The organism is Candidatus Poriferisodalis sp. (genome assembly GCF_965214215.1).
Taxonomy (GTDB): Bacteria; Actinomycetota; Acidimicrobiia; order Acidimicrobiales; family Poriferisodalaceae; genus Poriferisodalis.
This window is the reverse complement of sequence record NZ_CBDCBD010000003.1, coordinates 1893859-1950703: the sequence shown is the minus strand read 5'-3', so window position 1 is coordinate 1950703 and position 56845 is coordinate 1893859. Positions and strand designations below refer to the sequence as shown.

Genomic DNA, 56845 nt, shown 5'->3' with positions numbered 1-56845 from the left:
TCCGCACCGACCACGACAGCGCGTGCCGTGAGGCAGTTGACGAGGATCTCGAGGGCGAACTGTTCGGCAGGCACCGCTGCGCGGGCCTCGTCGAACGTGACGACCAAGGTGAAATCGACCCCGGTCTCGGCCAGCAGCTCCAATTTGTGGTCGAGATCGCACAACAGCAACGGTGCGGATTCTGGCCGAACCACCGTGGCCGGGTGGCGGTCGAACGTCACGACCGCGGTAGCGCAGCCACGCTCGGCTGCCAGGCGATGCATCTCGGAGATCACGGTTCGATGCCCCCGGTGGACGCCGTCGTACTCACCCACGGTCACGACGCAGCCGTGCTCGAGCACCGGGCACCAATCCAAGTCGCGAATGACCTCCATGGGTGCAACGCTACTCACGACAGACTTCTGCGACTAGGTGCGCCCGCTGTGGAGGCGGCAGAACCCTCTGCTCCAGCGATCCGGCGGGTCGCAACGTCGCAGAGTCCCCTGCCGCCTCCACCGCTATGGCATCTGTGCTTACTGGCTCGAGTCCGAAGACGGCAGGACCGTGGCGCGCAGGCGGCCGTCGGTGCGTTCATGCACCGCCACGAGTCCCCCGGCGGCATCGAACAGCGCCCAAGGGCCGTGGCCTTCGTAGCGACGAGCGGCTAAGTGAGCGCCTTGGCGGGCCTGAGCTGTTTCGTCGTCGGACAGGTGGAGCTGAGACAGATCTCGCACCAGTTCACCAGGTGGTCGCAGCACAGCATCGGCGGGAGACTCGGCCTCGGGCAGCGAGAACGTACCGCTGCGCGTGCGTCGCAACGCCCGGATGTGTGCGCCCCCTCCCAGCGCACTTCCCACATCGGCGCCGAGCGTTCTCACATAGGTGCCGGCCGAACAGTCGACCGAGGCCCGGTAGACCCGCGGATCCTGGGTGGCCGCCACCTCGAAGCCGTAGACCTCCACAACACGCGGTTCGCGTTCCGCGGTCTGCCCGGAGCGGGCGATCTCGTGCAGGCGACGGCCGCCGACGCGAACCGCAGACACCATCGGCGGCAGCTGCGAGATGGTGCCGACGAAACCTTTCGCCACGCGGGCAACTTCACTCGGATCGAGATCCATGTTCCAGGTCTCGATCGTCTCGCCGGCGGCGTCGAGTGTGCTGGTCGCCACCCCGAACACGATCTCGCACTCGTAACTCTTACGGCCTGCAGTGGCGAATCGCAGCAGGCGGGTCGCATTGCCGATGCCGACGACGAGGACGCCCGTCGCGGACGGGTCGAGCGTGCCGGCGTGGCCGATGCGTCGCTCCCCGAAGCGACGCCGCAGCATGGCCACCACGTCATGGGACGTGGGACCGGGCGGTTTGTCGACGATGACGGTGCCATGGGTGGTCGCGGGGCGTCGTCGCGCCACGGCCGTCAGGACCCCTCGTCCCGCTCTGCGGCAGTGTCCAAACGCGGGTCTGAGGGCGGCGATTCAGGCTGGGGGTCCGACAGTGCAGCCAGCAGGTCTTCGATTCGCTCGGCCTCGATCACTCCCCGGTCCCGGCGGAAGCGAAGCGCAGGCGTGCGCCTCAAGCTGGTAGCCGTGCCCAAGGCTCGTTGGAGACGGTGGTGGTGGGTTTCGAAGGCTGCAGCTGCGGTTTCATCGGATTCCTGATCACGCACGTCGTAGTGCACGACCGCGGCGCTCAGCTCACGATCGACATCCACCCCGGTGATGACGATGCCGTCGAACGCCTCGTCGAGCCGCTCCATCTCCGAGGCGACCACGCCGCGCACGAGCTGCGCGACGCGATCGGTCCGCTCGTAGGGGTGCGCGGCGGGCATCGAACGCCGCCGGCGGCCGGAGCGACGTGACATCGGATATGTGCTCCGTCAGGCGACGCGGGCGATCTCGCGCTCGGTGTAGGTCTCGATCACGTCGCCTTCTTTGAGGTCAGAGAAGTCACTGAGACCGATACCGCACTCCATGCCCGAAGACACCTCGGCAACATCGTCCTGGAAGTGACGCAGGGACTTGATCGCTCCCTTCCAGATGATCGCGCCGTCACGCAGGAACCTGACTTTGGCGCCGCTGCGCACGTTCCCATGTTCGACGACGCAGCCGGCAACAGGTCCGACGCCCGAGATGCGGAATACCTGACGCACCTGCGCCTCGCCCGCGACGATCTCCTCGAATTCCGGCTCGAGCAGGCCGACCATGGCGTTCTGCACGTCGGAGATGAGGTCATAGATGATCTCGTAGAGCCGGACTTCGACATCCTCGGTCTCGGCGGTCTGGCGCGCATTACGGTCGGGGCGCACGTTGAAGCCGATGATCGTGGCTTCCGATGCGGCAGCGAGCTGCACATCGTTCTCATTGATGCCACCGACGCCTCGGCTGACGAAGGCGAGCTTGACGTCGGGGCGTTCGAGCTTGCGCAGGCTGTCGGTGACGGCTTCGAGCGAGCCATGCACATCGGCCTTGAGCACCAGGTTCAGGGTGGCTGTCTCGCCAGCCTGAACCTGCTTGAAAATGTCTTCGAGCCGCGCGCCGCCACCGCTTCCGCCGGCGGTGCCGGCGAGGCTGGCCTGACGCTGCCAATGCTCGCGAGTCTCCGCCACCTTGCCTGCAGTCTTCTCATCGGGTGCCACGACGAACATGTCGCCTGAACGCGCCACCTCGCCGAGGCCGAGCACCTGCACAGGCATCGCTGGACCCGCCTCGCTGAGCGGGGCCCCTCGATCATCGGTCATCGCACGCACGCGGCCCCACGCCGCGCCAGCAACCATCGGCTCGCCGATGCGCAGGGTGCCTCGCTGCACCAACACCGTCGCGACCGGACCACGGCCGCGGTCGAGGTGGGCTTCGAGCACGATGCCGACCGCTCGACCGCTGGCAGGGGAACTGAGCTCCTCGAGCTCCGCGACCAGCAGGATCTGATCCAGCAATTCGTCGATGCCGTCGCCTGTCATGGCCGACATGGGAACGGTGATCACGTCGCCGCCGTAGGACTCAGGAATGAGGCCCCGCTCTGCGAGCTGTGCCCGCACGCGGTCGGCATCGGCGCCGGGCCGGTCCATCTTGTTGATGGCGACGATGATTGGCACATCGGCTGCAAGTGCATGGTCGATGGCTTCGGCAGTCTGCGGCATGACGCCGTCGTCGGCCGCCACCACCAGCACGACGACATCGGTGGCTTGGGCCCCCCTGGCGCGCATCGCCGTGAAGGCCTCGTGACCAGGCGTGTCGATGAACGTGATCCGGTGATCCTTCCGCTTGGTTTGGTACGCGCCGATGTGCTGGGTGATGCCGCCTGCCTCACCCTCGACGACGTTGGAGGATCGGATTCGGTCCAGCAGCAGCGTCTTGCCGTGGTCGACGTGACCCATGACGGTCACCACCGGCGGTCGGATCTGGGCGCCGTCGTCGGTCAGGTCGACCTCGAGCGCCCGCAGCAGCTCCTCTTCCTGCTCCGCGCCAGGCTCGGTGATGCGTACCTCGGCGTCAAGCTCAGCGGCGAAAAGCTCGATCATGTCGTCGCTGAGCGACTGGGTGGCAGTCACCATCTCACCCTGCTGCAGCAGGAACCGCACGATGTCGGCGGCTGAGCGATTCAGCCGAGCGGCGACTTCCTGAGCGGTCGACCCTCGCTCGACGACGATCTCGCCGTCGGGAACGGGTGCATCCACCGGCGTGTAGGCGGTGAGCTGCTGGGGCTGCAGCTCCTCGCGCTGGCGGCGGCGGCGACGACGGGGGCGGCCTCGCGGACCGCCTCGTGGTGCGCCTCGCGGTCCTCCGGGACGGGCGCCGCCGGGAGGCCCGCCTGGGCGTCCGCCGGCAGGAGGAGGACCACCGGCATGCGCTCGCCCGCCCCCGGGCGCCCCGCCGTGGGGGCGCTCACCGCCGCCCGCTGGACGGCGGAATCCACCAGGAGGACCGGAGCGATAGGGGGCGCCGCTGCGATTGGATGTGCGAGGAGGGCCCGGCGGCGGTGGAATCGGCTTGCCGGATCCGGAACGGGGCGGCACGGGCGGAGGTGGGATCGCCTTGCCATCGGCCGACTTCGGCGGCATCGGCAGACGGGGAGGCGGCGGCGGCAGTGCGGCGCCGGCACCATCGTCGGACGTCGGCCGAGCAGGTGTCGGCGGTTCGTCGACGCGTGCTGCGGGCCGCCCCGCCGGCGGCAGGATCGGCCGCGCGGACTCCTGGCCGCTCGAAGTGACGAGACGCCGCGGCGGCGGCACCGGCGGCGGGGCACCCGCGGACGGCAATGTACTCGGCGGCGGCGGGGTGCCTGGCGGCGGAATATCGGGCGGTCGCGGCGGGGCCGAGGGGGCTTGTGCCGCAGGTCGAGGCGCGGCTGGGGGGGGCGCCTCGGCAGCGGGCGCGGGCGTGGGGCTCTCGGGGGCGGCCTGCGGGGTCGGCGCAGGTTCTCGAGGCGGTTTCGGCTCAGCGGGGGCCTGCCGGGCCGGACGAGCGGGCCGGGTCGGCGGCGGGGATTGCTGCGCCTCGGCGGAGCTGTCCCGCGGCACCGCGCGCGAGGTCGCCGCAGCGTGCTTCGCAGGCGATTTGCGGGCCTTGCGGACCTCTGGCTGCGGCTCGACACGAATCAGCCCCTCGCGCTGGGCCTTGCGTCGGACGCGGTCAGCCTGCGCGTCCTCCATGCTGGACGAGTGCGTCTTCACACCGATGCCCAACGACTCGCATACGTCGAGCACCTCGGTGAGCGTCATGCCCAGCTCTTTGGAGAGCTCGTGAACGCGGACTTTTTTCGGCAAGCGGTCGGTCTTTCTGTCTGGAGAGCTGTCGAGAGTTGATGGGGTGCCCGGCGGGGCTCAGGGAATGAAACGGGGACGCGACGAGACGGGCCATCGGCCTCAAGGCGTCGTCGAGTCCGATGGAAGGGTACTGGGGTCGGTGTGGGCCTCTGCGGGGGTCTCGTCCGTGCCGTCGCTGGCCGTCTCGTCGCCGGAGGCCTGCGGAACATCAGCGGAGGTCTCGTCGGCATCGTGCTGCTCAGTGACCGCTTCAGACCACTGGCCTGCGGTGATTGCCTCGCTGCCGTCCGCAGGCACCCAGGTCTGCTCGCCTGTCTGGGCGTCGGTGACCCACTCTCCTTCGGCCCACTCCTCTCCCGAGTAGCCGGCCTCCTCCTCGGCGATCTGCGTTTCGCTCTTGATATCGATGCGCCAACCAGTCAGCCGGGCCGCTAAGCGCGCGTTCTGACCTTCGCGGCCGATGGCCAGCGACAGTTGATGGTCGGGCACGACGACTTCTGCGACGCCCTCTTCGGAGTGAAAGCGGACCTCCCGGACGCGAGCCGGTGACAACGCTTTGGCCACGAAGTCATGCAGGTCGTCGGAGAACGGGACGATGTCAATCTTCTCGCCCCGCAGCTCGTTCACGACCTGTCGGACCCGGCTGCCGCGCGCACCCACGCATGCCCCGACCGGATCGATATTGGGATCATTCGACCAGACGGCGATCTTGGTGCGGTGGCCGGGCTCGCGCGCACATGCCTTCAATTCGACGACGCCGTCGGAGATCTCGGGAACCTCCAGCTTGAACAGCTCGCGGATCAATCCTGGATGTGTGCGCGACACGACGATCTGCGGCCCCTTGGCGGTCTTGCGCACTTCGACGATGTACGCCTTGAGGCGGCTGTTTGGCTCGGGCCGCTCATAGGGCACTTGCTCGGACTGAGGGAGCAGCGCCTCGACGCGACCCAGGTCGAGCAGGGTGTAGCGAGCGTCGTTCTGCTGGATGATGCCCGTGACGATGTCGCCCTCGCGTCCGGCGTACTCGTCGTATTTCATGTCGCGCTCGACTTCGCGGATGCGCTGATTGAGCACCTGACGGACGGTCTGGGCCACGATCCGCCCGAGGTCATGGGGGGTGTCGTCCCATTCCCGCAGGACATTGCCGAGCTCGTCGACCTCCTGCGCGTAGACCGTGATGTTGAACGACTCGTCGATTTCTACGTAGGCCTGCTCAGCGGCGCCCTCCCGGCGCTTATAGGCCGATTCAAGGCCGTTCGCGACCGCCTCGAGCAGCACATCAACGGTCATGCCCTTCTCAATGGCGAGTGCCTGAAGCGCTTCCATGATCTCTCGGCTGTCGAGTGTTGCTGCGTCGCTCATCGTCGCTGCCCTTCTCTCGATGTCTGGCGTGGTGTCTGGCCTCGCTGAGCGCGCGGCGCATTACCCGAACCCGAGCCGCGCCTGGGCTGCGAGCCCCATTCGAATGTCGTGCGGGCCTTGGCAATGTCGCCGAACGGCACCGACAGCTTCTGGCCGACCGCCGGCTGGGCCTCGGAATGACCCGAAGGATGTGCGGACATCTCCTCGATGCAGATCGAGACAGCAGCGCTGTCGGCGCTCAGAATCTCGCCGACGATGCGCTGGCGCAGCGGCCCGTTCGTGCGGATCACCGCCCGCTCGCCGACAGCGCCCGAAAAGTGTTCCGGACGGTGCAGGCTGCGCTCGAGTCCGGGACTGGACACCTCGAGCACGTAGCGACCATCGATCATGTCGGCCGCGTCGAGCGCCGCGGAAAGCCGGCGGCTCAGCTGGCTGAGAGCATCGACGCCGATGGCGTTTCCACCCGCCGCCGAGGCCAGAACGACCAGAGTTCCGCCTCGCCACTGCACCTCATAGAGGACGCAGCCGGCTTCGGCGGCAACAGGGCCGGCGAGTTTCGCAATCTCGGAGGGGTGGGTGCTTTCAGAGGCGCGCGAGGCCGCCGCGGTGTAAGTCATCGCAACCTCCCTGTCCGCGTCGCCTCAGCTGCGGTCGGGGCTGTGCCTGCGGAATGAGCGCTTGCAATCGAACTGCAAGGGCGCGTGCGCAGAGCCCACGACCAGCCGAAACTGTCCTGCGCGGTCGAGGCTACCAGCGAAGGAGATTTGGGCGCGCCGGCGGATCTGCTCACCGTCACCGTCGCCGGATGAGGGCGACGCGCTCAGCGGCGTCATTGACGTCGTCACCCTGCTCGCTCACCAGCGCTGCGCGGTCGGCTGCAGCCGCTGCGGCAGCGCCGGCCTCCGCCCTGGCGAGGGCGGCTTCCACGCCGTCGGCTGCCACAATCTTGGCCCAGCTCACCAAGGCCGCGACCATCTCGTCCTCGGGCACCACCGACACGACTTGGCCCTTGACGAAGAGATGGCCGCGCGAGCGGCCTGCGGCGATCCCCAGGTCGGCACTGCGGGCCTCACCCGGCCCGTTCACCACGCAGCCCATCACCGCCACTTGCACCGCCAAGTCGAGCTGTTCAAAGGCCGCCTGGGCTTCCTCGGCTACCGAAATGACGTCCACTTCGGCCCGGCCGCATGACGGGCACGCAACGAGATCAGTGCCCGAACGCTCCCGCAGACCCAACGCCTGGAGCAATTGCTGGCCGGCCTTGGCCTCTTGGACCGGATCGGCTGTCAGGCTGTAACGGATCGTGTCACCGATGCCTTCATTGAGCAGGGTTGCGATGCCCGCGGTCGATTTCACCAAGCCGGCAGGAGGGGGGCCGGCTTCCGTTACGCCGAGGTGCAGCGGGAAATCGACCTCGTCGGCGAGCATCCGGTAGGACTCCACCATCAGCGTCACATCGCTGGCCTTGACCGAGATCTTGACGTCGTCGAATCCCACCTCGGTGAAGTAGCCGAGTTCTCGTTTGGCCGATTCGACCAATGCGGTCGGGGTCATGCCATAGCGCGCCTCGATGTCGGGATCGAGGGAGCCGCCGTTGACGCCGATACGGATGGGGACGCCACGATCCCGAGCCCCTGACGCCACGGCGCGTATCTGGTCGGGCTTGCGGATATTGCCTGGATTCAGCCGCAGGCAGGCCACTCCGGCATCGAGAGCTGCCAGCGCCAGCCGGTACTGAAAATGGACGTCGGCCACGAGGGGCACTGGCGAGCGGGGCACGATGTGCGCGAGCGCCTCGACGGCTGCGAGGTCGTTCGCCGTGCAGCGCACGATGTCGGCGCCAGCGCCAGCCAGTGCGTAGATCTGGGTGAGGGTGCCCTCGACGTCGGAGGTCTTGGTGGTGGTCATCGACTGCACCGAGATGGGTGCCCCGCCGCCGACGGCGACCGATCCGACAAGCACCTGCCGGGTATGCCGACGGGGGTAGCTGGCGAAACTGGTCATGGGGCTGATGGGCTCACAGATCGATTGGGTTGGCGATGTCGAGGTAGAGCAGGCCGACCGCCAGCAGGACGAGGGCGGTCACCACGACGGCCACCACGGGTGCCAACGCCCGGGGATCGCTCAGGTAACGGCCGCGTCCCCCGCGCTCGCGCCAGCGTTCATAGGTTGCAATTGCCACATGGCCCCCGTCGAAGGGCGGCACCGGCAACATGTTGAACACACCGAGGAAGACATTGACCATCGCAAACATCAGCGCCCGCTCGGACCAACCCCACGAGGAGTCCGAAGCCAGGTCGACGATGCCGAAGACGCTCAATGGCCGCATGCCCAGGTTCTCGTTGGCAGATGGATCACCGGGCGGCGACACGATTCGGTCAACCACGTCGCCGAAGTTGGCGAACAGCGACCAGATGCCGCGCACCGAATCGGCGATCGCTCCTGAGAGGTCGGCGAATCCTCGGACAATCGCTGTGGGCAGGCCGGCGGTCTCATAGGTGATCGCCTGCCCGGCGCGTACTCCCAGCAGTCCGCGTCCTGTTTCGGGATCGGCGGCCAGCGTCGTTTCCAGATCGAGGAGCGTCCCGTCTCGTTCGATCTCGAGCAGCACCCGCTCGCCTGGCCGGGCCTGCACCTCGGACACAAACACACTCCAGTCCTCGGTGAGGGTGCCGTTGACGCCCACAATGCGATCGCCTGCGGAAATTCCCGCGGAGACGGCGGGAAGTGCCACCCCGTCTCGCTGGCTCATCACCTCGGCAACCTGCCAACGGTCCTCTTCGAGGACCGGCGCGCCGAGCACTGCATGCAGTGCCACAAAGGCGACCAGCGCCATCATCAGGTGCATGAGCGAACCCGCGCTCACAACCAGCAGGCGGCGGGGGTAGCTCTTGTTCCGGTACGCCCGGTGCTCATCGCCCGGTTCGACGGAATCGCTGCTCGACATGCCGATGACGCGCACGTAGGCGCCCAGCGGCAGCGCCCGCAGGCCGTAGGTCGTCTCGCCCCGGCGAAAGCTCCACAGCCGCGGGCCGAAGCCCAAGAAGAAGTCGGTGGCCTTCATCCCGACCGCGCGAGCAGCCGCGAAGTGGCCGAACTCGTGCATGAACAGCACACCGGCGAGCACCGTCGCGGCACCGACAGCGGAGGGGTAGCTCCACGCCAACAACGCCAGCACCACGAATGCGGAAACCCAGCCGGCGGTGCGTGCAGCCATGCCGGGCGTCGGGGTGTGCGGCTCGTCCGCGTGGCCCCTCATGGAACTCGACCGATCACTGCGTCAGCCACATGGCGGCGTCCCTGCTGATCCGCTGCGATGACTGCCTCCACGCTGTCCGCAGATGCTCCATCGTGATGCTGCATCGCTTGGTCGATCACGCGTTCGATCTCGTGCCAACGCAGTTGGCCCTCCAAGAACGCGCCCACGGCCTGCTCGTTGGCCCCATTCAGCCAGGCGGGCGCGGTGCCGCCTGCCCGCCCCGCGTCGTACGCCAAGCGCAGGCATCCGAATGTCTCGGTGTCGGGCATTTCGAATTCGAGCGCGCCGATCGTCGACCAGTCGACGGCGCCGAACGGCGTCCCGATGCGCTCGGGGTATGCCAAGGCGTAGCCGATGGGCAACCGCATGTCTGGCAAGGAGAGCTGCGCCATGGTGCTGCCGTCGGCAAAGGTCACCATCGAGTGGATTACCGACTGCGGCTGGATGACCACCTCGATCCGGTCGTAATCCACGCCGAACAACTCGTGAGCCTCGATGACCTCGAGGCCCTTGTTCATGAGTGTCGACGAATCGACCGTGATCTTGGGACCCATGGACCACGTCGGATGTGCCAAGGCGTCAGCGACGGTTGCCTCGCGCAATCCGGCGGCGTCGCGGCCACGGAACGGCCCGCCGCTGCCGGTGAGAATCAGCCGCTCGGGAGACGCCGTTTGTCCGGCGAGACACTGGTGCAGGGCGCTGTGCTCGCTGTCAACCGGAATGAGCTCGGCTCCTGGCACGGTTCGCAAGGGCTGCACCAGCGGCCCCGCCGCAATGAGGCTCTCCTTGTTCGCCAACGCGAGCCGGCGCCCGGCCCGAAGTGCCGACAGCGTGACACCCAGGCCGGCGAATCCCACGACACCATTCACCACGACGTCGGCGATGGCTGCGAGATCGGCAAATGCATCACGGCCCCCAAGCACCTCGATGCCGGCAGGCAGTGCCGCCCGCAGCTCCCCCACGAGCTCGGGATCGCCGATGCCGACGGCTGCCGGTGCGAATTCAGCGGCCTGAGCGGCGAGTTCGCTGACCGAGCTGTTGGCGGCAAGCGCGATCGCTCGGAATCGGCCCGGCTCTGCGCGCATTACCTCCAGCGTCTGGGTGCCGATCGAACCCGTCGAACCGAGCACCGCGACGGTCGTCGCGCCCATGGGTCTAGCCGGCGACGTACGTGCCGGCGAAATAGGCCGCCGGCAAGGCAAAGAGCAGCGCATCGAAGCGATCAAAGACGCCGCCGTGACCGGGCAGCAGGCTGCCCATGTCCTTGATGGCCACATCGCGCTTGACCATCGACTGAGTCAGATCCCCGAGCGGCGCCGCGAACGCGACGGCGAGACTCAGCCACAGCGCGTCAAGCAGGCTTCCCGTCCACGGGAACACACCGGGGAAGCGATTCAGCACGAGCGTGGTGATCACGACTGACAGCACGATGCCCCCGATGAGCCCCTCGTGAGTCTTGTTGGGGCTGATCCGCGGAGCGAGGCGACTTTGGCCTGTCGTTCGGCCGACCACATAGCCGCCGACGTCATAGACGACGGTCCCGATCACGGCACCGATCAGCATGGAGTCGCCATTGGGCTCGCGCAAGATCAGCGCGGCGAACGATCCCAAGCCGCCGACCCACAGCAGTCCGAGCATCGTGATGGCCAAGTTCGCGGTGGGATGATCTCGCTCGACGCCGAGCAGGAACCAACAAAAGACGGTCATCGCAGAGACAGCCAGCACGATGGGATAGGCCTCGACACCCCGCAGGTGCACAGCGACCGACAAGCCGCCGACTCCGACGAGGCCTGCCAACGTTGCCGGCCGGTAGCCGAGCGGTCGGGCGGCCCGGTAGAACTCCGCTGCCGCCAGCACCAGCACGATGACGATGAGCGCAACGGTGGCTGCTTCGCCCACCCGGAGCGCGCCAAAGAACAGCGCGGCCAGCGCTGCACCGACGGCGATGGCAGCGGGCAGATTGCGACCGGTGCGGCCGGCCTCGGCGGGACCGTTGTGCAACATGGTCCGGGCTTCGTCGCTCACGACTCCACGCTCCTCGTAGTCCTGGCTTCCCTCGCGCCAATGCGATGCGGACGCATCGAGCCGGGCCCATTGAGCGAAGCGATCAGGTTCAGATGTCGACGCGCCGGTCTCCGACGGTACTTCGGTAGGAGTTGCGGCCGCCGCGACCGGCACGGATGCCGCAGCAGCCTGGGCGACTGGCACCGCCGGCGCTCCGGCCGGCGTTGATGTCATGTCCGCGGGAGCTGGCGCCCGGTCCGCTGGCGCTGGCGCGGGGTCGGCCGGTGAAGCCAGCGGCGCGTCCTCGGGAGCGTCGAAGAGTGGTTCATAACCGGCGTCGGCGCCTTCTTCGGCAGCCGCCGGAGCATCGCTGGCCAGTCGTGGGTCGTCGGGCAGCTGCGGGAACAGGCGGGAGCCCCCGCGACGCTCTGACTCTGCGGCCGCGGCACCGGATGCGGAAGGCGACCTCGGCGCGGCTGGCTCAGCCGATGCAGTGTCGTCGTCGGATTCGAAGTTCACGAGTGGTCGGGTGATTCCCAAGGGATCGCCAGTGATCGCCGGATCATCGGAACCGGAGCCGGAGTGCGTCGGCGGATGCTCGCTGCTTTCGGACATCTACCTTCACACCTGCTCGGTTACACCTCGAGGAGTTCTTGCTCCTTGGCATCCAACGCCCGATCAATGTCTCCGACGTACTTGGCAGTGTCCGCGTCGAGCTCCTGTTCGAAGCTGCGCTTTTGATCGGCGGAGATCTCCTTCTCCTTTTCGAGGGTATCGAGATCGTGACGAGCACTGCGACGCAGGTTGCGCACCGCGACACGCCCGTCCTCGGCCATCTGCTTCACTACCCGTACCAGATCTCTTCGCCGGTCCTCGGTCAGCGGGGGAAAGACCAGCCGCAGGACATGGCCATCGCTCGATGGATTGATGCCCAGGTCGGACTCCATGACGGCCTTGGAAATGGCGTCGACTGCAGCCCGGTCAAACGGCTGGATCACCAGCATGCGTGCCTCGGGTACCGAGAATCCTGCGAGCTGTTGCAAGGGAACGGCCGCGCCGTAGTAGTCGACTTGAATCTTCTCGACCAGTGCCGGCGTTGCGCGCCCGGTGCGGACGGTGGCGAAGTTGCCGCGGGCGTGTTCGACAGCGCTGCGCATCCGATCGCGAGCATCCGTGCAGATCTCGGCGGCGAATTCGCTCACCTGCCCAGCGTAGCGACGACCTGCCGGGAGTCGCCGTCACTTCGGCGACCTGTCGGGAGTGAAGCGGCGCTCAGCGCACGAGCGTGCCGAGCGGCTCGCCTTCGACAACGCTGCGGAAATTGCCTCGTGTCATCAGATCGAAGACCACGATCGGAGTGGCGTTGTCCTTGCACACGGCGATCGCGGCGGAGTCCATCACCGCCAACTCCCGCGACAGCACTTCGAGAAACGTGACCTCGCTGAGGAGCTGAGCGTTCGGATCCGTCTGCGGATCGGCCGTGTAGACGCCATCGACTCCGGAATGCGTGCCCTTGAGCACGACATCTGCGTCGACTTCCGCTGCACGCAGTGCCGCCGCTGTGTCAGTCGTGAAGAACGGGTTGCCGGTGCCAGCCGCGAAGATCACTACGCGGCCTTTCTCGAGGTGGCGCACGGCGCGGCGCCGGATATAGGGCTCGGCGATCTGCGCCATGCCGATGGCGGTCATCACCCGCGTGGGCACGTCTTTGCGCTCGAGCGCATCTTGCAGCGCGAGCGCATTGATGACGGTGGCGAGCATCCCCATGTGGTCAGACTGAGCACGGTCCATGCCGCCGATCGAGCCCGCCATACCGCGCCAGATATTGCCGCCGCCGACGACGACGGCGATATCGACGTCCAGTGAGGTCACCACGTCGGCAATCTCCGAGGCGAGCCCATCAACTACCGATGCACTGACGTTGTGGCCTCCGGCTTCGGCCAAGGCTTCGCCCGACAGCTTCAGCACCACCCGCCTCCACTTGGGCGGTCCCTCCCAACGGCGGGCCTTCTGCGGCTCTTTGGACTCAGCCGCAGCCACAGCGGTGCTCAGCGACCGATCTCGACTTGGGCGAAACGCGTGACGTTCGCCGGACCGACGAGATCGGCGATCGTCCGCTTCTCGTCCTTCACGAACTTCTGCTCCATGAGCGTGTGCTCACGCAGGTAGCCGGTGAGGCGGCCTTCGACGATCTTCGGCAGCGCCGCCTCCGGTTTGCCCTCATTGCGGCTGATTGCCTCGAAGGTTGCCCGTTCGCGATCAAGCACGTCGGTCGGCACCTCTGACCGCCGGATGTAGGTGGGGCGGCTGCTCGCTATGTGCAGCGCGACATCGTGAGCGAGTTCGGGTGTCGCTCCTTCGAGTTGCACGAGCACTGCGTTGACGCCACGGCCGTTCTGGTGGTGGACGTAGGCATCGATGCAGGAACCGCTCGGGGCCTCGAAGCGCTGTACCGTTCCAATCGCGATGTTCTCCTTGAGCGTGATCTTGAGATCGTCGATGACGCTCGCCGCATCGGCGACGGCTGAGGGACCGCTTGCGATCACATCGCTCAGCAGCTTGTCGGCCATCGAGAGAAATCCATCGGACTTGGCGACAAAGTCTGTCTCGCAGCGCAACTCGACGATGGCGCCGACTGAGCCGTCCTCGCTGTCCTCCACGCGAGCCACGACGACGCCGTCGCTGTTGTCACGGTCGGCTCGTGCCGCGGACTTGGCGATGCCGTTCTCACGAAGCCACTGGGCTGCTGCGGCGGCATCCCCATCGCATCGGCTCAGCGCGTTCTTTGCGTCCATCATTCCCGCACCAGTGGCCTGGCGCAGAGCCTGAACGTCTTTGGCGGTGAACGCTGCCATGTCAAGCGGCTCCTTCCGATGCAGCTGGCGGAGTTCCCGGTTCGGAGTCGGCGGATTCGGTCGCAGGCTCGACGTTTCCGGACGGCTCGGCGGAAATGGCGGGACCTGCTTCGCTGCCGACGGCGGCCGACGCAACCGGAGTGTCGGCAGACCGCATATCAGGAACGGCGGCAGCGGCGGCCGCCTTGCGGGCCTGGTCGGCGGCGATTCTGGCCTCGCGCTCCGCAGCCTCTGCCATCGCAGCTCGCTGTGCCTCGGCTTGCTGTGCGGCGATCCGAGCTTCTTCGGACGGCGAGCGGTCTGCAGCAGGAGCCACCGCCACGCCGCTGCGCTCGGCCATGTATCGACCCTCGAGGGCGGCGTCGGCAATCACCCGGCACAGCAGTTCGGTCGAGCGGATGGCGTCGTCGTTCCCCGGGATGACGTAGGTGATCGGGTCGGGATCGGAGTTCGAGTCGGCGACAGCGACAACGGGAAGCTTCAATCGGACGGCCTCCGCCACAGCGATGTGCTCTTTCGGTGTATCGAGCACGAAGACGGCATCGGGCAGCTTGTCCATGTTCCGGATGCCGTTCAGGTTGCGCTGCAGCTTGGTCAGCTCACGGGTGTGAAGCAAGGCTTCCTTTTTCGGCATGTTGTTGAAGTCGCCAGCGGACCGCATCCGCTCGTACTCAAGCATCTTCTCGACCCGGCCGCGAATCGTGCGGAAGTTGGTGAGCATCCCGCCCAGCCAACGCTGGTTCACGTACGGCATCGCGCAGGCATTGGCGTGGCGCTCGATCGGATACTGCGCCTGGCGCTTGGTCCCGACGAAGAGGATCGTTCCGCCACGAGCCACCGTGTCGCGCACGTAGGCATAGGCGTTCTCGAGAAGCTGGAGCGTTTGCTGAAGGTCGATGATGTAGATGCCGTTGCGCTCACCCCACAGGAATCGCTCCATCTTGGGATTCCAGCGACGGGTCTGGTGGCCGAAGTGCACGCCGGCGGCGAGCAGGTCGGACATGGTCACGACAGCGGACATGAATGCTCCTCCCCACGGTTCGAAACTCTGCACCGAGGACGACGCCGCTTGGGCAGCGGCGACCGTGGGGTCGCCCCGGCTGATCAGCTCATGGACATGGCGCTGCGGCACCCGCGAGACCGGGCCTCCACAAGACGGGGCCTGCGGGAGACTGGACATCAGAGCACTGCAATGCCAGCGTCGGAGTGTAACCAGCGCAGTTGCAGGCGGTACACGGGCACCGGTGAGGGAACGAGCCGCGGACGGCCGAGAACGGGTTGCGCGCCGACACCGCCGTCCTCGTCGAAGATTCGGGCGGGGTCGAGGTAGGTCTCGCCTCGACGCACGCCGACATGCAACCTGTCGCCGGTGGTGCCCAGCGGTTGTCCCTGATGCACTCGTTCGCCTCGACGCACGCCAATGGTCGCCACCCCCGAATACGACACTCGCAGACCGTCGGGATGGCTCACCGTGACGTGGAGCCGACCACCCACCTGTCCTGCGAAGCTCACGACGCCACGTGCGGCCGCCCAGAACGATGCACCGGGCTGCGTTGCGAACTCCAGGCCGCGATTGCCTGGCCCGTAAGAATGCGTCGGCGGTCGAAACGGATCGACCACCGTTCCCTCGACCGGCCAGACGTAGGTCACCGTCGGCCCAGTTGTCGTCGGCCCAGTCTGGGTTGGCCCAGTCTGCGCTGTGGCGGGGGCGCTGCCGACAGCCAGCACCCCCGCGGCTGCGACAACAAGAGCTGCGGTCAGGCGCGCGGGTGCGCCGACTCGTACACCTCTCTGAGGCGCTCCCTGCTCACTCGCGTATAGATCTGTGTCGTGGCAAGTCGCTGATGGCCGAGCAATTCCTGCACGACGCGCAAGTCGGCGCCGCCGTCGAGCAGATGCGTCGCGTAGGTGTGCCGCAAGGCATGGGGATGGGTCGGCGTGTCTGCGTAATGATCCAGGACCCGCTGTACGTCGCGTGTCCCGAGGCGATTGCCGCGCAGGTTCACCAGCAGCGCCACAGGGTCGCGGTCGGCCCCCTGGCGCAGACGCTGCGCATCGAACTCGTCGCTGCCACCGTCGCGCCAAGCTGCGAGCAATGCCACCGAAGGCTCGCTGAGCGGCACTCGGCGGGGCTTGGCACCCTTGCCGATCACCTCTATGTGGGTGCTGGGGGGCTCGACGGCGCCGCGGTCGAGCCCGCAGAGCTCGGCGACCCGCAAGCCGCTGCCGTAGAGCAATTCGAGCACGAGGCGGTCCCGCATCTCGGTCGGATCCGGCGGAACCGCACCGTCGCCGAGCATCTCGGAGACTTCCGCTGCACCGAGTACGCGCGGCAACCGTCCTGAGCCAGCGGGCGCGGCGAGACCGAGCGCCGGATCGACCTCGACGGCGCCGTCGCGCACCAGCCAGCCGAAGTAACGCCGCAATGCGGATGCCTTGCGCGCCACGGAGCGCTGCGTCAGTCCGCGTACCGACAGAAATGCGATGTATCGCCGCAGCCGGCGCCGGTCGACGTCGCTGGGTGCGTCGAGGCCTGCGCGCGAGGCCCACTCGCAGAATTGGCACACATCGGTTCGATAGGCGCGCCTGGTGGACTCCGATGCCGCAGTGAGCGACAAGATGAACTCGGGAACCCGCCAAGCGGGTGGTGCCGCGGCCACCAGAACCACAGTACCGAGCGGCCCCCGCTGGATTGCGAGCATCAGTGCAACCAGCATGGGCCGTCATCGAGCCTTCTCCCACCATCCGCCCGTCTCCGCGGCCCAACCTGCGAGCTGCAAGCGACCGAGCGCTGATGCCAGCTCGGCCAGTCCGGCACCGGTGCGTAGCGTGAGCTCGTCGAGTGTGCGCGGACCCGCAGTGAGTTCATCGAGGACCCGGCGATCGAGTTCGCAGCTCGGCGGGGCGGGGCTCGCCGCCGAGCCATGAGCACCAGCAGGTTCGCCCAGCGCCGCCAAAATGTCGTCTACATCGCAGACCGGCGCGCATCCCTCCGACAAGAGCCGGTTGGTGCCAACCGATGCGACGCTGGTGATTGGCCCCGGCACCGCCATGACCGGCCGGTCCCGTTCGGCTGCGGCGTCGACGGTGTACATCGAGCCACCTGTTGGACCCGACTCGACCACCACCAGTACTTCGCACAGCGCCGCCACAATCCGATTGCGCGCCGGGAACTGCCACGGCGCCGCACGCCTGCCCAGCGGGTATTCGCTGAGCAGTGTTCCGTGCCGGGCCACATCGGCCCACAGCGCCCGATTCGAAGCTGGGTACACCTGATCCAGCCCGCTGCCAACCACGCCGATGACCTGGCCGCTCTCATCCAGCGCTGCGCGCTGAGCGATGCCGTCGACGCCGGTCGCGAGGCCAGACACCACTGCCACACCAGCCCCGGCGAGGCCCGCTCCGAGTTGGCGCGCCACCGTACGTCCGTAGGCCGTGCATCGTCGCGTGCCCACGACGCCGACACGCCGGACCGCCGGATCAATGGCGCCACCCTGACCAAACAGCAGCGCAGGCGGCTCGGGGTCCGACTCCCAGATCTCGGCCGCATCGGTGCGCGCCGGCACCGTCATCCAGATGCCTGCCTGTGCATGGGCATCGAGCAGGCCGGCACCAACCATTTGCCCGCTTGCCGCCGCTTGGTCGAACGCCGATGTGACCTGCCGGCGCCACGCCGCGATCAATGCCTCATCGACGCCGCGGCAGGCCCGCAACCCAGCCAGCACCGCCTCCCGACCGCGGCGCAAGTGCTCGATGGCCCCGAGCGCGTCGCCGTCGCCCATCAATGCGCGCATCCGTGCCGGACCCATGCGCGGCAGCGAACACAGCTCAACCAGCGCCCCGAGCTCCGCCCGCTCGTCGCCTGCAGGGTCACCCGCGATCACCGCTCGAACCTCGATGCGCGCATCATCGTGGGAGGCTCACGCTGCAGCTGCGGGCGCATAGAGCTTGCCGACGCTGGCGCGCAGCGACAGCGCTTCGGCGAGGCGTTCAGCATCGATGAGAGGCTCGTCTGCGGCGAGGTCGCACAGCGTCAGTGCCACGCAGCGCACGCGATGCAGACCGCGACCGCTGAGCAGTCCGCCGCGCAAGCGCTCACGCAACGCAGCGTGGGCCGCGGGCGTGAGCGGGGCGAACTGCTCGAGTTGCGCGCCGCTCAGCTCGACGTTGGTCTCGACACCTCGGGATGCCGCCCGCTCGCGCGCCCCGGCCACCCGGGCGGCGACGACAGTGGTCGGCTCGCCACCGATGCCGTCGAGCAATTGGTCGGGATCAGGCGGCTGTACTTGGATGCGCAGATCGAAGCGATCGAGCAACGGCCCCGAGAGACGACGAAGGTAACGCTGGCGGGCGAGATCTGAACAGCGGCACGAGTTCGGCCGGCCGGCCTGCCCGCATGGGCACGGATTCATGGCCGCCACCAGCAAGAACCGAGACGGAAACGAACACGATCCTGAGGCTCGACTCACTTGAACGACACCTTCTTCGAGCGGCTGGCGCATGGCGTCGAGCACACTCGGCGCGAACTCGCCGAGTTCGTCGAGGAACAGCACGCCGCGGTGTGCCAGCGAGATCTCGCCGGGACGAATCACAGCGGTACCGCCGCCGACGAGCGCAGCGACCGTGGCGGTGTGGTGGGGGCTGCGAAAAATCGGCCGAGTGGCCAAGCCCGTGGGCAGCGGCAAGCCCGCTGCCGACTGGACCCGCGTGGCTTCCATCGCGCATTGGCGGCTGAGTTCAGGCAGCAGACCTATCAACCGGCGGGCGAGCATGGTCTTGCCGGCACCCGGTGGCCCCAGCATCAGCAGGTGGTGACCGCCCGCTGCAGCAACCTCGACTGCTCGCCGGGCGGAAGGCTGCCCGATGACGTCGCGAAGGTCGGGGACCGGGACGGGGGGCGGAGCAGGCGGATCCGGCGGCGGATCGGGCCAAGGCATGCGATTCGACAGCACCGCGACGAGGCGCGCGAGCGTGTCCACCGCGTACACCTCGCGCGGACCTGCGGCGCGGGCAACGTGGTAGGCCTCAGGCGCGACCACCAACGCTTGGTCGCGGAGCGCGTCGGCCAGCGGCAGCACGCCCACGACGCTGCGGATGGCGCCGTCGAGGCCCAACTCGCCAACAAAGGCCTTTCCCCGCAGCGATTCTGTCGGCAGCTGCTCGGTGACGGTCAGGAACGCCACTGCGATCGCCAGGTCCAGCACCGCGCCGCCCTTGCGCAGGTCCGACGGCGCCAGGTTGACCGTGACACGCCCGGGCGGCCACTTAAACCCCGAGGACAGGACCGCAGCACGGACGCGGTCGCGTGCTTCGCGGCACGCCGCGTCAGGCAGTCCGACGATGGTGAACGACGGCAAACCGCTGGACGTGTGCACTTCGACGGTGACGACATGGCCGTCGACGCCAACCAACGTCGCGGCCGTTGCGGTAGCCAGCATGGGCCTCCTCCTGCAACTCGGACCGGATGCTGCACCTCGCAGGCGCAGTCCGGTTTCGACGGGGAAGCCCGCTCGGGGCTACGATCAGATCGGTCTGCGGTACGGCACCTCAGCGGAAAACTTGTGGGTGCTCGCTGGCCTGGAGACCTTGGCGTGGACCGTAGACCACAGCGGTCTGCGCAGCGCAACGCATTTTCGCCACGCTCGAGGACACCAAGGACGCGATGCGGGGCGATACTGCACCCATGGGGTACAACCCGTATCGCAAGCACCGCGCGACGCGGCTCGACTACGTGCTCCTTGCCGCTGCGGCAATCGTGGCGTCTGGCCTCGTCGTGTGGGCGCTGGTGGGTTGAGACCGGCGATGCACAAGCTCGAACCGGAGCCGGGCTTCGATGTGCGCCGCGTGCAGCCGTTCGAGGCGACCAAGCGATACATCTGCGGTGGCTGCGGCAATGCGATCGAACCTGGCGTGGGCCATGTCGTGGCGGTGCCCCACGACGCCGTCGACCTGAGACGTCACTGGCACTGGGGTTGCTGGTCGGCGAGGCGCCGGCGGCGGCCGCTCGGCTGAGAGGCTGCCCCGGCTAGAAGGCGGCGGTCAGGACTTCGACCGTGCGTCCCATGACCGACGCCGCGTCGCAGCGGAGTGGTCCGGCCCAGCCGCCGCGCTGGCGCACATACTGCGCCGCGAGACGCCGGACCTGCTGCTGCTTGGCCCAGGTGATCGCCTCGAAACCGGTGCCGAATCGGTCACTGGAGCGGGTCTTGACCTCACAGAACACCAACTGCGAGCCGTCGGTCACCACAAGGTCCAACTCGCCTGACGGGCAGCGCCAATTGCGCTCGAGGATGCGGTAACCCCGCTCGGCATACCAGCGCTCGACGAGGTCTTCGCCGTAGCGGCCGAGCGCCTGACGCCGAGCGGTCATGAGGGCACCGCGCCCGGCCCGCGACCGCCGATGCCCTGCTAGAAGCGCTTTTCGCGAATCCGCGCTGCCTTGCCGACACGATCGCGCAGGTAGTACAGCTTCGCCCTGCGCACGTCGCCGACGGCCACGCGCTCGATCTTTGCGATGGTGGGCGCGTGCAACGGAAAGGTCCGCTCGACGCCGACGCCAAAGCTGAGCTTGCGCACCGTGAAGGTTTCGCTGATGCCCGACGAATTCCGTGCGATGACGTAGCCCTCGAATATCTGGGTCCGCTGCCGGTTGCCCTCGACGACGCGTACGTGAACGCGCACCGTGTCGCCAGGACCGAATTCGGGATGGTCGTCGCGCAGGCGCGCTGCCTCGACAAGATCGGTGCTTCCCATAGCGATCCGACTCCCGTGATCGGCGTGATGACGAACACCGCAGGCTAGTGGTCTGCCTGCGAATTGCGGCAACGATCGCCGGCTGGCTCAGTGCCCACAGGCCGCGCGGATAGGTGAACTTCCACGCTGTCGCACCAGTTGCTTCCCGCTCTTGTTCGCTATCGCTCACGGGCCGCTCTGGCCACGGCTTCGCCCTTCGGCTCGGCCTCTGCTCAGCAGCCGGTCTCGAGCTCGAGGCCAAACTCTGCAAGTAGCTCCCGGTCGGCGTCACTGACACCTCGCGCCGCTACGAGGTCCGGGCGGTCGGTGGCAGTTCGTACAAGCGCCATGGCCTGGCGCCAGCGAGCGACGCGGGCGTGGTCGCCGCTGCGCAGTACTTCGGGTGCCTCCAGCCCACGGAACGATGCTGGACGTGTCCATTGCGGGTGTTCCAGCAACCCCGCTGCGAAGCTCTCATCCGTTGGGGACGCTGCATTGCCGAGCACACCAGGCACCAGCCGTCCCACGGCTTCCACCACAACCATGGCGGCGAATTCGCCGCCGGCCAGCACGACATCGCCTATGGAGACTGAGCCATCGACAAGCTCGGTGCGAATGCGCTCGTCCACGCCTTCATAGCGGCCGCATAGCAAGCTGAAGCCGCCTGACTCCGCCGACCCCAACTCTGCTAGCTCAGCGGCCATGGCTTGGTCGAATCGCCGGCCGCCGGCATCGAGCAGCAACAACGGCCGTGGTCCCGAGACCTCCTCGACGGCCGCAAAGACCGGCTCCGGCATGAGGATCATGCCCGGTCCGCCACCGAAGGGAGCATCGTCGACGGTGCGGTGAGCGTCCTTGGTCGCACGTCGCAAGTCCCAGCAGCGGAGGTCCAGCAGACCCTGCGCTCGGGCGCGGCCCAAGATGCTCAGCCCGCACATGGCGTCGAGTTCAGTGGGGAAGATCGAGAACACGTCGATGCGCAGCCTCGCCGCCGGATGGGGTGGCGACGATTGCTCAGGGTGATTCGAGCTCGAAGAGCCCATGTGGCACCTCCACGTGGACCGCACCGGATTCACGGCGCACGACGAATGTCAGCGGCACGAGGTGTCCGGTGTCGAGCTCGAGCAGGTCAGCGGCCGGATTCGCCACGACGCTCGTCACGATGCCGGCGTGGAATCCATGCTGATCAATCACCGAGCTGCCGCACAGCTCATGCACCCACAGCTCGTCGGGATCGTCGAGCGGTTCGGCGTACACGGTCGTGCCCGTCAGGGCCGCCGCTGCATCACGGTCGTCAATGCCGTCGAAGTGCACAAGCCACCGGTTGCCGTCAAAGCGGGATCGCGAGACAGTTCGCTCGCCCACAGCGGTAACGAGTGTCGAACCGACATCGAAGCGCTCGAGCCGGTTGGTGACCGGGTGCACGACGACGTCGCCGCGCACCCCGTGCGCGCGCCCGACTGTTGCGACCTCCAGCAGGCCAGGTGGGCTCAGGTCAGTCCCGGAAGTCGACTTCGACCTGGACGCCATCTCGATGGGCTGCGGCGCGCACCAGCGTGCGGATGGCGTTCGCAACGCGACCTCGCTTGCCGATGACCCGGCCGATGTCCTCCGAGCTCACGGTTGCCGTCAGGCTCAGCTTCGATCCCGATTCAGCAATCTCGACCTCGACCTGATCGGGATGTTCGACGAGCTGGGCGATGAGATACAGCAAGACCTCTTCCGCAGAAGTGGTCTCGGTGTCTGCGCCGGTGTGACCGTCGGTCACTGGGCCTCCCCGGGTTCTGTTGCTTTCGGCTCGGATTCGGTGTTCTGGGCTGTCGCCCCGCCGACAGCCGTCGCCGACGAGTCGTCTGCGCCCGGCTCATCGGTGTCGATCACCAGATCGGGCGTCGGTGCGGGGGCGGGCTCGGCGGGGGCCGCCTCGGCGGTGTCACCCGCAGCCGCCGATGAGCCTCGCGAGCGGAAGTCGTCCCACGCGCCGGAAATCGTCAGCAGCTTGGACACGGTGTCGCTTGGCTGGGCACCATGGCTCAACCAGTGAACAGCGCGCTCATTGACGATCGAGATCGCAGAGGGCTCCTGACGCGGGTCGTATGTGCCGATGACCTCCAGCACGCGTCCGTCGCGGGGCTTGCGACTGTCGACTGCGACGACGCGGTAGCTCGGTTGCTTCTTCTTGCCTGTGCGCTTGAGGCGCAGACGAACGGCCATGTCGCTCCCGGTTAGATGAGTTCGAGTGGGGGCTCGTGGCGCACCGATGGGCCGCCGCGCCGACGAACGAGCCTAACGGGCGAATGCTGAGTAACCCCTTGGCTGCCCGACCCCTTGGCTGCCCAACCCCTCGGCTGCACAGCCTCAACGGCCTGGCAGCTTCAGGTCCAGCGCTTCCCAGTCGATCCCTCCGCCGTCGAGCTTGGTGCCGAGCTTGCCCGACGACGGCCGGCCCTTCGACGATGTGCGCCCACCGCCTGTGCGGGAGCTGCCGGCCGGACGGGTCGGGCCCTTGCCCCGCTTGCGGCCGGCCTTGCGGCTGGCTGGCCGCCGTTTCGATCCCAGGCCCATCATGCCGCCCATCATCTTGCGCATCTGGGTGAACTGCTTCAGCAGGTTGGCGACCTGTGCCGAGGAGGTACCGCTGCCAGCGGCAATGCGGGCGCGGCGGGAGGCGTCGATGATCTCCGGTGACACGCGCTCTGCTGGCGTCATCGACAGCACGATGGCCTCTGCAGTGGTGATCCGGTCGTCGTCGATATCCGCATTACGGACTTGGTCGGAGATGCCAGGCATCATCTGCACGATGCTCTGCAGATTGCCCATCTTGCGAAGCTGACGAAGCTGGTCGACGAAGTCGTCGAGCGTGAAGGTGCCCTCAGCGAGTCGCTGGGCCGCCGCCTCTGCCTCTTCTTGTTCGTAGACGGCCTCCGCCTTCTCGATGAGCGTCATCACGTCGCCCATGCCGAGGATCCGGCTCGCCATGCGGTCGGGATGGAACTGCTCGAAGTCGTCGACCTTCTCGCCGACCGACGCAAACGCCACCGGACGACCGACCACCTCGGCAACCGAGAGAGCCGCGCCGCCGCGTGCGTCGCCGTCGAGCTTGGTCAGGATGATCCCGTCCACTTCGAGTGTTGCGTGAAAGGCCTCGGCGGTCGCGACGGCGTCCTGGCCGACCATCGAGTCGACGATGAGCAAGGTGTAATGGGGTTCGACCGCGTCCGAGATTCGGGCCACCTCGCCCATCAGCTCGACGTCGATCGCCAGCCGCCCCGCGGTGTCCACGATGAGCACATCGCGGCCGGTCTGGCGGGCGTGAGCGAGTCCCCCCGCGGCGCAGGCCACAGGGTCTCCGGGCTCGCTCCATACCTCGACGTCGATGCCGCGGGCAAGCGTCCGCAACTGCTCAACGGCTGCGGGTCGCTGCAGGTCGGCGCCGACCAGCAGCGGATTGCGGCCCTGTGACTTGCACCACTGGGCCAACTTGGCTGCGGCAGTCGTCTTGCCGGAGCCCTGGAGGCCGGCCAGCATCACCACCGTGGGCGGCTTCGGAGCGAACTGGAAGTCGAGCGGGCTTCCGCCCAGGATCTCGACAAGCTCGTCGTTGACGATCTTGGTGACCTGCTGGCCGGGCGTCAGGCTGGCCGTGACCTCGCCACCGATGCTGCGCTCACGGACCCGGTCTACGAAGCGGCGTACAACCCCCACGTTGACATCGGCTTCGAGCAGCGCCAGGCGGATCTCGGCCAACGCCTCGTCGACGTCGGCGGGCCGCATTCGTCCGCGGCCCCGCAGGCCCCGTAGGGTGCCGGACAATCGGTCAGTCAGGGTGTCAAACATCGCTCAGTCCCCTGGTCGGTCTTGTTCTGGGCTGTGGGAGGCGGGCACCCCGGCGTCCGGATCGGCGCCGAGCAAGGCGTCGACGTAGCTGTTGGGGTCGAAGTCGACCAGATCATCGGCCCCCTCGCCGAGGCCCACGAGCTTCACGCGCAGACCCAGCTCGGCCTCGATGGCGAAGACGATCCCACCCTTCGCCGAGCCGTCCAGCTTGGTGAGCACGACACCGGTGACGTCGGTGGCTTCGGCAAAGGCACGTGCCTGGCTCAGACCATTCTGGCCAGTGGTCGCGTCGATGACCAGCAGCGTCTCGACAACGGCACCTGGCGCCCGATCGGCGACTCGGCGGACTTTGGCGAGCTCATCCATGAGATTCTTGCGATTCTGGAGCCTGCCGGCGGTATCGGCCAGAACTATGTCGGCACCGCGGGCCGCCGCGGCGCTGACGGCGTCATGCACAACCGAGCTGGGGTCGGCGCCAGCGCTGCCCGAGATCAAGTCTGCACCGCACCGATCAGCCCACGTCTGCAGCTGTGAGGTCGCGGCCGCGCGGAATGTGTCGCCGGCGGCCATCACCACGACTTGGCCTTGCGCCGACAGCCGTGCCCCTACCTTGCCGATCGTGGTGGTCTTACCCACGCCGTTGACGCCCACGAACAGCCACACCGGCGTGGCGCCCTCTCGGTCCGGCGCACTCGCGCGCAGTGAGCGATCGGCATTGAGGGCTGCACGCATCTGGTCAGCCAGTTCGTGCACCAGCTCGCCAGCATCGACGAGGTCCTGATCGTCTGCGGTGCTCCGCAGGCGCTCCAATGTGGCCATTGTCGTTGCAACGCCGACATCGGCGCCGAGCAGGGCCTCTTCCAGGCTCTCCCACGTAGCTCCGTCAGGCCGGCGTCCACGGATGGACGCCAGGCGATCGCGCAGCGTCCGGCGCGACGAGGCCAACCCCGACGCAAAGGTGGCTGCAGGCCTGGGGGGACCAGTCTCGGCCGGCCCTCCAGCACGTTCGGCGGCACCATCGGGCGGGGACTGCGTCGCCACGGGGTCGTCCGCAGGCCTTGGCGGAGGCTGCGGTACCGCAACGGGTGCATTTTGAGATGGGGACCTCGAGCGGCGCTGCATGGTGCGTTGCACGAATGGAAGCGACGCAAGAAGCACCATCACGACGACGCCGATGACCAGTAGTAGGACCTCGATGCTCACTGGTCGGCAGGCTACCCAGGGGTCGTCGCGGGCTCTCCGAGCTGCTCCGGCGAGGACTCTTCGAAGCCCAATGGTCCATCCGCAGCGACAAGGGCCGCTGCATGCTCGGGCCGCTCCGACACGACCACGCTGGAGCCCCCGGGCGGCATGGACACGCCGTACAGGACGTCGGCCGATTCCATCGTGCGGCGTTGATGGCTCACGATGATCAACTGCGACTCCCGCCGGAATTCCGCCACGAGGTCCAAGAAACGTTGCAGATTGACGTCGTCGAGCGCCGCTTCCACCTCATCGAGAACGTAGAACGGCGAAGGCCGGCTGCGGAACACCGCGAAGAGGTACGCGAGCGCCACCAGCGAGCGCTCACCGCCGGACAGCAATGACAAGCGACCGATGCGCTTGCCGGCGGGTCGAACGTCGAGTTCGACTCCCGATGTCAGCAGCTCCTGCGGATCCGTCAGCGAGAGTTTGCCGGTGCCGCCCGGGAACAGCGTGCCGAACAGTTCGGCGAAGTTCCGAGCCACATCTTCGAATGCTGCAGCAAACGTTGCGACGATCTCGGCGTCGATGGCCCGAATCACCTTGTGCAGTTCCCTGCGGCTGTTGCGCACGTCCGCGAGCTGGGTGGCCACGAACTCGAAGCGCTCTGAGGCTGCCTCGTACTCCGAGAGCGCCAGGGGGTTGACCGGCCCCAGTCGATTCAGGTCCGCGCGCAGCGTTCGCTCGTGAGCGATGGCCGTGACCCCGTCGGGCAGCGGCGGTGGCGGTGCAGCGAGTGCCGCTGCGGGGTCTGCGGAGAACTCCGTTCGCAGCATCTCTACGAGGGCGTCGCGCTTGGTACGAGCTTCGGCATCGGCGACGTCCAACGCTGCGAGTCCGGTGCGCAAGTGCTCCTGACGCGACAAAGCCGCGTCCCGCTCGCGCCGGAGCGCATCGAGGCGCTCTGTCAGCTGGCGCACCAACTCAATGCGGGAGTCGTTGCGTGAGCGCAGCCGCTTTGCTTCGGCATCGAGGCGTTGGCGGCGCTCCGAGAGCAACAGCGCCAGACGATCCAGCCCCGACACGATGGCCTCTGCCCGCTCCAGCCGGGCGGATGCAGCCGCACGAGAGCTCTCATGGCCCTTCAGACGCCGCGCAATGGTCCCGAGCCGTTCGTTGAGCACTGACCGGCGTTGCTCCTGCGCGGCAGCTCGGTCCTCGAACGCCTGATTCCGCGCGGCTTGCTGGGCTGCTGCTGTGGCCGCCCGGCGTCGAAGGTTCTCGGCGGTGCGTTGTGTCTCTCGGGTTGCTTCGAAGGCCGTCTGGTGCGCCTGCCGCGCCGAGGTCCACGCCGAGGCCGCTGCCTGCTGGTGGTGCGTCAGCTCGTCGATGCGTGCGCGTGCGACGTCGAGTGCCGCCGTGGCCGCCGCCGGCCCCGTGCTGCCAATCCGCCAGCGGTGGGGTCCGAACCGGTCGCCGCTGGCTGTGACGAACACGGCATCGTCGGCCGTGCGCGCTGCCAGCACACGGTCATAGGCGCTGGACCAATCGCCGGTTACGCAGACGGCCCCAGCGACGATGGCATCGAGCAACGTCCCGAGTTGGCCGCGGCACCACTCCGGCGCGTCAGGGGCGACCTGTATGTGGGGCCGCACCAACTCCTCGTTCGCGCCCGGCGGCGAGCGCTCGGCCGGGCGGCCCGGGTCGTGGGCAGCCGCCAGATTGCTGAGTGAGATCACCGAGCCGCTCCCATCGGTGTCGGCAAGCGCTGCTAGCGCCGCGGCGGCCGCGTCGTCATCACGCACGACGACCGCCGAGAGCGACCCATCTGCGGCAGCCTCCGCCGCCGCCTCCCAGCCGTCGTCGATGATCACCAGCTCGCCGAGCGCGCCGACCACCCCAGCCACGTCGTCGAGCACCGCTGCGCCCGAGTCGGTGCGGGCGGCGGCGACAGCGGACGCCAGTGCCTCAAATCTTCCGATCCAATGCTGCAGCTCCTCAGCGGCTTTCCGCTGCTGTTCATCGGCGTGCGACAGTGATGCAGCGGCGGCCGCGAGGCGCGCTTCGGCCTCCCGGTGGTCGTGGTCGGCTGCGCTTGCAGCGACCTCGTCGACTTCGGAGTCGGCGCCGACGCCCGAATGGACCTGTTCGTCTATGCCCCCCGACGGCGCGGACGACACCGCTGCTGCGTCGAGGGCGGTCAGCTCAGCTGACACCCGTGCATGTTCATCGGTCAGCGTCGCCACCACGTCGGAGTCGAGCAAGGCATTGCGCTCGCGTTCGACCGATCGCATCCGTTCAGAGGTTTGACCGCTGAGACCGCGTGCCCGTTCCGACAGCGATGCCACTCGCGACAGCCGATCAGCAGGTTCTGCGGTCAGTTCGGCAAGCTGTGACTGCGCATCGTCGATCGCCCGGTCGATGTCGGCAATCGACGATGTCACCGCGTCCTGTTGCGCCGCAAGATCGACCCGTCGAGCATCGGAGGCGCTCTGCGCCTGGTAACTCGCGGCGAGCTGGCGCCCCGCGTTGTAGAGCCGCAGCTCAGCCAGCTCTGCGCTGATCTCGCGGTGGCGTCGGGCGGCGGTGGCCTGCCGCTCGAGCGGCCGCAGCTGACGGCGGAGTTCGCTCTGCAGGTCGACGAGGCGCGTCACGTTTGCCTGCGTGCCTTCCAGCCGCCGCTCGGCACGCTCCTTGCGACGACGGAACTTCAGCACGCCCGCCGCCTCCTCGATCAGCGCGCGTCGTTCTTCGGGGCGGGCAGCGAGGACTTGGGTGATCTGGCCTTGTGCCACGATGATGTGCTGCTGCCGTCCGACCCCGGCATCGTTCAGCAGTTCTTGCAGGTCGAGCAGCCGGCAGGGCGTCCCGTTGAGCGCGTATTCCGATTCGCCTGAGCGGAACAAGGTGCGAGTGATGGCCACTTCGGCGGTCTGGGTGGGCAGGGTCCTCGACTCGTTGTCGATGACCAAGGTGACCTGTGCGCGGCCTAGAGCCGTCCGTCGATCAGTTCCCGCGAAGACGACGTCGTCCATCCGCTGGCCTCGCAGCGTGCGGGGACCTTGCGCGCCGAGCACCCATGCGATGGCGTCGACGACGTTCGACTTGCCGCTGCCGTTGGGACCCACCACCACGGTGACGCCCGGCTCGAAGGTGAGCGTTGTGGTGTCTGCAAACGACTTGAAACCGGACAGCGTCAGGGAACGAAGGAACACGGCAGCTCGAAGCGTGGAGGGCGACGTCTACACCTGATAATCGCAGTAGTGGTGGGTCACACCTCGGATGACCGTCGTCAGGACGTCGCCTCGGCCGTTACGGCATCGCTCGCCGGCCCGCCCGAATACCTCAAAGTAGGGATCGAAGCCACCTGACTTGCCGAAGATGTCGAGATGGCCACCGATGGAGGATCCCCGGTACTTGATGGAGTTGTGAACCGTCTCGACGATGGCGCGGTAGAGCCGGCGCACCTCCTGGGTGTTCAGTTCGCTGGCAATGCGCCCATACCCGAGACGGGCTGCATGCAGCACCTCGTCGGAGTACATCGGTCCGAGGCCCACGACAAACGTCTGGTCCAGCAGCAGGTCGCGGATGGTATCGGAGCGGCCCCGCAGCATGAGAGCGAAATCGGTCCACGGCATCGGCATGTCGACCGGATCGAAGCCGAGGTCGACCTGTTCTGGATGGACCTTGTGGTAGCGAGGCCACGTGAGCACCCGCAACGTTGCCTCATTGCCCGAGTCGAGCAGTCGCAGCTGCCCGCCCTTGGTGAACGTCATCACCACCTTGGTATCGGAGTCTTGGGGCGTTCGGGAGGTGGCCCTCCTGAAGGAACCGGTTGCGCCGAGACGCGCCACCATGATCTCGTCGGTGTCGAGCACGAAGTGGAGCAACGATCCGTGCCGAGTCACTGCGGTGATCTTCTTGCCCTCGAGCAAGTCGGCGAACTGCTGCTTCGAGCGCATCGCCGGCAGCGCCTTCTTGGTACCCGGAACGTCGACCGACTTGATCTTGCGGGTCGCGACCTCCTTTTCCAGATCGCGCTTGGCGATCTCGATCTCCGGCAGTTCAGCCATGGGCGGGCTCCTCAGCAACAATGGATCGGGCCACGGTCTTGCCTTTCGGCTCAGGCTCCAGGAACCGCAGACATGCAGCTTCCGCCGCTCGCTGTTCCGCAGCCCGCTTGGTGGAACCTTCGCCGCGACCCCAGACTTCGCTGTCGATGCGCGCTTCGGCCACGAAGGTGGGCCGGTGTGGGGGACCGGAACTCGACACGTCGTATCTGGGCTCGGTGCGGAAACGCTGCGTCACCAGCTCCTGGAATCGATTCTTGGCCTGGCGCGCACCTGGTTCGCTGGCTGCTGAGGTGATGCGCTCACCCATCAGGCGGCTGATGACATCGCGAGCCGCACCTAGACCGCCGTCCAAGAACACCGCGCCGAGCACTGCTTCGAGCGCGTCGGCCAATATCGACTCCTTGTCGGCTCCTCCGGTTGCTGCCTCGCCGCGTCCGAGCAGAAGCGCGGACCCTAGGTCGCAGTCTCGTGCTGCGTCGGCCAGCGCGACCGCACTCACCACCGCCGAGCGGACAGCACTGAGCTCGCCTGGCCCGAGGTCGGGCCACTGGGTTACGGCGAGCTCGCAAACGCAGAGCCCGAGCACGGCGTCTCCGAGGAACTCAAGGCGTTCGTTGGATGCGACATGACGATCAGGCTGCACATCGCTGTTGTGCTCATTGCACCAGCTTCGGTGCGAGAGAGCTTCGGTCAGCAGGCTGGCGTCGGCGAAGCGATGTCCGACACGCTCCGCGAAGCTGTCGAGTTCAGCGAGTTCGGCGACAGCAATCTCCACGTCAGCCGACGCGCTCCATCACGTAGTCGATGGCGTCGCGCACAGTCTTGAGATCTTCGAGATCTTCGTCTTCGATGCGAAAGCCCACCGTGCGGTCTGCAAGCTCCTCTTCCAGCGCTTCGACCAGCTCGATCAACGCCAGCGAATCTGCACCGAGATCGTCCACGAAGGAGGACGACTCGGCCACTTGGGATGGATCCAGCTCCAAGATGTCGGCGAGCTGATTGCGAATGAGATCGAAGACCTCGTCACGCTCTGGTGGACTCTGGCGGACGTGAGTTTCTGCGGGCATGGCGTCGGTCAGCCTACCGGCGGGCGATCACTCAGGCCGCGGCTTCGCCGTGTGCTTCCCGCTCTGGCTCGGAGTCATCATGCGGTAGTGCCCGCGGGCCTCTCGGGCTCAGGGCTCAGTTGGTCACCAGACGGAAGGCTGACGGCGGCCAGCTCGCCCAGCAGGTCGGCTTCCACCATGTGATGGGCGACGCGGATGGCGTTGGTCACCGCTGTGGAGCTCGACGAACCGTGCGCGATCACGCAAACTCCGCGCACACCCAGCAGCATCGCCCCTCCGACGTTGTCGGGGCTCAGTTCATCGGCGAGCGGCGCCAGCAGGCGAAGCGCTTCCGCACCAGCGGGTCCCCCTTCGGAGAGCCGCTCGAGAATCAGGCGGACGAAGAACGAGGCGGTGCCCTCGAGCGACTTCAGCAGAACATTGCCGGTGAAACCGTCGGTGACCACGACGTCGACAGGTCCGTCGAGAACGTCGCGCCCCTCGATGTTGCCGAAGAAATCGATCTCGTCGTCTGCCGCAAGCAGCTTGTGGGTCTCCTTGACGAGCAGGTTGCCCTTCTCGGGCTCTTCGCCGATCGAGAGCAGCCCGACGCACGGCGCCGCCACGCCGAAGCGGATGCGGCTGTAGGCCGAGCCGAGGCGAGCAAATTGGTGCAGCCATTGGGCGTTGCAGTCGGCCATGGCGCCCGAGTCGAGCAGGACGCGCGCCGTGCGGCCCCCGGGTACGGGGAACGCAGTCGCGATGGCCGGACGGGCGACTCCGGGCAGGCGTCTCAACCTCAGGAGGGCCGCTGCCGCCACCGCCCCCGTGTTGCCGGCACTGACGATTGCCGAGGCGGCGCCGTCGCGCACCGCGTTGACAGCGAGGCTGATCGAAGAGTCGCGCTTGGTCCGCACCGCGCGGCTCGGCTCCTCAGACATCTCGATGACCTCAGAGGCCTCGATGATGTCGAGCGATTCGCCTCCAGCCGCGACGATGGCATCGCGCCGGCCTACCAGGACGACATCGAGGCCCTCGCGCACGGCTTCCAGCGCGCCTTCCACGACCACGCCGGGGGCGTCATCGCCGCCCATTGCGTCGACAGCGACCGGCAGCGTCATCAGCCTGGACGCCGATCTATGTTCAGGCGATGTCGAGGGCTTGACGGTCGGCGTACCAGCCGCACTGGCCGCAGACCCGGTGGGGCAGCTTCGCCGCGCCGCAGCGTGGGCACAGGCTTCGAGGCGCCTCTTTCAGGCGCCATGCCGCCGCGCGGCGCGAGCGCGTCTTGCTCTTGGATGTCTTCTTCTTGGGGACTGCCACTATTCGGGCTCCTCGATGGGATCGACTCCGCGAGCGGAGCATAAAGCCTACCCATCGGCACTCCCGAGCCGACTCCGACCGGCCGATCTCAGGACGACTCCTCCTGGCGCGCCCGCAGCGCTTCCAGCGCGGCCCAGCGCGGATCGGCCGGAGGCGCTGCGTCATCGGGGGGATCTGCGAGTTCGGGCGGGAGGTTCGGGCACCCCTCGGCTTGCGGGCACCGAATCGCCTCGATCGGCAATTCCAGCAGTACTGCCTCGCGCACCATGGGAACGAGATCCGCGAACTCTGGACCGAGTCGGTACTGCTCGCCTTCACGGGGCTCAGCGGTGAACACCTCACGAATCTTCGTGCGTAGGGTCCCGGCGACGGGAAGCCAGCAGCGAGCGCACGGACCCTTCCAGGTCGCCGAGACCTCGCCGGCAACGCTGAGACCGCCGCTGATGAGCTCCAACGCCAGTTCCACGCTGACATCGCTGTCAAGCGGCACCTCGACATCGGCAATGCTCACCGAGGCTGAGGACTCGGGATCTACCAGCGCGGACGCTGGAACCGTTGTTGACCACTCCAACTGTCCGTCAACGAGCAGTCGCAGGGGCACGGACAGGGACCTCTGGCGGTCCCTGGGGCTCACATCTGGTCCTGGTCGAAGACCACCGGTTGGGTGTCGGGGCCGCGACCCGACGGCCTCGATGCTTCGGTGCCAGTGGCATCTCCGCCGTTGCGCGCACGCTGGGCGCTCGGCGGCGTAGGCGCCACTGGCGCGGCAACGCGATTGCCGAGCTTGCGTCGCGCTGCCTGGACAGAAATCTGGATCTGGTCGACGGCACCAGCAAACTGCGTGAGCTGCCGCTCGCAGTACTCATCAACTTCATGGCGCCGACGACGGGTCTGGATCTGAGCGTCGTCGAGCAGCTGACGAGCCCGCCGTTCAGCCGTCCGCACGACTTCGGTTCGCTGGACCATCTGGGCGACGCGGCTGCGTGCCTCGTCGATAACCAAGTTGGCATCGACACGTGCTTGGGCCAGTACCTCGTCGCGCTCGCGCAGCAGCCAGCGAGCCTGGCGCGTCTCGTCAGGCACGGCCGCCAGCGCCGACTCGAGCAACATCATCACCTCGTCGCGATTGATCATGACCGAGGTGGACAGCGGCATCGGGCGCGCCGCGTTGATGATCTCCACGGCCTCGCGGATGAACTGCTCGGCCGTGACCGATGGGGGGCGCGGTGCCAGCGTTCCGGGGTTGCGCGCCTGCGATTCGGCCGGCGTTGGCAGCGTCTCCTCCGTGGGCGCCGCCGTCTCGGGCGAGGGCCGGCCGAACGGAGACTGCGGTTGCGGCATGCCGTCGTGTATCGCTGGCTGCTGTGGTGCCTCGACGCCGCCCTCGAACATGCTCATGTGGCTGCCTCCTGCGCCGTTCGCTGCCCGAGCCGCTCGGCGACTGCGGGCGGGACGAGATGCGAGCAATCGCCGCCGAATCTGGTGATTTCCCGGATGTAGTTGGAAGCAATAAAGAGATGCTCGGTTCGCGGCGGGACGAACACGGTCTCGACACCGGATACTGAGTGGTTCATGTGCGCCATGCGCAACTCGGATTCGAAGTCGCTCTGGCTGCGAAGACCCTTGACAATCACATCGGCGCCGAGGCGTTGAGCGAGGTCAACGACCAGCTCGCCGAACTGCACGACCGAGACGTTGGCGAGGTGGCTGGTCGACTCGACGATCATCGCGACGCGCTCGTCATCGGAGAACAGCGGCACAGACTTGGACGGATTGCGCATCGCTGCTACCACGACCGAATCGAACAGCGCCGAAGCCGCCGAAATCACGTCGAGATGCCCGTTATGCACAGGATCGAACGACCCTGGATACATCGCCATGACCACCGAGAACGGCTCCTCCGGATCGATCCGTGTCCAGCGGGGCGACCGTACCGCGCCGCAGTCGCGAATCGAGGGACCCTCGCGACGAGGATCAGCTGGGAAGGTCGCTGTCCTCGACGATGAGGTCCCAACGGTCGCCGCAATCGGCACATCGGTAGGCGACAACGTCGCCTGGTTGGAAGCCCCAGTCCGGCTCAGGCACGCTCAGCAGGCCGCAGCGCCCCCCGCAGTCGACGCACACGATCTCGGGTGCCACGTCGACACCTTCGGTGTTGCCGGGCGTATGCGGCGGTGGCGCCATCGCCGCAGTGTCGCACACTCCTGCGTTGCACTTGCTCTCGCACGCGCCGGCATTCGGCATACGGTGACGCCGTGCGCGTCGTCGGCGGGGTGTTGGGCGGGCGCCTTCTGGAAATGGGCGGCGCCGATGCAATTCGGCCGACGTCGGACCGCGCCCGCGAGGCCATTTTCAACATGCTCGTGAGCTTGAAATTGCCCGAAGGCGCCACGGTGCTGGATCTGTTCGCCGGGTCGGGCGCACTCGGCATCGAAGCGCTGTCACGTGGTGCCGCGCACGCCACCCTTGTGGACTCTGACGCAGCGGCCTGCCGCACGATCACGACGAACCTGACCGCACTGGGCATCGTCGAGCGCGCGACAGTGGTTCGATCCGAGGTTCAGAGGTACCTGGCCGCCGAAGGCGATCCGGTGGATCTTGCATTCGCCGATCCGCCCTACCGTTTCGAGGGCTGGCGCGACCTCCTCGACTCAGTGAATGCCGAGGTGCTGGTGTGCGAGTCGGACCACGAGATCAAGCCCCGCCCCGAAGACAGATGGCGCACACACCGGGTGCGTCGATACGGCACACCAGTCGTCTCCGTCTTGGTGCAATCGTGACGTGGTGCAATCGTGACGCCCTCGCACTCATCGCGCCCGGCGCGGCTTTGATGCACTCGCCCTTGAGGTCACGCCGCAGCGAACCGGTCGCCTCTGCCGTCGTCGCCGCACCAGAAACGGACGCTGCGGTTGCGCCGGTTACGGCGATGCTGCGCGGCGAGGTCCTCTGCGCTCTGATGCTCGATGGTCCAGCGTTGGGCCGCTTGGGCGAAATCGTCGGCGGGGAACAAGTTCATCTTCTCGATCAGATTCGCGTCGTCTCGCACCGCCCCAGCACTGGTTCCGCACATCTCCCCAGCAGCCAGCGGCTAGCTGCGCTGGAGGTAGTCGGGGTCGCGGCGGCTGGCGAACCAGTCGACCTCGTCCGCCAGCGCCGGATGCGCGTCGAGGTCGCCGTCGGCGCCAATGAGATCGGCGGCAGCGTCGCGAGCTGCCTGCACCCAATTGACATCACGAGCCAGCGACGCCAGCTTCAGATCGCTGCGTCCCGACTGCCGCTCGTCGAACAGCGTGCCCTCGCCGCGCAGCTCCAGATCACGTTCAGCCAGCTCGAATCCGTCGCTGGTCGCAGCCAGCGCGCCCAGCCGCTCGACGGCGATGGGCGTCGGATCGTCGTCGCTGACGAGGTAGCACGTCGATGCGTGGCTGCCGCGGCCCACCCGGCCACGCAGCTGGTGCAGCTGCGCGATGCCAAACCGGTCGGCCGAGAGCACCACCATCACCGTCGCGTTCGGCACATCGATGCCCACCTCGATCACCGTCGTCGCGACCAGCGCGTCGAGTTTGCCTGACCGGAACTGCGCCATCACCGATTCCTTGTCGACCGAGGAAAGCCGCCCGTGCAACAGCCCCACTCGCAGGCCCGCCAATGAGCCGGCCACGAGTTCCGCATGCATCTGCTCAGCCGAACGCGCATCGAGGCTTTCGCTCTCGGTGATGAGCGGGCACACCACGTATGCCTGACGCCCGGCTTCGATCTCGCAGCGCACCTCGGCCCACATGGACTCAGCAGCGAGCGGCCCTTGGACCCATTCCGTCGTGATCGGCGTCCGGCCGGGCGGCAGCTCGTCGAGCACGGAGACATCGAGATCGCCGTAGACCGTCATTGCCGCAGTGCGGGGAATGGGAGTCGCGGTCATCACCAGCAAGTGCGGGATGCGGCGGTCGTCACGTCCGCTTTCGCGCAGCCGCGCCCGCTGCGACACTCCGAAGCGGTGCTGTTCGTCCACCACCACGACACTGAGCGAGTCGAATCTCACCGACTCCTCCAGCAGAGCGTGGGTGCCGACCACGATGTCCGCGGTGCCCACGGCAATCTCCACCAGCACCTCGCGGCGCCGTGCTGCCGAAGCTGACCCGCTGAGCAGGCGCAGGCGCAGAGGCCGCTTGCCGCTGAGCCGCGAAGCGTCGGGCACCTCGAACCCGTCAAGCAAGGCGCGCAGCGCATAGAAATGCTGTTCGGCCAGCACCTCGGTCGGCGCCATGAGCGCTCCCTGATGGCCATTGCGCACGGCCACCAGCAACGCATGCAGCGCCACCAGCGTCTTTCCCGAACCGACGTCGCCCTGCAACAGGCGGTGCATCGGGCGCTGGGTGCTCACGTCGGCGTCGATGGCGGCCATCGCACGCTGCTGTGCCCCCGTCAGTGGATAGGGCAGGCGCCGATGGAAGGCTTCGATGAGGCCCCCTCGGGACTCATGAGCGATGCCGAGCTCGTGGGCCTCACGCGCCAGGCGCTGGCTTCGCAGCATCAGCTGCACCCGCAAGAACTCGTCGAACACCAGCCGGTTGCGGGCCGCCCATCGATCCGACATCGAAGGCGGCTCGTGGATCTCGACCAATGCTCGGCCTCGGCTGATGAGACCCAGCTGGGAGCGCCAGCGCCGGGGCAGCGGGTCGGCGATGCCGCGGGCCGAACAGCGCCGCTGCGCCTCCGCGACCCAGTTCGCGACATCCCACGTGACGATGCCCGCCGTCTCGGACTGCGGGTAGATCGCCACGATCCTGCCCGTGCGGTCCGCGGTCGAGCCGTCGCCCAGCACATCGACGACGGGGTTGGTCATCTGCTTGCGGCCCCGGTAGTTCTCCACCTTGCCGAACAACGCCACGGTGCGCCCCGCGGTGAGCTGACGCTCACGCCATGCCTGGTTGAAGAACACTGCGCTCAGCACGCCGGTGGCATCTCCCACCTCGGCGCTCACCATTCGTCGGCCTCCGCGCAGGCGGCGGCTCGACACCGACGCCACATCGGCCACGACGGTGATCTCAGCACCCACGACGGCCTCGCTGATCGGCGCTTGAGCGGTGCGGTCCACATAGCGCCGGGGGTAATACGTCAGCAGGTCGAACACTGTTTCGACGCCGACCTCTGCGAGGGCCTTACGACGCTGAGGGCCGACCCCGTTGAGCCGTTCGACGCCGATCGCATCGAGTTCCCGCAGCGTCAGCGGGTCCTTCGCCGCAGGACCCGGGGCCTCCGGCGTGCTGCGGGAATGTGGGTTCATTCGATGCCGAACAGGTACGGGTAGTGGTCCTGGCCACCGACGTGACGCTCTACTTCGACACCGGGCCAGTGCTGCGACAGCCACGAGACGATGTCGTCGGTCTCGCTGGAGGGGGCACGCGCTCCTTCGATCAGCGTCACGATCTCATGGGTTGGCTGCAGCAAGTGCGCGAGCAGGGCGATGGCGGCCGCACCGGCCGTCTCGCCGGTCGCCGCGATGCCCGAGTCGTCGAGGCCGATCCACTGGCCAGCCGCGACGTGGCCCGCCGAGGTGGCGGTGTCACGCACCGCTCGGGTTACTTCGCCCGCGACGACCGCTGCCGCCGCGTCATTCATTGACGCTGCGTTGCCGGCTGCGTCGGCACCCGGGTCGTAGCCGATCATGGCTGCGAGGCCTGCAGGCACCGACGTGGTGGCCACGACCTCCACGTTCTTTCTGGTGTGTGCGTCGACCTGGCGGGCAACCGGGACGATGTTGGAGTTGTTCGGCAGGACGATGACGTGCTGCGACGGGGCCGCCTCAACTGCGACAAGGAGCTCGGCCGTCGAGGGGTTCATGGTCTGGCCCCCGGTGACGATCTCCGCAACGCCGAGGGCGCCGAGGAGCTCGTCGAGACCGGCCGCAGGCGAGACGGCCACAACAGCGCACTCCACCTCAACGCGACCCGCCGCTCGGGCGCTCTGCGCCGAGCCCCCGCCATGATCCTTGAAGCGCGCGCCGGCCGCCGTTTCAGCCCGGTGCGCTCCATGTGCGCTGTCCGCCGCATGAGCGCCCGTGTGAGCGCCGCGGTCCTCGAGGTCGGCGACCTGCTCGTGCAGATCGGTGATCTGGATGCGATACGGCCGACCCGCCTCTATGCCGGCCTCGATCACCGGGCCGATGTCGTCGGTGTGGATATGACAGTTCCACAGTCCGTCACCGCCCACCATCACGATCGAGTCGCCGAGCGCGTCCCAAGCGGTCTTGAATCCATCGATGTTCTCATCAGGCGCCGCCAGAAGGAACATCACCTCATATCGCGTGCCCGACGGGTCGTGCGCGTCGTGGCTGTCGCCGTCGGGACGGTCGCCTCCGAAACCGGCCGCAACGGGATCGGCGCCGCCTGAGCCGGCGTCCCGGGGCAAATCACGGTGCATCTGCGCACGTGGGGACTCCATCGCGGCGGGCGCACTCACATCGGAGTTCGTCCCCGCAATCCCGTGCGCGATCACTGCGGCTACCTCGGCGGGCAGATCCACCTCGGCGGGCATCGGTCGGCCGTCCACCACGCTCAGCAACGCATCGAGCAGCAACAGGTAGCCCGCGGCGCCCGCATCGACCACTCCGGCGTCGGCCAGCACCGGCAGCTGCTGCGGCGTGGCCTCCAGTGCTCGCTGGCCGGCCCGCTTGGCACTCTCGAGCACGACTGTCAGCCGGCGAGAGCCGTCGGCCGGGTCCCCGCTGGCGGCCAGCTCCTCGGCCGAGCGCTGTGCTGCGTGGGCTGCGGCGCGCGCCACGCTCAGGATCGTGCCCTCCACCGGTCGCATGACTGCTCCGTCCGCCGCCGAACTCGCCGCGACGAGAGCCTCGGCCAGCATCGCGGCATCGATCGGCGGCTCGTCGTGCCACGCAACGCCCACCACTCCCCTGGTCTCCTCCGCGTCTGGCCGAACTCGCCGCGCGTCCGAGTCGGATGCCTCGCCGGGCCGTTCGGCCTCGGGCGCATCGACCGGTGGACCCAGAGCGGCAACGAGACCCCGGAGCAGCTGACTGACGATGACGCCGCTGTTGCCTCGCGCTCCCATGAGCGCGCCGTGGGAAATGGCGCGGCAGACCTCGGCGCGACTCGTTGGGGACGCTTCGAGTTCCTCGGTCACTGCTGCCAGTGTCATGGCCATGTTGGTTCCGGTGTCGCCGTCAGGCACCGGGTAGACGTTGAGCCGGTCGATCGTGACGCGGTGTTGCCCCAACGCGGCGCAATAGGTGCGCATGGCCTCCGCCAGCGCCGCAGAATCCAGAGCGGCGAGGGGCGCGATTGCCGTCCTGAGGTCGCTGTCGTTGCCCCCGGACTCGTGGGCCGACGAGCCGTTCATCGTCTCACCTCTTGCTTCGCGCTCTTGGTCCCGATCGCATGGGAAAGGGTTCACGGGCCGCTGGGGCCACGGCTTCGCCTCTCGCCGCCGAAGCTACAACGCGCCCGACGCTGCCGATTGGTAGCTTTCCGGGGATTGCGCGGGCCGCCACGGCAGCCTCGCAGCATCCCAGCCACTGGAGGCGCAGATGCAAGGCGTCATCAAGTCGTACGACCCGGCATCTGGGGTCGGAATCGTCACCGACGACGTCACGCGCGCCGAGCACGAACTGGCCGCGAACGCCCTGGAGGGATCCATCTTCCGGATGGTGCGGCAAGGCCAGCGAGTGATCTACGACCTGGACGATCGGGGGCTCGCCACACGGCTGCGTCTGGGCTCAGAGGTGGATCTGGGGACACCTGATTGGATCACCGCCGGGGGGGAGACAGCGTGATCTGAGGCCGGGGCGCACGCACCGGCCGAAGAGCGAGTTACCAGTCTCACCTTGCGCGAAAGCGCAAGACTCGGACCCGGAGGACACCTTGCCTGCGACTACCAACCGCCAGTTGATCGAGTGGGTCGATCATTGGGCCGACGTGCTGCGACCCGATGCAGTCCACTGGTGCGACGGCTCCGAAGCAGAGTACGAACGGCTCTGCAGCCAGATGGTGGAATCGGGAACCCTCATCCCGCTCGACCCCGAAGCCCGTCCCAACAGCTTTCTCGCGCGATCTGATCCGGGCGACGTCGCCCGTGTCGAGGATCGCACGTTCATCTGCACCGCCGACGAGCTCGACGCAGGACCCAACAACAACTGGCGCGCACCCGCTGAGATGCGGGAAGAACTGCTGAAGCTGTTCGACGGCTCGATGCGCGGGCGGACGATGTACGTAGTGCCGTTCTCGATGGGTCCGCTGGGCAGCCACATCGCTCATATCGGGGTCCAGCTCACCGACTCGCCCTACGTGGCGGCTTCCATGCGGATCATGACCCGCATGGGTCAGGCCGCGCTCGATGTGGCGGGCGACGGTCCGTTCGTGCCGTGCGTTCACTCGCTCGGCGCGCCGCTGGCGCCGGGCCAGGCCGATGTGCCGTGGCCTTGTGACGCCGACCGCAAGTACATCGTCCACTTTCCCGAGACCCGCGAGGTCTGGTCGTACGGATCCGGCTACGGCGGCAACGCGCTGCTCGGCAAGAAGTGCTTCGCCCTGCGGATCGCATCGACCATGGCCCGCGACGAGGGCTGGCTCGCCGAGCACATGCTGATCGTGGGCGTGACGCCGCCGCAGGGCGAGACGGTCTATGTGGCCGCTGCGTTCCCTTCCGCATGCGGCAAGACGAACATGGCCATGATGATCCCGACGCTTCCGGGCTGGAAGATCGAGACCATCGGCGACGACATTGCCTGGATGAAGTTCGGCGACGACGGGCGGCTGCATGCCATCAATCCCGAGGCCGGCATCTTCGGCGTCGCGCCCGGCACGGGCGACAACACCAACCCGAGCGCGCTGGGGACGATGTGGGGCAATTGCGTGTTCACCAACGTGGCGCAGACTTCCGACGGCGACGTCTGGTGGGAAGGCCTCACGCCCGAGGCGCCCGAAGGTCTCATCGATTGGCGCGGCGACGAGTGGTCACCCGATGCCGGCACCCCTGCGGCGCACCCCAACGCTCGCTTCACGGCCCCCGCAGCACAGTGCCCCACCATTGCCCCCGAGTGGGAGGATCCTGCCGGCGTTCCGATCTCGGCGATCCTGTTCGGCGGACGGCGGGCGACCACGGTTCCGCTGGTGACAGAAGCCTTCGACTGGGAGCACGGGGTGTTCCTCGGCTCGCAGATGTCGTCTGAGAAGACGGCGGCGGCGGCGGGGACCATCGGCGAGGTCAGGCGTGATCCCTTTGCCATGCTGCCTTTCTGCGGATACAACTTCGGCGACTATTTCCAGCACTGGCTGGACATCGGCGCCAAGCCGGGAACACAGCTGCCGAAGCTGTACTACGTGAACTGGTTCCGCAAGGACCCAGACGGCAGGTTCATCTGGCCGGGTTTCGGCGACAACTCACGCGTGCTCAAATGGGTGCTCGAGCGCGTCGCGGGCCACGGCGAAGCAGTGCCGACCGCGATCGGCATGGTGCCCCCGCCCGAGGCGCTCGACACCAGCGGGCTCGACCTGTCGCCGGCCGAGATCGAGACGCTGCTCGGCGTGGACGAGGACGACTGGCGAGCCGAGATCGACATGATCGAAGCGCACTACCAGAACCTGGGCGAGCGCCTGCCGCCTCAGATGCGCCACCAGCTCGATCTTCTCGAAGAGCGGCTCGGCCTCTGAGGACTGGCCCCACAGGGCAGCGGGTCTGTGCGCTCTGCTTCACCGAGCCGGCCAACAGCCGATCCGCTGACCGGAGGCCACCACGATGAGCAAGCCTCGCAGCCGCCGCGACGGGTTGAGACCCCCTCGCAGGGCGTAAGCCACGCCGACCTACCGGCAACTCGGCATCAGGCACGACCATCGCCCGAATGGGGACTGTCCAATTGGACACACCACGGCGGACCCTGAGGCGTCCGACTCTGCCTTTGATGTGGCACCCCCCATATACGTTTGTTCTCATGGAGAACGGCAGCGGATCCCGAACGCAGCACAGAGCGCGAGACGCTGTGCTGCATGTAGAAACGGTTGATGTTTCCACGCTGAGCGACGCTGGCTTGCGCGCCCGGCTGGGCGAAATGGGTCGGGCGGAGTCCTGCTTGGCTGTGATGAAGGCCGATGTGCTGTGCGAGCTCGCTCGCCGCCGCGGAAACGCCAACGCTGAGCACACCGCGAAGGAGACTCTGTCTCTGTCTGGGCGTGCGGCGCGCGGCGACGTGAAGGCCGCGGTGGCGCTGGGCGAGTTGGACCTGACCCGCGACGGTCTCGCTTCGGGTGCGCTGCCCGCGGGCCACGCTCGACTGATCGCACGCGCCGCCGCTGACGCCCCCATCGACGAGGCATTTCTGACCGAACGAGCCCGACATGAGGGCTATGACGAGTTCCGTCGCACGGTCGCGCGCCATGTGGCTGATGTGAGCCGCGACGACGGTGCGTCCCTGCTCGAACAGCAACGACAGCAGCGCTCTGCGCGTGTGTTCACCAACCGCGACAGCGGCATGGTGGTCATCAACGGTCAATTCGATCCCGTCACTGGCGCCCGACTGGCATCAGCCATCGCGGCGACCGAACGGCGCCTGTACCGCGACGAGGACGCTAACTGCCGTCCCACTCCCGCGCAGCGCACCGCCGACGCGATCGCCAAGCTCATCTGCGAGCCCGACACCTCACGGCCCTCAGGCACCTCGCTGGTAGTGGTCGCCGATTACGACATGGTCAACCACCAGCTCGCCAACACCCGCTTCGCGGACGGCACCCCCATCCCCATCGGCGAGATCGCCCGCATCGCAGTCGATGCCGGCGTGCTGCCCACGATCTTCAACGACGCAACCGGCGACCTGCGCATGGGACGCAGCCGCCGCTCCGCCACCGAGCTTCAACGCTGCGCTCTGGCATTGCGCGATCAAGGCTGCATCGGCTGCGGCACCCACCCTGACCACTGCCGATACCACCACATCGATCACTGGCAGCACGGCGGCCCCACCGACTACGCCAACCTCGCATCGGTCTGCCACCACTGCCACCACGACAAGATCCACGAACAAGGCTTCACCGTCGGGCCCCACCCCACACGCCCTGGCCGGCTCACACTCCACGCCCCTGCCCCGGCGGCCGACAGCACCGACGGCGCCGACGGCACCGACAACGAGGCCAGCCCACGGGCCGTGTCAACGGGCACAGCCGACCGCCCCGGAGACCGGGCCGGGCCTCGAGCACCACCAGACTGACGGAAGAGTCCTCGAGGTCGCGGGTCAGCGAGCTGTTGCCGCTACGAGCTCGTGTGCCACGTGGGCACTGAGTTCATGATCCCCAAGATCACAGATCAGCAAGCCGCAGCCGCCTCGAACTCGCGTGACAGGCGGGCACTGAGTTCATGATCCCCAAGATCACAGATCAGCAAGCCGCAGCCGCTACGAGCTCGTGTGCCACGTGGGCACTGAGTTCGTGATCCCCAAGATCGCGAGTCAGCGAGCTGTTGCCGCTGGCAGCCAGGCGGACGTTTCCGCAGTTCAGCGCCTATTCGTTGACGTTCTCAGCCCAGATCGAGAATGTCAGCCGCCGAGGAACATTGCCCGGATGCCGAGTCCCATGATGAACAGCGCGCCAAGGCCGAACAGCTCGTAGCGCCGGTGCGCCAGCTGCTGGCGGTAGGCGTAGACGAAGAAAACCGCGACCGCGCAGCAGGCCCCGTAGAAGACGTGGAAGGCCGGAGCTTGGACGGCAGCAATTCGCATGAGGATGACGCCCGCAGTGAGCTGCACGAAGACCAGCACCCACGCGGCTCCCACAAGCCACATCAAGCTGCGATGACGCAGTGCTGCCCAGCGGATTGCCCCGAGCGCCCAGAGTCCAGCCACACCATTGGACAGCACCAGCACCCAGCCCAGTGCTGTATGCAGCGTCACCCAGAAGTCGGTGCTCACTGCGTGAACGGCAGCGCCCGCGGAACGCTCCGCTGCGGCGATACGAGCCGCCGGGCACTTCGTTGCCGCAGCAACAGCGGCCGAGCAGCTCGGTGCGGTGACAACAGCGGCCGAGCAGCTCGGTGCGGTGACACCAGCGGCGAAACTCTCACCGCGTGGGAGAGGGGTCCGCCGAGTCGTTGCGCTGTCGTGGCGGCGCCTCGGCGTGGGGCGCTTGCTGCGGCGGCGTCACGTGCTGTGTGAACAGGTGGATGAACATCAGCAGGTTCTGCGCATCTCCGTGGCCATTGGCGAGATTGAGTTCGCCAGGGCGCCGCGCCTCGGTGTCGCTGAGCTTGATGACATCGAGGGCGCGCAGCAGCCCCACCGGGGCACCCGCCGACACCAACTCGCTGATGTCGCGAGCCAGGTGACGGCCGCGCAGCCCTTGGGCTCGGATCAGGCTGCGCAGCAGCAACCGCGCCATGGCGCAGGCACTGGCGGGCGAGATCTCGGCGACTGCCGCTGCCTCGGCGTACAGCGGCACCAGCTTGCGATCGAGGCTCGCCGGTGCGTCGTGCGGCTCTCGGCTCACAGGCGTGCCGGCGCCTCCGGGACCCGGCGGCGCGTCGTGCGGCTCTCGGCTCTCAGGCGCGCTGATGGCTTCAGGGCCCACAGCCCCGGCGCCGGTCTCAGGCAACGGCACCGGTGTCGCGCAGCTTTGCGACGTCGTCGGGGTCGTAACCGGCGATCGCCAGCACACTGTCGGTGTGCTGGCCGGGATGTGCCGGGGGGCCCTGCACCGCTTGCACGGTGCGGCTGAAGCGAGGCGACGGGCTCGGCTGCACCACCCCGGCCACCTCGCAGAACACGTCACGGTGGACGTTGTGCGGATGCTGCGGGGCCTCGGCCAAGGTCAGCACCGGGGCGAAGCACACGTCAGTGGCGTCCATGATCTCGCACCACTCGTCACGGGTCTTGGTCTTGAAGACCTCGGCGATCCGCTCTTTGAGCTCGGGCCAGCTGCTGCGTGAATTCTGCTTGGCGAAGTCAGGGTCGCCCTCGAGGCCGGTGAGGCGCAGCAGCTCGGCATAGAACTGGGGCTCGATCGAGCCGACCGAGATGTAGTTGCCGTCGGCGCATTCGTACACGTCGTAGAAGTGACTGCCCGTGTCGAGCATGTTCGTGCCGCGCTCGTCGTTCCACACTCCCAGCGCCCGCATCGAGTGGAACATGGCCATCAACGTCGCTGCGCCGTCGACCATCGCCGCGTCCACCACCTGGCCCTCACCGGAACGCTGAGACTCGAACAGGGCGCAGGCCACGCCGAATGCCAGCAGCATGCCGCCCCCGCCGAAGTCGCCCACCAGGTTCAGCGGAGCGATCGGCGGCTCGCCCTTGCGGCCGATCGGGTCGAGAGCGCCCGCCAGCGCGATGTAGTTGATGTCGTGCCCTGCACCCAGGTGGTAGGGACCCTCCTGGCCCCAGCCGGTCATACGGCCGTACACCAGCCGCGCGTTGCGAGCCAGGCACTCGTCGGGCCCGATGCCGAGCCGTTCCATCACGCCGGGGCGGAAGCCTTCGATCAGGGCGTCGGAATGCTCCACAAGCCGCAGCAGCGCCTCGACGCCGTCGGGGTTCTTGAGGTCGAGCCCGATCGATGTCCGGCCACGGGCCAGCACGTCGATGGGCGGGCTGTCGGGATCGTGATCTCTGACTCCGGCGGCCCGTTCGACGCGGATGACCTCGGCGCCCATGTCGGAGAGCATCATCCCGCAGAAGGGCCCCGGGCCGATGCCCTGCAGCTCGATGACGCGCACTCCTGCCAGCGGTCCTGTACCCATGTCCAATCCCCTCTTTAGGCTTCCGTCACGCTACTTGGCGCCGCCTGCGGGAATCGGTGGGGACCCAGCAGCGCTCGGCGCGCCGGCGCAACACGCACGACGGCGCCAAGCGTGCGCGACCCCGACCAAAACAGGTCCCGACCGTCGCTCACGCGCGGAGGCGCTCAGCCCAGCGCCTGCGCAATCGTCTGCGCGACGCGGGTCACCGCCGTGGGCGTGCGCGCCCCCCACCAGAACAGGTCTTGGCCGTCGATGAGACTGGTCGGGCCGAACGCGCTGAGCTCGCCGAGATTGCGGCGATGCCACGCGTACGGCTCGGTGGGCGCGAGGACCAGATCGATCGGCTCGCCGGCAAAGTCACTCTCGCTGAGAGTGGGATAGGCGTCGGGTCGATCGGCAAATGCCACCTGCACGCCGCAGTACTCCAGCAGCGAGGTGCCGTAGGTGCGGGCGCCCACGGTCATGTAGGGCCGCCGCCAGATCGGCACGAATACACGCACCGGCCCGGTGCCGTCCGACGGACGGCGCAGCGGTGGCAGCCCGGCGCGAGCCGGCATCGGCTCTGGCTGCGTGGCAACACCGAGCCGTGCTGCGAGATGGTCGAGTTCTGGTTCGACATCATCGATGGATGCGACGTGCAGAGCCTCGACCTCGATGCCCGCAGCAACCAGCGCGTCGAAGTCCTCCTTGCGGTTTTCCTCGCGGTCGACGACGACAAGATCCGGTGCCAGCGCGGCGATGGCCTCGATGTCGGGGTTTTTCGTGCCGCCGACATGTCGCAGATCGTCTCGCTCACAGAATCGAGTACACGCGATCGGGTCGGCGCCCCACGCGGCCAGCGTCTCAGTGACGCTCGGGACCAGGCTGACGATCCGCACCGCAAGCAGGCTATTGACGCTGCGGATAGGTGCTGCGGATAGGTGCTGCGGATAGGTGCTGCGGATGGGCGCAGTTCGGCATGGCGGCAGCGCCCCGAGAGCTGGCGCGCATGCGACAGCGGCACCGAGGGAACGGCCACCCCACACGACAACGCCTGGAAGTCTGGTCGGAAATGGGCTTCGGGCTGATCCAGCAAGCTGCTGACCTGTGGGTTTGCAATCGGAAAACTGGCGGAAACACGACTTGCCGACCAGTCTCCTAGGAGCTGCCGCGCATGCAGCCAGCGCACCCAGACTGCGCAGGCAGACTGCACAGTGCGAGGGCCTAGGTTCGCCGTGGTGAACTTCGCAGGGGTGAACGAGGTCGGCGATGAGTGACTCAGACGACGCCGGCGCCCCAGCGCAGCCGGGTGAGACGCTGCCGAGCGCGACGCTGCCGAGGCGGTCGCTGCCAGACGAGACACTGCCGGCCGACGACGGGCTTGACGCCGCCCAGCGAGCCGCCGTGCGCTCGAGCGCGAGTGCGCTGCTGGTGGTGGCCGGTCCGGGGAGCGGCAAGACCCGCGTGCTCACGCACCGCATCGCCTGGCGTTCCGCCACCGAGTCGATGCAGGCGCGGCGCGCCATGGCCGTGACGTTCACTCGGCGGGCTGCCCACGAGCTGCGGACCCGGCTGAGGGAACTCGACATCGACGACATGGGTCCTGTGGGCACCTTCCACTCGATCGCTCTGGCACAAGTGCGCCGGTACGACATCGATCACGGCCGCGCCGAGCGCAAGATTCTTCCCAGCCGGGGTGCGCTGAGCAGCGAACTCGCAGAGCACCTCCAGCGTGCATTCGGGCCCAGGCCGCCGATCACGGTTGCCGCGGCGCTGCGCGAGATCGACTGGGCCAAGGCCAGCAGCCTGTCGGTCGCCGAATATCGCGAGGGGCCGGCTCATCGTCGGCTCGGGCGCCAAGGCGGCGAAGCAGCCGCGGAGCTCTTCAAGCACTTCGAGCGCACGAAGTCGCGTCGCCGTCTTCTCGATTTCGACGACCTATTGGCGGAGTGCACGCGCCTGATGCGCTCCGACGAGCACTTCGCTGCTGCGCAGCGCTGGCTTCACCGCCACTTCTTTGTCGACGAGTTCCAAGATCTCAACCGGCTGCAGTGGGAGCTGCTGGGGGAATGGATCGGCGGGTCCGACGCCGTGTATAGCAAGGCTGCCGACATCTGCGCCGTCGGCGACATCGACCAAGCGATCTACGGGTGGAATGGTGCCGACAGCCGCTACGTCGCCGGCTTCGAGCGTCACTTCGAGGGCGCACAGGTGATCCGGCTCGAACTCAACTACCGCAGCCATCCCTCGCTGGTCACCGCAGCGCAGGCCGTCATGGCGCCGCAAACGCGCCAACGGTCAGAGCCCCGCGGCGATGCTGCGCGCGAGCCCGCGAGTCCGGGCGAGCTGTCACCAGACATCGGCCCGAGCGGAGCGCGTCAGAGCCCCGCTCGACCGCACGAGACAGGTCCGGTGCCGACCGTGACCGCGTTCGACGATGTCGGAGCAGAAGCTGACGGCATCGCCAGATGGATCGCCGACCGGCGCGTCGGCCGGGTGCGCTGGGGCGCCTTCGGGGTGCTGGCACGCACGAATGGTCAGCTCGGCGACATCGCGACCGCGCTGAATGCCCGCGCCATCCCCTACCGGCTCAGCGGTCAGCGCAGCCCGTTTCTCCAGTTGCCCGCCGTCAGGGAGCTGCTAGAGAGGTTTCGCACCTCGAACGTGCCGTTCGCTGCCGCTGTCGAGGACCTGCGAGCCGAGGCGCTCGACGGCTCTGCTCCCGATCTGCGCTCAGCGTCGACTGAGCGTTCGCGCGGCACTTCTCCACGGCCCGAAGTCGGCGAACGCCTGCGGGCAGACCCGCGAGCGGTCTCCGAGACGCCGTCTGCTGAAGTGCCCGCGGAGACGCTGCTGGGAGTGCTCGAGCTGGCGGAGGCCTATCTGGCCGAGATCGACAGCTCGGCGGGTCGCCGATCGCGCCATATCGGCGCCACTGGCGACGGCTTCGCGAGCTGGGCGGCGCTGCTGGCGAACCGTGAACGCGAGTTCACCGTCGATCTCTTTGACCGTTACCGGCTCGGTGCGTCGCTCGACCCACGAGACGGCGCAGTCACGCTGGCCACCTTCCACGCCGCAAAAGGCCTGCAGTGGCCTCATGTGGTGATCGCCGGGGCGGAGGACGGGCTCGTGCCGCTGCGCCGAGACGACCTCGAGGAGCGACGGCTGTTCTACGTGGCGGTGTCGCGGGCGAGCCGCACGCTCCACTTCACCTGGGCGCGGCACCGATCGGGCCGCGGGACGGGCGGCGGGCCTCGCAGTCCGTCGCCATGGCTGGAGCTGATCGAACACGCGACCGCCGAGCCGCCGCCGCTTGCTCGCGACGACGCTGCGAGTCGGCTGGCCGAAGCTCGTGCGGCGCTCGGCACCACACGCGAACACTGAGCCGGGGTCCGCCGGTCGGCGGGAAGCGCATCCGGAGACACGCCGGTGCCCGAGTTGACCCGGAGCCACATGGCAACCAGCCGCAAGTAGAGCCGGTCGAGCGGCACGGTGCGGCCGGCCGGCTCAGCGTCAGAGCGCGAGATCCGCGAACACCGGCGTGTGGTCCGATGGCTTGGTGCCCTTGCGGGCGTTGCGATCGATGAGGCAGAACTGCGTAGCTGCAACCACCGGCTCGGTGCCCAGCAGCAGGTCGATTCGCAGGCCGTGGCGCTTGTAGAACGCGCCGTCTCGGTAGTCCCACCAGCTGTAGAGGCCCGCGGCGTCGTAGTGCTCGCGGAAGATGTCGGCGAGCCCCCAATCGCACACCTCGGCGATGGCGTGCCGTTCAGGTTCGGTGACGTGGGTGCGGGGCTCGGGATTGTCGGGGTCCCACACATCGCGGTAGTCCGGGCACACGTTGAAGTCGCCGCCGACCAGCACCGGCTCGGCCGGATCGCAGGTGGCCTGCAGGTGAGCACGCAAGCGCCCGAGCCAGTCCAGCTTGTAGCGGTAGTGCTCATGGTCGACCGCACGCCCGTTGGGCACATAGACCGAGCTCACCCTCACCCCCCCGCAGCGGGCCGAGATGATCCGCGCATCGGGATCGGGTTCGCGGCCGTCAGCAAAGCCGGCGACCGGGTTGTCGATGCCCACGCGCGACACGATGGCCACCCCGTTCCAGCGGCCCTCGCCGTGGTGCGCCGAGTCGTAGCCCTGCGCCTCAAAGTGCCGATGCGGAAACTGCTCATCGGACATCTTCGTCTCCTGCAGCAGCAAGACGTCAGGCTCGGCGTAGTCCAGCCATTCGTCGACGCGTTCCAAGCGAGCGTTCAGGCTGTTGACATTCCACGTCGCGATCCGCACCCCGACGAAGCTAACGCCGACCGTCGAGCACTTCGACGATGGCGTCGGCTCCGGTTCCGCTTCCGGTTCCGAGGTGCCCGGACAATGCGAGTACCGAACGCTCGAAAATGTCGAGCGTCTCTGATCGACGTCCCTCTGAACGCCGGTTGATGATTCGTAGCGTCAGTGGGCAATCGGCTTGTCGGCGATGCGCGTCGGGCCTGCGCCGGCGTCCAGCTCGCGCTTGGCGAAGGCCTCGTAGTCGGTGAAGTTGCCTTCGAACCAGCGCACCGCGCTGTTGCCCTCGAATGCCAGCACATGGGTGGCAACGCGGTCGAGGAACCAGCGGTCGTGGCTGATGACCACAGCGCAGCCTCCGAACGACTCCAAGGCGGCCTCCAGCGCACGCAGCGTGTCGACATCGAGGTCGTTGGTGGGCTCGTCGAGCAGCAGCACGTTGCAGCCCTGCCGCAGCGTCCTGGCCAGGTGCACCCGGTTCCGCTCGCCGCCCGCGAGGTCGCCCACACGCTTTTGCTGGTCGGCACCGGTGAAATTGAACGAGGCAACAAACGCCCTGCCGTTGACCTCGCGCGCGCCGTCCAAGCCGGTGATCCGCAGCGTGTCCTGCCCGTCGGTGATCTCCTCATAGACCGTGCGGTCATCGTCGAGCACTGCCCGCGACTGGTCGACGTAGGCGATGTCGACGGTCTCGCCGATCGTGATGCTGCCCGCATCGGGCTGCTCGTCGCCGACCAGCAGCCGAAACAGCGTGGTCTTGCCGGCGCCATTCGCGCCGACCACCCCCACGATGCCGCCCGGCGGCAGGCTGAAGGAGAGGTCGTCGAACAGCAGCCGGTCGCCGTAGGCCTTGGCGAGGCACTCGGTCTCGATGACCTGCGAGCCCAGGCGCCGTGACATCGGGATGGTGATCTGCAATGCGTCCGCTCGACGCTGCTCGTCAGCGGCTTTGCGATGGGAGGCCAGCAGCTCCTCATACGCGCTGACGCGAGCCCGGCTCTTGGCCTGACGCGCCCGCGGCGACATGCGCACCCACTCCAGCTCGCGTGCCAGCGTGCGCGCTCGAGCTTCGGACTGGCGTTGCTGTGAGGCGAGCCGTTCGTGGTGGTGCTCGAGCCAGGCGCTGTAGTTGCCCTCGAAGGGGTGCGTGCGGCCGTGGTCGACCTCGAGGATCCAGCCGGCGACGTTGTCCAAGAAGTAGCGGTCATGGGTGATCGCCACGACCGTCCCCGCGTAGTCGGCCAGGAACCGTTCGAGCCACGCCACCGATTCCGCGTCGAGGTGGTTGGTGGGCTCGTCCAGCAAAAGCAAGTCGGGGCGGGACAGCAGCAGGCGGCACAAGGCCACCCGGCGACGCTCGCCTCCCGACAGCGTCGTCACCTCGGCGTCGGGCGGCGGCAGGCCCAACGCGTCCATCGCCATCGCGACCTGACGGTCCAGGTTCCACGCATCGGCGGCGGCGATCTTGTCCTCCAGCTCTGCCTGGCGGGCGCCGAGGGCGTCGAAGTCGGCATCGGGTTCTGCCCAGCCCGCCATGAGCTCCTCGTAGGCCCTCAACAGCGCGGCCGTCGCGGCCACGCCGCTCATCACGTTGCCTTCGACGTCGAGCGCTGGGTCGAGCTGCGGCTCTTGGGGCAACAGTCCCACCGAAGCGTCGGGCGACAGCCGTGCCTCGCCGACGTAGCCGTCGTCGAGACCGGCCATGATCCGCAGCAGCGTCGACTTGCCCGAGCCGTTGTGGCCGATCACACCGATCTTCGCGCCCGGCAGGAACGCCAGTGTCACGTCGCGCAGCACATCGCGGTCGGGCGGGTAGTGCCGGCTGACCTCCCGCAGCGTGTAGATGAACTGGCCCGCCATGCCGGCTGCCGATCAGCGAGTTGCTCGGTCGGGCATCAACGCAGCTCGAAGCCGACGAGTGCTTCCAGCTCACCCAGAGCAGCGTCGGGGTCGGTCACCTTGATGGCGGCCATGCCCATGGCTGCGGCCGGCTTGCAGTTGATGCCCAGGTCGTCGAGGTAGGCCGTGCAGGCTGGGTCGATGCCCAGCTCGGCGCATGCCAGCTCGTAGATCCGCGGATCGGGCTTGCGCAGCCCCACGACCGACGACTCGATCACGACCCTGAACAGCTTCATCACCTCGGCAATCGCCGCGGCAGCGGCTGCGTCGCGTGCCATGCCGGTGCCGTGGCCCGTGCGCACGTTGTTGGTGATGCAGCCCACCGGCAGGCGCGCCGCGAGAATCTCCAGTGCACGCACCATCTGCGGCCGCAGCCCGCCGCTGAGACACCCCAGCACCTGCGTACCGGACAGCTCGTGCCCTCGGCCGGCAGCCTCTGCTTCGAACAGTTCGGCGAACTCTTCGACGCTGACCTCGCTGCGCTCGAGCCGTGCCCATGCGTTGGTGTCAGGGTTGGTGGCGTTGATCTGCCGGATGGTGTCGCGAGGGATGCCAATGCGGTCTTCGTAGCGGTTGAACGCCTCGAACGGGCTCTCGGTGATCACCCCGCCGAAATCGAACAGCACGGCGTTCACGGCACCAGACGCGGGCGGACACTCGGACACGGCTGAGCACGCTACCTCGGGCACTCACTATCGCTCGGCGCAGTCACGCCGTTCACCCGAGTGTTCTCTAGGACCGAGCACGCGATGTCCGAGGCCGAGAGCCGCCCGCCCCTCGGTGGCAGCATTCCCTGTCGCTTTTGACGTCCGAGCACGCCGCGTCTCGTGCCGACGGTCGCTGCGATCGCGCACACTGCGCGCGATTCGTCTGCGTCAATCGCGCGTCATGTGTGATTTCTCGCGCGTAGAGCGCGAGTATCCGCACGACACGCGCGACCGTTCGCTAGGGTCCCGCCATGGCTACGGACACCTCGGCGTCGTCGGCTTCGACCTCAGCGAACACCTCTGCGCCCGACCGCAAGCGGTGGAAGAGCAGGGCCGTGTCACGCACTGTCGACGCCGGCAACTCGGCCTATTGCGCAGTCTGCGACGAACTCATCAAGTTCCGGGCGCGCATCCGGGCTGAGCAGATCATCTGCAACGTGTACGTGAAGAGCCGCTGGGATCGCGTCGAGCACTATCACCCGGACTGCTACGAGCAGGCCGGCGCCCCGTACGGCGAGCCCAACGGCTGAGACTGCGCCGAGATCAGAACCACACGCCCACCAGTCACGGCTCAGCCGGAATCAGAGGACCTGGCTCAAGAACAGCTTGGTGCGCTCTTCGGCGGGCTCGGTGAAGAAATGATGCGGGGTGCCGACCTCCACGATCTCGCCGTCCTCCATGAAGATGATGCGGTCGGCCACCTCTCGGGCGAAGCCCATCTCGTGGGTCACCACCATCATGGTCATGCCCGAGCGCGCCAGCCCCTCCATCACATCGAGCACTTCTTTGATCATCTCGGGGTCGAGTGCCGAGGTGGGCTCGTCGAACAGCATCACCCGGGGCTCCATCGCCAGCGCCCGCGCGATCGCCACGCGCTGCTGCTGCCCGCCTGACAGCTGACCGGGGAACTTCTGCGCCTGCTCGGGAATGCCCACACGCTCGAGCAGCGCCAGAGCCTGCTCCTCGGCCTCGGGCCGCGACTTGCGGCGCACCCAGATGGGCGCCAGCGTGATGTTGTCCATCACCGTCAGGTGCGGGAACAGATTGAACTGCTGGAAGACCATGCCCACCTCGGAGCGGATCTTCTCGATGTTGCGCAGGTCGTTGCTCAGCTCGATGCCGTCCACAATGATCTGGCCGCTCTGGTGGGCTTCGAGCCGGTTGATGCAGCGAATCCACGTGCTCTTGCCCGAGCCCGAGGGCCCGAGCACCACGACGATCTCCTGCTCCTTGATGGTCGCGCTGATGCCGCTGAGGGCCTGAAAGTCGCCGAACCACTTGTCCACGCCGCGGCACACGATCATGTCGTCTCTTGCCGCTAGCTCCTCAGACACTGCGACGGTGGCGTCGCTGATGCTCACGTCGTGCTCCCCTTGTCGTGCTTATCGTTCGCCCACGCCGAGCCGTCGCTCGAGCCGCTGGCTCCACTTCGACAGCGTGTATGCGAACACCCAATAGACGAGCGAGACGAACAGCAGGCCCTCTCGCTTGATGCCCAAGAATTGCGTCTGGGCCGGAATGACGCTGTTGGCCATGCGCAGGATGTCGAACACGCCGATGATGGCCAGCAGCGAGGTTTCCTTGAACGTGGCGATCACCTGGCCCACCAGCGGCGGAATCGACGCCCGCAGCGACTGGGGCAAAACGATGAATGTCGTTCGCTGCACCGTGCTCAAGCCGACCGCGTCGGACGCCTCGTACTGCCCTCGGCGAATCGACTGCAGGCCGCCGCGCACGTTCTCGGCCAGATAGGCCGCCGAGAACAGCGTGTAGCCCAGCGTGGCGGAGGCGAACAGGCTGATCTCCATGTTCGACGGCAGGAACAGCGGCAGGATCACCACGAAGAAGATGAGGATGGTGATGAGGGGAACGCCCCGCACCACCTCGATGTACGAGGTCGCCATGACCCGGAAGATCGGCAGCCGCGAGGTGCGGGCCAGCGCCAGCAGCACCCCGAGCGGGAACGAGAGCATGAGGGTGAACACCGCCACCACCAGCGTGACGGCGAATCCGCCGATCAGCGCCTCGGTCGGCGTCTCCACCGTCGACGGCGTGTTCATGATGGTGGCGAAGTAGTGGAACACGGCGGTGATCGTCAGCCACGCCGCGACGAGGCGTCGCCGCTTCTGGGTCTCCCCGGAGAAGTTGTGCGCCAGCAGCGCCACTACCGCCAGCAGGAGGAAGCTGATGCGCACCTTCTGCAGCATCGGGTACCAGCCCATGAAGGCCGCGAGCCAGTTGAACCCCGCAATGGCAAGCAGCACCACTCCGGCGATGCGGCCGAGCTCGCCGATGCCTTCGGAGGTGAGCCACCACAGCACCGCCCCGCCGGCGATGCCGAACGCCAGCGCCAGCGGCAGGTCCACCGAGCCCACCCGTGTCCAGTCGAGGTCGGGGTCGCGCAGCACCACCCAGTACAGGACGAACGGCACCATCAGCCAGGCCAAGGTCACCGTGATGCGCACACTCGACAGCGTCCGCTCGCCGAGGTGCGAACGCACCCAGCGGCCCGCGAGCAACGCGGCAACCGTCAGCACCCACATGACGGTCCACGGCAGCTTGGTGGACATGGCCACGGTGCGGCCGGGCTCGGCGATGAACTCCCCCTCGGCGAAGGCGTAGTGACCCCACGGATAGATCCACGCCGACAACACCGGAACGGCCAACGCGGCGACTGCGAAGTCGATCGCCTGCACCGTGGGCGGCGATCCGTCATGTCGCTTCGGCATGCGACGCATGACCTGTGCCACGGCGATGAGGATCGCGGCTGCGAGCCACCAGCCCCAACGGTCCGCCATCGCCTCGGCGAACGACTGCCGGACCGCATCGTCGCCGTCTCGCACGACTGCACCGTCGGCGCCGATCAGCACCGATGGCTCGCGCAGGACGACGCCGATGGCGATGGCGGCGGCCGCGGTTGTCAGCGCGTTGGAGATCTTCCGCAGTTCGACACCGTCGCCGCGGCCAGCGAACACGCCCAAGGACAGGCCCGCCAGGGTCACCACGACGCCGACGCATACCCACACCCGCACGTACTGCTCTTCGGGATAGGCGTGGGTGAAGATCAGCCGCAGGTTCGTGCGGACGGCATCCCAGCCCCGCTCCTCGCTGAACACGAAGTTCAGCAGCCCTCGCAGAGCGAACAGCACGAACAGGCCGAAGGCGACGGTCAGGAACGAATTGAACGGATTGGGGAAGAGGTTCTTGCGAATCCACTCCCCCGGCGAGCGATAGGCCGCTACGACGGGTCGGGCTGCAGCAGGCGTGAGGGCGGACCTGTCCCCCATGACGGACAGGTCTCCCACAGCCGGCACGCCGTCGCCCTGTTCCATCTCAGCGCTCCACGATCCGCATGCGGACGTTGAAGAAGTTGACGACCACCGAGATCGTCAGCGAGCAGGCCAAGTAGAACAGCATCCAGATGGAGACCACCTCGAGCGTCTTGCCAGTCTGGTTGTAGACCGTCTGGCCTACCTGGACCACATCGCTGTAGCCGATGGCGATGGCCAGCGAGGTGTTCTTGGTCAAGTTGAGGTACTGGTTGCCCAGCGGCGGCAGGATCACTCGGAACGCCTGGGGCAGGATCACCCGCCGCAGCATGGTGGTGCGCCGCAGGCCCAGCGCCCCCGCAGCCTCGCTCTGGCCCTTCGGCACGGCCAGAATGCCGCCGCGCACCACCTCAGCGATGAACGCCGCCGTGTAGAGCACCACGCCGAAGTACACCGCCGCCAGCGCCTGTATCAGGTTCAGGCCGGCCGGGCCGTAGTTCGGGAAGTTTCCGAGCTGCTCGATGTCGGGCCGGAAGGCGGTGATCGGACTTGCGGTGCGGCCGTC

The 56845-nt window shown here is 67.6% G+C and carries 56 protein-coding genes and 1 pseudogene (2 of these 57 running past the window's edge); 7 read left to right on the top strand and 50 right to left on the bottom strand.

The features are described from left to right. The 19 genes and pseudogenes from ACOOF5_RS11260 to ACOOF5_RS11170 all read right to left on the bottom strand — a co-directional run. Positions 1-374, bottom strand: partial view of a bifunctional riboflavin kinase/FAD synthetase gene (locus tag ACOOF5_RS11260; protein WP_420439162.1) — the 5' end (the start) only. 571 nt of this gene lie to the left of the window's left edge; only the first 374 of its 945 coding nucleotides appear in the window; the start codon lies at positions 372-374; the stop codon falls past the left edge of the window. Positions 375-512: 138 nt separating this feature from the next. Continuing rightward, positions 513-1391, bottom strand: a complete 879-nt coding sequence (truB, locus tag ACOOF5_RS11255; protein WP_420439160.1) for a tRNA pseudouridine(55) synthase TruB — start codon at positions 1389-1391, stop codon at positions 513-515. Between the two features lie 5 nt (positions 1392-1396). Next, the gene (locus tag ACOOF5_RS11250; RefSeq protein ID WP_420439158.1) at positions 1397-1840 is read right to left on the bottom strand and encodes a ribosome-binding factor A; all 444 of its coding nucleotides are present in this window, start codon (positions 1838-1840) and stop codon (positions 1397-1399) included. A 15-nt stretch (positions 1841-1855) separates the two neighbouring features. Further along, the gene (gene infB, locus ACOOF5_RS11245; RefSeq protein WP_420440965.1) at positions 1856-3652 is read right to left on the bottom strand and encodes a translation initiation factor IF-2; all 1797 of its coding nucleotides are present in this window, start codon (positions 3650-3652) and stop codon (positions 1856-1858) included. A 948-nt stretch (positions 3653-4600) separates the two neighbouring features. Beyond that, positions 4601-4741, bottom strand: a pseudogene (locus ACOOF5_RS11240) (translation initiation factor IF-2 N-terminal domain-containing protein); the annotation flags it as partial. Between the two features lie 99 nt (positions 4742-4840). Beyond that, positions 4841-6103 (bottom strand): transcription termination factor NusA, encoded by a 1263-nt coding sequence (nusA, locus tag ACOOF5_RS11235; protein WP_420439156.1) that lies wholly within the window; start codon positions 6101-6103, stop codon positions 4841-4843. Beyond that, positions 6100-6720 (bottom strand): ribosome maturation factor RimP, encoded by a 621-nt coding sequence (rimP, locus tag ACOOF5_RS11230; protein ID WP_420439154.1) that lies wholly within the window; start codon positions 6718-6720, stop codon positions 6100-6102. The genes nusA and rimP overlap by 4 nt, the downstream gene beginning before the upstream one ends. Before the next feature lie 175 nt (positions 6721-6895). After that, positions 6896-8107, bottom strand: coding sequence for a flavodoxin-dependent (E)-4-hydroxy-3-methylbut-2-enyl-diphosphate synthase (gene ispG / locus ACOOF5_RS11225; protein WP_420439152.1), 1212 nt, complete (start codon positions 8105-8107; stop codon positions 6896-6898). 13 nt (positions 8108-8120) lie between these two features. Beyond that, positions 8121-9362: a M50 family metallopeptidase gene (locus ACOOF5_RS11220; RefSeq protein ID WP_420439150.1), complete on the bottom strand. Its 1242-nt coding sequence runs from the start codon at positions 9360-9362 to the stop codon at positions 8121-8123. Then, positions 9359-10513 carry a 1-deoxy-D-xylulose-5-phosphate reductoisomerase gene (gene dxr, locus ACOOF5_RS11215; protein ID WP_420439148.1) on the bottom strand — a complete coding sequence of 385 codons (1155 nt, stop codon included), beginning with the start codon at positions 10511-10513 and terminating at the stop codon, positions 9359-9361. Before dxr ends, ACOOF5_RS11220 begins: the two co-directional genes overlap by 4 nt. 4 nt (positions 10514-10517) lie before the next feature. Beyond that, positions 10518-11981: a phosphatidate cytidylyltransferase gene (locus ACOOF5_RS11210; RefSeq protein WP_420439146.1), complete on the bottom strand. Its 1464-nt coding sequence runs from the start codon at positions 11979-11981 to the stop codon at positions 10518-10520. Positions 11982-12001: 20 nt separating this feature from the next. After that, positions 12002-12568 carry a ribosome recycling factor gene (frr, locus tag ACOOF5_RS11205; RefSeq protein WP_420439144.1) on the bottom strand — a complete coding sequence of 189 codons (567 nt, stop codon included), beginning with the start codon at positions 12566-12568 and terminating at the stop codon, positions 12002-12004. Positions 12569-12638: 70 nt separating this feature from the next. After that, entirely contained in the window at positions 12639-13406 is a 768-nt protein-coding gene (gene pyrH / locus ACOOF5_RS11200; RefSeq protein ID WP_420439142.1) for a UMP kinase, read from the bottom strand. A gap of 8 nt (positions 13407-13414) precedes the next feature. After that, the gene (gene tsf, locus ACOOF5_RS11195) at positions 13415-14221 is read right to left on the bottom strand and encodes a translation elongation factor Ts (RefSeq protein WP_420439140.1); all 807 of its coding nucleotides are present in this window, start codon (positions 14219-14221) and stop codon (positions 13415-13417) included. Between the two features lies 1 nt (position 14222). Then, the gene (gene rpsB / locus ACOOF5_RS11190; protein WP_420440963.1) at positions 14223-15242 is read right to left on the bottom strand and encodes a 30S ribosomal protein S2; all 1020 of its coding nucleotides are present in this window, start codon (positions 15240-15242) and stop codon (positions 14223-14225) included. Positions 15243-15400: 158 nt separating this feature from the next. Next, positions 15401-15871 carry a murein hydrolase activator EnvC family protein gene (locus ACOOF5_RS11185; RefSeq protein ID WP_420439138.1) on the bottom strand — a complete coding sequence of 157 codons (471 nt, stop codon included), beginning with the start codon at positions 15869-15871 and terminating at the stop codon, positions 15401-15403. Between the two features lie 107 nt (positions 15872-15978). Next, complete coding sequence (locus tag ACOOF5_RS11180) at positions 15979-16938, bottom strand: tyrosine-type recombinase/integrase (protein WP_420439136.1); 960 nt, start codon at positions 16936-16938, stop codon at positions 15979-15981. A 6-nt stretch (positions 16939-16944) separates the two neighbouring features. Continuing rightward, entirely contained in the window at positions 16945-18105 is a 1161-nt protein-coding gene (gene dprA, locus ACOOF5_RS11175; protein WP_420439134.1) for a DNA-processing protein DprA, read from the bottom strand. 36 nt (positions 18106-18141) lie between these two features. After that, on the bottom strand, positions 18142-19659 hold the full coding sequence (locus ACOOF5_RS11170; RefSeq protein ID WP_420439132.1) for a YifB family Mg chelatase-like AAA ATPase: 1518 nt from the start codon (positions 19657-19659) through the stop codon (positions 18142-18144). A 364-nt stretch (positions 19660-20023) separates the two neighbouring features. Here ACOOF5_RS11170 and ACOOF5_RS11165 point away from each other — a divergent pair, with 364 nt between their 5' ends. Next, positions 20024-20233 (top strand): hypothetical protein, encoded by a 210-nt coding sequence (locus ACOOF5_RS11165; protein ID WP_420439130.1) that lies wholly within the window; start codon positions 20024-20026, stop codon positions 20231-20233. A gap of 13 nt (positions 20234-20246) precedes the next feature. On the opposite strand, the gene ACOOF5_RS11160 is transcribed toward ACOOF5_RS11165, so the two are convergent. The 18 genes from ACOOF5_RS11160 to ACOOF5_RS11075 all read right to left on the bottom strand — a co-directional run bounded on the left by ACOOF5_RS11160 (position 20247) and on the right by ACOOF5_RS11075 (position 34598). Continuing rightward, positions 20247-20591, bottom strand: coding sequence for a YraN family protein (locus ACOOF5_RS11160; protein WP_420439128.1), 345 nt, complete (start codon positions 20589-20591; stop codon positions 20247-20249). A 38-nt stretch (positions 20592-20629) separates the two neighbouring features. Continuing rightward, the gene (gene rplS, locus ACOOF5_RS11155; RefSeq protein WP_420439126.1) at positions 20630-20974 is read right to left on the bottom strand and encodes a 50S ribosomal protein L19; all 345 of its coding nucleotides are present in this window, start codon (positions 20972-20974) and stop codon (positions 20630-20632) included. 212 nt (positions 20975-21186) lie between these two features. Beyond that, positions 21187-21996, bottom strand: coding sequence for a tRNA (guanosine(37)-N1)-methyltransferase TrmD (gene trmD, locus ACOOF5_RS11150; RefSeq protein WP_420439124.1), 810 nt, complete (start codon positions 21994-21996; stop codon positions 21187-21189). Further along, a complete protein-coding gene (gene rimM / locus ACOOF5_RS11145) occupies positions 21968-22483 on the bottom strand; it encodes a ribosome maturation factor RimM (protein WP_420439122.1) in 516 nt (171 codons plus the stop codon). Before rimM ends, trmD begins: the two co-directional genes overlap by 29 nt. Then, positions 22449-22721, bottom strand: a complete 273-nt coding sequence (locus ACOOF5_RS11140; protein ID WP_420439120.1) for a KH domain-containing protein — start codon at positions 22719-22721, stop codon at positions 22449-22451. The genes rimM and ACOOF5_RS11140 overlap by 35 nt, the downstream gene beginning before the upstream one ends. Further along, positions 22718-23167: a 30S ribosomal protein S16 gene (gene rpsP / locus ACOOF5_RS11135; RefSeq protein ID WP_420439118.1), complete on the bottom strand. Its 450-nt coding sequence runs from the start codon at positions 23165-23167 to the stop codon at positions 22718-22720. Before rpsP ends, ACOOF5_RS11140 begins: the two co-directional genes overlap by 4 nt. Before the next feature lie 144 nt (positions 23168-23311). After that, on the bottom strand, positions 23312-24790 hold the full coding sequence (gene ffh, locus ACOOF5_RS11130; RefSeq protein ID WP_420439116.1) for a signal recognition particle protein: 1479 nt from the start codon (positions 24788-24790) through the stop codon (positions 23312-23314). Between the two features lie 3 nt (positions 24791-24793). Beyond that, positions 24794-25831: a signal recognition particle-docking protein FtsY gene (gene ftsY / locus ACOOF5_RS11125; protein ID WP_420439114.1), complete on the bottom strand. Its 1038-nt coding sequence runs from the start codon at positions 25829-25831 to the stop codon at positions 24794-24796. Between the two features lie 173 nt (positions 25832-26004). After that, a complete protein-coding gene (locus ACOOF5_RS11120; RefSeq protein ID WP_420439112.1) occupies positions 26005-29187 on the bottom strand; it encodes a chromosome segregation SMC family protein in 3183 nt (1060 codons plus the stop codon). Positions 29188-29214: 27 nt separating this feature from the next. Then, positions 29215-30045: a DNA-formamidopyrimidine glycosylase family protein gene (locus ACOOF5_RS11115; protein ID WP_420439110.1), complete on the bottom strand. Its 831-nt coding sequence runs from the start codon at positions 30043-30045 to the stop codon at positions 29215-29217. Then, complete coding sequence (rnc, locus tag ACOOF5_RS11110; RefSeq protein ID WP_420439108.1) at positions 30038-30820, bottom strand: ribonuclease III; 783 nt, start codon at positions 30818-30820, stop codon at positions 30038-30040. Before rnc ends, ACOOF5_RS11115 begins: the two co-directional genes overlap by 8 nt. Position 30821: 1 nt before the next feature. Further along, positions 30822-31112 (bottom strand): acyl carrier protein, encoded by a 291-nt coding sequence (locus ACOOF5_RS11105; RefSeq protein ID WP_420439106.1) that lies wholly within the window; start codon positions 31110-31112, stop codon positions 30822-30824. Between the two features lie 77 nt (positions 31113-31189). Then, complete coding sequence (gene plsX, locus ACOOF5_RS11100) at positions 31190-32212, bottom strand: phosphate acyltransferase PlsX (protein WP_420439104.1); 1023 nt, start codon at positions 32210-32212, stop codon at positions 31190-31192. Between the two features lie 22 nt (positions 32213-32234). Then, on the bottom strand, positions 32235-32414 hold the full coding sequence (gene rpmF / locus ACOOF5_RS11095; protein ID WP_420439102.1) for a 50S ribosomal protein L32: 180 nt from the start codon (positions 32412-32414) through the stop codon (positions 32235-32237). 88 nt (positions 32415-32502) lie between these two features. Next, entirely contained in the window at positions 32503-33015 is a 513-nt protein-coding gene (locus tag ACOOF5_RS11090) for a YceD family protein (protein ID WP_420439101.1), read from the bottom strand. A gap of 29 nt (positions 33016-33044) precedes the next feature. Then, on the bottom strand, positions 33045-33812 hold the full coding sequence (locus ACOOF5_RS11085) for a hypothetical protein (RefSeq protein WP_420439099.1): 768 nt from the start codon (positions 33810-33812) through the stop codon (positions 33045-33047). After that, positions 33809-34294, bottom strand: a complete 486-nt coding sequence (gene coaD / locus ACOOF5_RS11080; RefSeq protein WP_420439097.1) for a pantetheine-phosphate adenylyltransferase — start codon at positions 34292-34294, stop codon at positions 33809-33811. The genes ACOOF5_RS11085 and coaD overlap by 4 nt, the downstream gene beginning before the upstream one ends. Before the next feature lie 94 nt (positions 34295-34388). After that, on the bottom strand, positions 34389-34598 hold the full coding sequence (locus ACOOF5_RS11075) for a hypothetical protein (RefSeq protein ID WP_420439095.1): 210 nt from the start codon (positions 34596-34598) through the stop codon (positions 34389-34391). Positions 34599-34669: 71 nt separating this feature from the next. Between ACOOF5_RS11075 and rsmD the strand changes: the two genes are divergently transcribed. Further along, complete coding sequence (gene rsmD, locus ACOOF5_RS11070; protein ID WP_420439093.1) at positions 34670-35194, top strand: 16S rRNA (guanine(966)-N(2))-methyltransferase RsmD; 525 nt, start codon at positions 34670-34672, stop codon at positions 35192-35194. Between the two features lie 68 nt (positions 35195-35262). On the opposite strand, the gene ACOOF5_RS11065 is transcribed toward rsmD, so the two are convergent. The 3 genes from ACOOF5_RS11065 to ACOOF5_RS11055 are packed head-to-tail and all read right to left on the bottom strand — an operon-like array spanning position 35263 to position 39770. After that, the gene (locus ACOOF5_RS11065; protein ID WP_420439091.1) at positions 35263-35484 is read right to left on the bottom strand and encodes a hypothetical protein; all 222 of its coding nucleotides are present in this window, start codon (positions 35482-35484) and stop codon (positions 35263-35265) included. 18 nt (positions 35485-35502) lie between these two features. Continuing rightward, on the bottom strand, positions 35503-37698 hold the full coding sequence (recG, locus tag ACOOF5_RS11060) for an ATP-dependent DNA helicase RecG (RefSeq protein ID WP_420439089.1): 2196 nt from the start codon (positions 37696-37698) through the stop codon (positions 35503-35505). Continuing rightward, on the bottom strand, positions 37695-39770 hold the full coding sequence (locus tag ACOOF5_RS11055) for a DAK2 domain-containing protein (protein WP_420439087.1): 2076 nt from the start codon (positions 39768-39770) through the stop codon (positions 37695-37697). Before ACOOF5_RS11055 ends, recG begins: the two co-directional genes overlap by 4 nt. Before the next feature lie 187 nt (positions 39771-39957). Between ACOOF5_RS11055 and ACOOF5_RS11050 the strand changes: the two genes are divergently transcribed. The 3 genes from ACOOF5_RS11050 to ACOOF5_RS11040 all read left to right on the top strand — a co-directional run bounded on the left by ACOOF5_RS11050 (position 39958) and on the right by ACOOF5_RS11040 (position 43623). Continuing rightward, the gene (locus ACOOF5_RS11050) at positions 39958-40203 is read left to right on the top strand and encodes a hypothetical protein (RefSeq protein WP_420439085.1); all 246 of its coding nucleotides are present in this window, start codon (positions 39958-39960) and stop codon (positions 40201-40203) included. 1 nt (position 40204) lies between these two features. Beyond that, entirely contained in the window at positions 40205-42079 is a 1875-nt protein-coding gene (locus ACOOF5_RS11045) for a phosphoenolpyruvate carboxykinase (GTP) (RefSeq protein ID WP_420440961.1), read from the top strand. A 278-nt stretch (positions 42080-42357) separates the two neighbouring features. Beyond that, entirely contained in the window at positions 42358-43623 is a 1266-nt protein-coding gene (locus tag ACOOF5_RS11040) for an HNH endonuclease (protein WP_420439083.1), read from the top strand. Positions 43624-43947: 324 nt separating this feature from the next. On the opposite strand, the gene ACOOF5_RS11035 is transcribed toward ACOOF5_RS11040, so the two are convergent. The 4 genes from ACOOF5_RS11035 to ACOOF5_RS11020 all read right to left on the bottom strand — a co-directional run bounded on the left by ACOOF5_RS11035 (position 43948) and on the right by ACOOF5_RS11020 (position 47020). After that, positions 43948-44319 carry a hypothetical protein gene (locus ACOOF5_RS11035; protein ID WP_420439081.1) on the bottom strand — a complete coding sequence of 124 codons (372 nt, stop codon included), beginning with the start codon at positions 44317-44319 and terminating at the stop codon, positions 43948-43950. A 148-nt stretch (positions 44320-44467) separates the two neighbouring features. Then, complete coding sequence (locus tag ACOOF5_RS11030) at positions 44468-45004, bottom strand: hypothetical protein (protein ID WP_420439079.1); 537 nt, start codon at positions 45002-45004, stop codon at positions 44468-44470. Next, a complete protein-coding gene (locus ACOOF5_RS11025) occupies positions 44991-46142 on the bottom strand; it encodes a CaiB/BaiF CoA transferase family protein (RefSeq protein ID WP_420439077.1) in 1152 nt (383 codons plus the stop codon). Before ACOOF5_RS11025 ends, ACOOF5_RS11030 begins: the two co-directional genes overlap by 14 nt. Positions 46143-46306: 164 nt before the next feature. After that, entirely contained in the window at positions 46307-47020 is a 714-nt protein-coding gene (locus ACOOF5_RS11020; protein ID WP_420439075.1) for a helical backbone metal receptor, read from the bottom strand. Positions 47021-47390: 370 nt separating this feature from the next. Between ACOOF5_RS11020 and ACOOF5_RS11015 the strand changes: the two genes are divergently transcribed. Continuing rightward, positions 47391-49505 carry an ATP-dependent helicase gene (locus ACOOF5_RS11015; protein WP_420439073.1) on the top strand — a complete coding sequence of 705 codons (2115 nt, stop codon included), beginning with the start codon at positions 47391-47393 and terminating at the stop codon, positions 49503-49505. Positions 49506-49634: 129 nt separating this feature from the next. Here ACOOF5_RS11015 and ACOOF5_RS11010 read toward each other — a convergent pair whose 3' ends face one another. The 3 genes from ACOOF5_RS11010 to ACOOF5_RS11000 all read right to left on the bottom strand — a co-directional run bounded on the left by ACOOF5_RS11010 (position 49635) and on the right by ACOOF5_RS11000 (position 52969). Continuing rightward, the gene (locus tag ACOOF5_RS11010; protein WP_420439071.1) at positions 49635-50408 is read right to left on the bottom strand and encodes an exodeoxyribonuclease III; all 774 of its coding nucleotides are present in this window, start codon (positions 50406-50408) and stop codon (positions 49635-49637) included. A gap of 162 nt (positions 50409-50570) precedes the next feature. After that, positions 50571-52265 carry an energy-dependent translational throttle protein EttA gene (ettA, locus tag ACOOF5_RS11005; RefSeq protein ID WP_420439069.1) on the bottom strand — a complete coding sequence of 565 codons (1695 nt, stop codon included), beginning with the start codon at positions 52263-52265 and terminating at the stop codon, positions 50571-50573. A 35-nt stretch (positions 52266-52300) separates the two neighbouring features. After that, positions 52301-52969 carry an HAD-IA family hydrolase gene (locus ACOOF5_RS11000; RefSeq protein WP_420439067.1) on the bottom strand — a complete coding sequence of 223 codons (669 nt, stop codon included), beginning with the start codon at positions 52967-52969 and terminating at the stop codon, positions 52301-52303. Between the two features lie 293 nt (positions 52970-53262). On the opposite strand from ACOOF5_RS11000, the gene ACOOF5_RS10995 reads away from it, so the two are divergent. Beyond that, the gene (locus ACOOF5_RS10995; RefSeq protein WP_420439065.1) at positions 53263-53541 is read left to right on the top strand and encodes a hypothetical protein; all 279 of its coding nucleotides are present in this window, start codon (positions 53263-53265) and stop codon (positions 53539-53541) included. A 51-nt stretch (positions 53542-53592) separates the two neighbouring features. Here the strand turns inward: ACOOF5_RS10995 and ACOOF5_RS10990 are convergent, their stop codons facing one another. The 3 genes from ACOOF5_RS10990 to ACOOF5_RS10980 form a co-directional block, all read right to left on the bottom strand. Continuing rightward, positions 53593-54315, bottom strand: coding sequence for an amino acid ABC transporter ATP-binding protein (locus tag ACOOF5_RS10990; RefSeq protein ID WP_420440959.1), 723 nt, complete (start codon positions 54313-54315; stop codon positions 53593-53595). Between the two features lie 78 nt (positions 54316-54393). Then, positions 54394-56343 carry an amino acid ABC transporter permease gene (locus ACOOF5_RS10985; RefSeq protein WP_420439063.1) on the bottom strand — a complete coding sequence of 650 codons (1950 nt, stop codon included), beginning with the start codon at positions 56341-56343 and terminating at the stop codon, positions 54394-54396. Between the two features lies 1 nt (position 56344). Beyond that, positions 56345-56845, bottom strand: the end of a protein-coding gene (locus tag ACOOF5_RS10980) for an ABC transporter permease subunit (RefSeq protein WP_420439061.1). 1044 nt of this gene lie beyond the right edge of the window; only the last 501 of its 1545 coding nucleotides appear in the window; the start codon falls outside the window, past its right edge — the gene reads right to left on this strand; its stop codon occupies positions 56345-56347.

Bases quoted from the DNA above. Each gene is read 5' to 3' on its own strand.
- ACOOF5_RS11250 (WP_420439158.1), bottom strand. From the start codon at position 1,840: ATGTCACGTCGCTCCGGCCGCCGGCGGCGTTCGATGCCCGCCGCGCAC.
- nusA (WP_420439156.1), bottom strand. From the start codon at position 6,103: ATGAGCGACGCAGCAACACTCGACAGCCGAGAGATCATGGAAGCGCTT.
- rimP (WP_420439154.1), bottom strand. From the start codon at position 6,720: ATGACTTACACCGCGGCGGCCTCGCGCGCCTCTGAAAGCACCCACCCC.
- ispG (WP_420439152.1), bottom strand. From the start codon at position 8,107: ATGACCAGTTTCGCCAGCTACCCCCGTCGGCATACCCGGCAGGTGCTT.
- ACOOF5_RS11220 (WP_420439150.1), bottom strand. From the start codon at position 9,362: ATGAGGGGCCACGCGGACGAGCCGCACACCCCGACGCCCGGCATGGCT.
- dxr (WP_420439148.1), bottom strand. From the start codon at position 10,513: ATGGGCGCGACGACCGTCGCGGTGCTCGGTTCGACGGGTTCGATCGGC.
- ACOOF5_RS11210 (WP_420439146.1), bottom strand. From the start codon at position 11,981: ATGTCCGAAAGCAGCGAGCATCCGCCGACGCACTCCGGCTCCGGTTCC.
- tsf (WP_420439140.1), bottom strand. From the start codon at position 14,221: ATGGCAGCGTTCACCGCCAAAGACGTTCAGGCTCTGCGCCAGGCCACT.
- rpsB (WP_420440963.1), bottom strand. From the start codon at position 15,242: ATGTCCGCTGTCGTGACCATGTCCGACCTGCTCGCCGCCGGCGTGCAC.
- ACOOF5_RS11180 (WP_420439136.1), bottom strand. From the start codon at position 16,938: ATGCTGGTTGCACTGATGCTCGCAATCCAGCGGGGGCCGCTCGGTACT.
- ACOOF5_RS11170 (WP_420439132.1), bottom strand. From the start codon at position 19,659: ATGCTGGCTACCGCAACGGCCGCGACGTTGGTTGGCGTCGACGGCCAT.
- ACOOF5_RS11165 (WP_420439130.1), top strand. From the start codon at position 20,024: ATGCACAAGCTCGAACCGGAGCCGGGCTTCGATGTGCGCCGCGTGCAG.
- ACOOF5_RS11160 (WP_420439128.1), bottom strand. From the start codon at position 20,591: ATGACCGCTCGGCGTCAGGCGCTCGGCCGCTACGGCGAAGACCTCGTC.
- rplS (WP_420439126.1), bottom strand. From the start codon at position 20,974: ATGGGAAGCACCGATCTTGTCGAGGCAGCGCGCCTGCGCGACGACCAT.
- trmD (WP_420439124.1), bottom strand. From the start codon at position 21,996: ATGGGCTCTTCGAGCTCGAATCACCCTGAGCAATCGTCGCCACCCCAT.
- rimM (WP_420439122.1), bottom strand. From the start codon at position 22,483: ATGGCGTCCAGGTCGAAGTCGACTTCCGGGACTGACCTGAGCCCACCT.
- rpsP (WP_420439118.1), bottom strand. From the start codon at position 23,167: ATGGCCGTTCGTCTGCGCCTCAAGCGCACAGGCAAGAAGAAGCAACCG.
- ffh (WP_420439116.1), bottom strand. From the start codon at position 24,790: ATGTTTGACACCCTGACTGACCGATTGTCCGGCACCCTACGGGGCCTG.
- ACOOF5_RS11115 (WP_420439110.1), bottom strand. From the start codon at position 30,045: ATGGCTGAACTGCCGGAGATCGAGATCGCCAAGCGCGATCTGGAAAAG.
- ACOOF5_RS11105 (WP_420439106.1), bottom strand. From the start codon at position 31,112: ATGCCCGCAGAAACTCACGTCCGCCAGAGTCCACCAGAGCGTGACGAG.
- plsX (WP_420439104.1), bottom strand. From the start codon at position 32,212: ATGACGCTGCCGGTCGCTGTCGACGCAATGGGCGGCGATGACGCCCCC.
- ACOOF5_RS11085 (WP_420439099.1), bottom strand. From the start codon at position 33,812: ATGAGCATGTTCGAGGGCGGCGTCGAGGCACCACAGCAGCCAGCGATA.
- coaD (WP_420439097.1), bottom strand. From the start codon at position 34,294: ATGGCGATGTATCCAGGGTCGTTCGATCCTGTGCATAACGGGCATCTC.
- ACOOF5_RS11075 (WP_420439095.1), bottom strand. From the start codon at position 34,598: ATGGCGCCACCGCCGCATACGCCCGGCAACACCGAAGGTGTCGACGTG.
- ACOOF5_RS11065 (WP_420439091.1), bottom strand. From the start codon at position 35,484: ATGTGCGGAACCAGTGCTGGGGCGGTGCGAGACGACGCGAATCTGATC.
- recG (WP_420439089.1), bottom strand. From the start codon at position 37,698: ATGAACCCACATTCCCGCAGCACGCCGGAGGCCCCGGGTCCTGCGGCG.
- ACOOF5_RS11055 (WP_420439087.1), bottom strand. From the start codon at position 39,770: ATGAACGGCTCGTCGGCCCACGAGTCCGGGGGCAACGACAGCGACCTC.
- ACOOF5_RS11050 (WP_420439085.1), top strand. From the start codon at position 39,958: ATGCAAGGCGTCATCAAGTCGTACGACCCGGCATCTGGGGTCGGAATC.
- ACOOF5_RS11040 (WP_420439083.1), top strand. From the start codon at position 42,358: ATGGAGAACGGCAGCGGATCCCGAACGCAGCACAGAGCGCGAGACGCT.
- ACOOF5_RS11025 (WP_420439077.1), bottom strand. From the start codon at position 46,142: ATGGGTACAGGACCGCTGGCAGGAGTGCGCGTCATCGAGCTGCAGGGC.
- ACOOF5_RS11015 (WP_420439073.1), top strand. From the start codon at position 47,391: ATGAGTGACTCAGACGACGCCGGCGCCCCAGCGCAGCCGGGTGAGACG.
- ettA (WP_420439069.1), bottom strand. From the start codon at position 52,265: ATGGCGGGCCAGTTCATCTACACGCTGCGGGAGGTCAGCCGGCACTAC.
- ACOOF5_RS10995 (WP_420439065.1), top strand. From the start codon at position 53,263: ATGGCTACGGACACCTCGGCGTCGTCGGCTTCGACCTCAGCGAACACC.
- ACOOF5_RS10990 (WP_420440959.1), bottom strand. From the start codon at position 54,315: ATGATCGTGTGCCGCGGCGTGGACAAGTGGTTCGGCGACTTTCAGGCC.
- ACOOF5_RS10985 (WP_420439063.1), bottom strand. From the start codon at position 56,343: ATGGAACAGGGCGACGGCGTGCCGGCTGTGGGAGACCTGTCCGTCATG.